The 57,671-nt window shown below is 39.8% G+C and carries 53 protein-coding genes and 1 tRNA gene (1 of these 54 running past the window's edge); 15 read left to right on the top strand and 39 right to left on the bottom strand.

Translation table 11 applies throughout. The annotated features are described in order from the left end of the window. The 4 genes in view from IV80_RS07150 to cas5c are tightly spaced (at most 23 nt apart) and all read right to left on the bottom strand, a layout consistent with a single transcriptional unit that may run on beyond the window. Positions 1 to 742, bottom strand: partial view of a CRISPR-associated helicase/endonuclease Cas3 gene (locus tag IV80_RS07150; RefSeq protein WP_057751545.1) — the 5' end (the start) only. 1,733 nt of this gene lie to the left of the window's left edge; the window shows 742 of its 2,475 coding nt (coding positions 1–742); it begins with the start codon at positions 740 to 742; its stop codon lies beyond the left edge, outside the window. Between the two features lie 23 nt (positions 743 to 765). Next, entirely contained in the window at positions 766 to 1,668 is a 903-nt protein-coding gene (cas7c, locus tag IV80_RS07145) for a type I-C CRISPR-associated protein Cas7/Csd2 (protein WP_057751542.1), read from the bottom strand. Positions 1,669 to 1,670: 2 nt separating this feature from the next. Beyond that, on the bottom strand, positions 1,671 to 3,548 hold the full coding sequence (gene cas8c, locus IV80_RS07140; protein WP_057751540.1) for a type I-C CRISPR-associated protein Cas8c/Csd1: 1,878 nt from the start codon (positions 3,546 to 3,548) through the stop codon (positions 1,671 to 1,673). Next, complete coding sequence (gene cas5c, locus IV80_RS07135; protein ID WP_057751538.1) at positions 3,545 to 4,276, bottom strand: type I-C CRISPR-associated protein Cas5c; 732 nt, start codon at positions 4,274 to 4,276, stop codon at positions 3,545 to 3,547. Before cas5c ends, cas8c begins: the two co-directional genes overlap by 4 nt. 370 nt (positions 4,277 to 4,646) lie before the next feature. Between cas5c and IV80_RS10120 the strand changes: the two genes are divergently transcribed. Together IV80_RS10120 and IV80_RS07130 are read left to right on the top strand one after the other, a co-directional pair. Continuing rightward, positions 4,647 to 4,808, top strand: coding sequence for a hypothetical protein (locus IV80_RS10120; protein ID WP_157048833.1), 162 nt, complete (start codon positions 4,647 to 4,649; stop codon positions 4,806 to 4,808). A gap of 63 nt (positions 4,809 to 4,871) precedes the next feature. Next, entirely contained in the window at positions 4,872 to 5,333 is a 462-nt protein-coding gene (locus tag IV80_RS07130) for a GNAT family N-acetyltransferase (RefSeq protein WP_057751536.1), read from the top strand. A 402-nt stretch (positions 5,334 to 5,735) separates the two neighbouring features. Here the strand turns inward: IV80_RS07130 and rbsK are convergent, their stop codons facing one another. The 3 genes from rbsK to IV80_RS07115 form a co-directional block, all read right to left on the bottom strand. Then, entirely contained in the window at positions 5,736 to 6,656 is a 921-nt protein-coding gene (rbsK, locus tag IV80_RS07125; RefSeq protein ID WP_057751534.1) for a ribokinase, read from the bottom strand. A gap of 97 nt (positions 6,657 to 6,753) precedes the next feature. Next, the gene (locus tag IV80_RS07120) at positions 6,754 to 7,125 is read right to left on the bottom strand and encodes a nuclear transport factor 2 family protein (protein WP_057751531.1); all 372 of its coding nucleotides are present in this window, start codon (positions 7,123 to 7,125) and stop codon (positions 6,754 to 6,756) included. A gap of 23 nt (positions 7,126 to 7,148) precedes the next feature. Then, on the bottom strand, positions 7,149 to 8,522 hold the full coding sequence (locus IV80_RS07115) for an NAD-dependent succinate-semialdehyde dehydrogenase (protein WP_057751530.1): 1,374 nt from the start codon (positions 8,520 to 8,522) through the stop codon (positions 7,149 to 7,151). 199 nt (positions 8,523 to 8,721) lie between these two features. Here IV80_RS07115 and IV80_RS07110 point away from each other — a divergent pair, with 199 nt between their 5' ends. The 3 genes from IV80_RS07110 to IV80_RS07100 all read left to right on the top strand — a co-directional run bounded on the left by IV80_RS07110 (position 8,722) and on the right by IV80_RS07100 (position 13,147). Next, complete coding sequence (locus IV80_RS07110) at positions 8,722 to 9,525, top strand: Cof-type HAD-IIB family hydrolase (protein WP_057751527.1); 804 nt, start codon at positions 8,722 to 8,724, stop codon at positions 9,523 to 9,525. A 722-nt stretch (positions 9,526 to 10,247) separates the two neighbouring features. Continuing rightward, positions 10,248 to 11,612 (top strand): PTS cellobiose transporter subunit IIC, encoded by a 1,365-nt coding sequence (gene celB / locus IV80_RS07105; RefSeq protein WP_057751526.1) that lies wholly within the window; start codon positions 10,248 to 10,250, stop codon positions 11,610 to 11,612. A gap of 128 nt (positions 11,613 to 11,740) precedes the next feature. Beyond that, positions 11,741 to 13,147 (top strand): C69 family dipeptidase, encoded by a 1,407-nt coding sequence (locus IV80_RS07100; protein WP_057751524.1) that lies wholly within the window; start codon positions 11,741 to 11,743, stop codon positions 13,145 to 13,147. A 374-nt stretch (positions 13,148 to 13,521) separates the two neighbouring features. Here the strand turns inward: IV80_RS07100 and IV80_RS07095 are convergent, their stop codons facing one another. The 5 genes from IV80_RS07095 to IV80_RS07075 form a co-directional block, all read right to left on the bottom strand. Further along, entirely contained in the window at positions 13,522 to 13,986 is a 465-nt protein-coding gene (locus tag IV80_RS07095; RefSeq protein ID WP_057751522.1) for a universal stress protein, read from the bottom strand. A gap of 220 nt (positions 13,987 to 14,206) precedes the next feature. Continuing rightward, on the bottom strand, positions 14,207 to 15,628 hold the full coding sequence (gene lacG, locus IV80_RS07090; protein WP_057751520.1) for a 6-phospho-beta-galactosidase: 1,422 nt from the start codon (positions 15,626 to 15,628) through the stop codon (positions 14,207 to 14,209). Between the two features lie 17 nt (positions 15,629 to 15,645). Next, the gene (locus IV80_RS07085) at positions 15,646 to 15,999 is read right to left on the bottom strand and encodes a PTS lactose/cellobiose transporter subunit IIA (protein ID WP_057751517.1); all 354 of its coding nucleotides are present in this window, start codon (positions 15,997 to 15,999) and stop codon (positions 15,646 to 15,648) included. Between the two features lie 31 nt (positions 16,000 to 16,030). Next, on the bottom strand, positions 16,031 to 16,891 hold the full coding sequence (locus IV80_RS07080) for a PRD domain-containing protein (protein ID WP_057751515.1): 861 nt from the start codon (positions 16,889 to 16,891) through the stop codon (positions 16,031 to 16,033). A gap of 29 nt (positions 16,892 to 16,920) precedes the next feature. Continuing rightward, positions 16,921 to 18,663, bottom strand: coding sequence for a PTS lactose transporter subunit IIBC (locus IV80_RS07075; RefSeq protein WP_057751513.1), 1,743 nt, complete (start codon positions 18,661 to 18,663; stop codon positions 16,921 to 16,923). 299 nt (positions 18,664 to 18,962) lie between these two features. Here IV80_RS07075 and IV80_RS07070 point away from each other — a divergent pair, with 299 nt between their 5' ends. Together IV80_RS07070 and IV80_RS07065 are read left to right on the top strand one after the other, a co-directional pair. Next, entirely contained in the window at positions 18,963 to 19,157 is a 195-nt protein-coding gene (locus IV80_RS07070) for a helix-turn-helix transcriptional regulator (RefSeq protein ID WP_057751511.1), read from the top strand. A gap of 2 nt (positions 19,158 to 19,159) precedes the next feature. After that, a complete protein-coding gene (locus IV80_RS07065) occupies positions 19,160 to 19,636 on the top strand; it encodes a DUF6773 family protein (protein WP_057751509.1) in 477 nt (158 codons plus the stop codon). Between the two features lie 406 nt (positions 19,637 to 20,042). Here the strand turns inward: IV80_RS07065 and lacG (IV80_RS07060) are convergent, their stop codons facing one another. The 5 genes from lacG (IV80_RS07060) to IV80_RS07040 form a co-directional block, all read right to left on the bottom strand. After that, complete coding sequence (lacG, locus tag IV80_RS07060; protein WP_057751508.1) at positions 20,043 to 21,458, bottom strand: 6-phospho-beta-galactosidase; 1,416 nt, start codon at positions 21,456 to 21,458, stop codon at positions 20,043 to 20,045. A gap of 13 nt (positions 21,459 to 21,471) precedes the next feature. Then, on the bottom strand, positions 21,472 to 23,223 hold the full coding sequence (locus IV80_RS07055; RefSeq protein ID WP_057751506.1) for a PTS lactose transporter subunit IIBC: 1,752 nt from the start codon (positions 23,221 to 23,223) through the stop codon (positions 21,472 to 21,474). A 24-nt stretch (positions 23,224 to 23,247) separates the two neighbouring features. Next, positions 23,248 to 23,598, bottom strand: coding sequence for a PTS lactose/cellobiose transporter subunit IIA (locus IV80_RS07050; RefSeq protein WP_057751503.1), 351 nt, complete (start codon positions 23,596 to 23,598; stop codon positions 23,248 to 23,250). Beyond that, positions 23,588 to 24,472 (bottom strand): PRD domain-containing protein, encoded by an 885-nt coding sequence (locus IV80_RS07045; protein WP_057751641.1) that lies wholly within the window; start codon positions 24,470 to 24,472, stop codon positions 23,588 to 23,590. Before IV80_RS07045 ends, IV80_RS07050 begins: the two co-directional genes overlap by 11 nt. Positions 24,473 to 25,030: 558 nt before the next feature. Next, positions 25,031 to 25,543, bottom strand: coding sequence for a TetR/AcrR family transcriptional regulator (locus tag IV80_RS07040; protein ID WP_057751500.1), 513 nt, complete (start codon positions 25,541 to 25,543; stop codon positions 25,031 to 25,033). Between the two features lie 139 nt (positions 25,544 to 25,682). Between IV80_RS07040 and trhA the strand changes: the two genes are divergently transcribed. From trhA to IV80_RS07025, 3 genes are all read left to right on the top strand, one after another. Then, on the top strand, positions 25,683 to 26,345 hold the full coding sequence (trhA, locus tag IV80_RS07035) for a PAQR family membrane homeostasis protein TrhA (RefSeq protein ID WP_057751498.1): 663 nt from the start codon (positions 25,683 to 25,685) through the stop codon (positions 26,343 to 26,345). A 27-nt stretch (positions 26,346 to 26,372) separates the two neighbouring features. Beyond that, positions 26,373 to 26,627, top strand: coding sequence for a hypothetical protein (locus IV80_RS07030; protein ID WP_057751497.1), 255 nt, complete (start codon positions 26,373 to 26,375; stop codon positions 26,625 to 26,627). 78 nt (positions 26,628 to 26,705) lie between these two features. Further along, positions 26,706 to 26,918, top strand: a complete 213-nt coding sequence (locus IV80_RS07025; protein WP_057751495.1) for a hypothetical protein — start codon at positions 26,706 to 26,708, stop codon at positions 26,916 to 26,918. A gap of 119 nt (positions 26,919 to 27,037) precedes the next feature. On the opposite strand, the gene ispE is transcribed toward IV80_RS07025, so the two are convergent. Both ispE and IV80_RS07015 read right to left on the bottom strand, forming a co-directional pair. Then, the gene (gene ispE / locus IV80_RS07020) at positions 27,038 to 27,892 is read right to left on the bottom strand and encodes a 4-(cytidine 5'-diphospho)-2-C-methyl-D-erythritol kinase (protein ID WP_057751493.1); all 855 of its coding nucleotides are present in this window, start codon (positions 27,890 to 27,892) and stop codon (positions 27,038 to 27,040) included. Between the two features lie 203 nt (positions 27,893 to 28,095). After that, positions 28,096 to 28,329: a Veg family protein gene (locus IV80_RS07015; RefSeq protein WP_057751491.1), complete on the bottom strand. Its 234-nt coding sequence runs from the start codon at positions 28,327 to 28,329 to the stop codon at positions 28,096 to 28,098. A 198-nt stretch (positions 28,330 to 28,527) separates the two neighbouring features. On the opposite strand from IV80_RS07015, the gene IV80_RS07010 reads away from it, so the two are divergent. Together IV80_RS07010 and IV80_RS07005 are read left to right on the top strand one after the other, a co-directional pair. After that, positions 28,528 to 29,148: a sugar O-acetyltransferase gene (locus IV80_RS07010; protein ID WP_057751489.1), complete on the top strand. Its 621-nt coding sequence runs from the start codon at positions 28,528 to 28,530 to the stop codon at positions 29,146 to 29,148. A 43-nt stretch (positions 29,149 to 29,191) separates the two neighbouring features. After that, positions 29,192 to 30,004 carry a Cof-type HAD-IIB family hydrolase gene (locus IV80_RS07005; protein ID WP_057751486.1) on the top strand — a complete coding sequence of 271 codons (813 nt, stop codon included), beginning with the start codon at positions 29,192 to 29,194 and terminating at the stop codon, positions 30,002 to 30,004. A 61-nt stretch (positions 30,005 to 30,065) separates the two neighbouring features. Here IV80_RS07005 and rsmA read toward each other — a convergent pair whose 3' ends face one another. The 7 genes from rsmA to IV80_RS06970 form a co-directional block, all read right to left on the bottom strand. Continuing rightward, positions 30,066 to 30,944, bottom strand: coding sequence for a 16S rRNA (adenine(1518)-N(6)/adenine(1519)-N(6))-dimethyltransferase RsmA (gene rsmA / locus IV80_RS07000; RefSeq protein ID WP_057751484.1), 879 nt, complete (start codon positions 30,942 to 30,944; stop codon positions 30,066 to 30,068). Between the two features lie 9 nt (positions 30,945 to 30,953). Beyond that, the gene (gene rnmV / locus IV80_RS06995) at positions 30,954 to 31,505 is read right to left on the bottom strand and encodes a ribonuclease M5 (protein ID WP_057751482.1); all 552 of its coding nucleotides are present in this window, start codon (positions 31,503 to 31,505) and stop codon (positions 30,954 to 30,956) included. After that, positions 31,492 to 32,277, bottom strand: a complete 786-nt coding sequence (locus IV80_RS06990; protein ID WP_057751480.1) for a TatD family hydrolase — start codon at positions 32,275 to 32,277, stop codon at positions 31,492 to 31,494. The genes rnmV and IV80_RS06990 overlap by 14 nt, the downstream gene beginning before the upstream one ends. 83 nt (positions 32,278 to 32,360) lie before the next feature. Further along, complete coding sequence (metG, locus tag IV80_RS06985) at positions 32,361 to 34,391, bottom strand: methionine--tRNA ligase (protein WP_057751478.1); 2,031 nt, start codon at positions 34,389 to 34,391, stop codon at positions 32,361 to 32,363. A 149-nt stretch (positions 34,392 to 34,540) separates the two neighbouring features. Continuing rightward, complete coding sequence (locus tag IV80_RS06980) at positions 34,541 to 35,389, bottom strand: DUF72 domain-containing protein (RefSeq protein ID WP_057751476.1); 849 nt, start codon at positions 35,387 to 35,389, stop codon at positions 34,541 to 34,543. Positions 35,390 to 36,008: 619 nt separating this feature from the next. Further along, positions 36,009 to 36,974, bottom strand: a complete 966-nt coding sequence (locus IV80_RS06975) for an AEC family transporter (RefSeq protein WP_057751474.1) — start codon at positions 36,972 to 36,974, stop codon at positions 36,009 to 36,011. Positions 36,975 to 37,007: 33 nt separating this feature from the next. Next, positions 37,008 to 38,651, bottom strand: coding sequence for a malolactic enzyme (locus tag IV80_RS06970; RefSeq protein ID WP_083490553.1), 1,644 nt, complete (start codon positions 38,649 to 38,651; stop codon positions 37,008 to 37,010). A 225-nt stretch (positions 38,652 to 38,876) separates the two neighbouring features. Between IV80_RS06970 and IV80_RS06965 the strand changes: the two genes are divergently transcribed. Both IV80_RS06965 and IV80_RS06960 read left to right on the top strand, forming a co-directional pair. Then, positions 38,877 to 39,065, top strand: coding sequence for a PspC domain-containing protein (locus tag IV80_RS06965; protein ID WP_057751470.1), 189 nt, complete (start codon positions 38,877 to 38,879; stop codon positions 39,063 to 39,065). A 199-nt stretch (positions 39,066 to 39,264) separates the two neighbouring features. Next, positions 39,265 to 40,140, top strand: a complete 876-nt coding sequence (locus IV80_RS06960) for a LysR family transcriptional regulator (protein WP_057751467.1) — start codon at positions 39,265 to 39,267, stop codon at positions 40,138 to 40,140. 48 nt (positions 40,141 to 40,188) lie between these two features. Here IV80_RS06960 and IV80_RS06955 read toward each other — a convergent pair whose 3' ends face one another. The 5 genes from IV80_RS06955 to trpS all read right to left on the bottom strand — a co-directional run bounded on the left by IV80_RS06955 (position 40,189) and on the right by trpS (position 45,092). Beyond that, positions 40,189 to 40,512, bottom strand: a complete 324-nt coding sequence (locus IV80_RS06955; protein WP_057751465.1) for a hypothetical protein — start codon at positions 40,510 to 40,512, stop codon at positions 40,189 to 40,191. 100 nt (positions 40,513 to 40,612) lie between these two features. Further along, complete coding sequence (locus IV80_RS06950; protein ID WP_057751463.1) at positions 40,613 to 41,569, bottom strand: hypothetical protein; 957 nt, start codon at positions 41,567 to 41,569, stop codon at positions 40,613 to 40,615. Beyond that, complete coding sequence (locus IV80_RS06945) at positions 41,569 to 42,825, bottom strand: hydroxymethylglutaryl-CoA reductase, degradative (protein WP_057751461.1); 1,257 nt, start codon at positions 42,823 to 42,825, stop codon at positions 41,569 to 41,571. The genes IV80_RS06950 and IV80_RS06945 overlap by 1 nt, the downstream gene beginning before the upstream one ends. 79 nt (positions 42,826 to 42,904) lie before the next feature. Next, positions 42,905 to 43,828 carry a Ppx/GppA family phosphatase gene (locus tag IV80_RS06940; RefSeq protein WP_057751458.1) on the bottom strand — a complete coding sequence of 308 codons (924 nt, stop codon included), beginning with the start codon at positions 43,826 to 43,828 and terminating at the stop codon, positions 42,905 to 42,907. A gap of 244 nt (positions 43,829 to 44,072) precedes the next feature. Then, positions 44,073 to 45,092 carry a tryptophan--tRNA ligase gene (gene trpS, locus IV80_RS06935; protein ID WP_057751456.1) on the bottom strand — a complete coding sequence of 340 codons (1,020 nt, stop codon included), beginning with the start codon at positions 45,090 to 45,092 and terminating at the stop codon, positions 44,073 to 44,075. A gap of 520 nt (positions 45,093 to 45,612) precedes the next feature. Between trpS and helD the strand changes: the two genes are divergently transcribed. Further along, positions 45,613 to 47,919: an RNA polymerase recycling motor HelD gene (gene helD, locus IV80_RS06930; RefSeq protein WP_057751454.1), complete on the top strand. Its 2,307-nt coding sequence runs from the start codon at positions 45,613 to 45,615 to the stop codon at positions 47,917 to 47,919. A 67-nt stretch (positions 47,920 to 47,986) separates the two neighbouring features. Here helD and IV80_RS06925 read toward each other — a convergent pair whose 3' ends face one another. The 8 genes from IV80_RS06925 to IV80_RS06890 all read right to left on the bottom strand — a co-directional run bounded on the left by IV80_RS06925 (position 47,987) and on the right by IV80_RS06890 (position 57,484). Continuing rightward, positions 47,987 to 49,297 (bottom strand): KxYKxGKxW signal peptide domain-containing protein, encoded by a 1,311-nt coding sequence (locus IV80_RS06925; RefSeq protein ID WP_057751452.1) that lies wholly within the window; start codon positions 49,295 to 49,297, stop codon positions 47,987 to 47,989. A 111-nt stretch (positions 49,298 to 49,408) separates the two neighbouring features. After that, positions 49,409 to 50,566 (bottom strand): cation:proton antiporter, encoded by a 1,158-nt coding sequence (locus IV80_RS06920; RefSeq protein ID WP_057751450.1) that lies wholly within the window; start codon positions 50,564 to 50,566, stop codon positions 49,409 to 49,411. A gap of 17 nt (positions 50,567 to 50,583) precedes the next feature. Beyond that, a complete protein-coding gene (locus IV80_RS06915; RefSeq protein WP_057751447.1) occupies positions 50,584 to 51,915 on the bottom strand; it encodes a dihydrolipoyl dehydrogenase family protein in 1,332 nt (443 codons plus the stop codon). A 36-nt stretch (positions 51,916 to 51,951) separates the two neighbouring features. Next, positions 51,952 to 52,923, bottom strand: coding sequence for an ABC transporter ATP-binding protein (locus tag IV80_RS06910; RefSeq protein WP_083490552.1), 972 nt, complete (start codon positions 52,921 to 52,923; stop codon positions 51,952 to 51,954). Further along, positions 52,920 to 54,449 carry an ABC transporter permease/substrate-binding protein gene (locus IV80_RS06905; RefSeq protein ID WP_057751445.1) on the bottom strand — a complete coding sequence of 510 codons (1,530 nt, stop codon included), beginning with the start codon at positions 54,447 to 54,449 and terminating at the stop codon, positions 52,920 to 52,922. The genes IV80_RS06910 and IV80_RS06905 overlap by 4 nt, the downstream gene beginning before the upstream one ends. Before the next feature lie 159 nt (positions 54,450 to 54,608). Next, a complete protein-coding gene (codA, locus tag IV80_RS06900; RefSeq protein ID WP_057751443.1) occupies positions 54,609 to 55,844 on the bottom strand; it encodes a cytosine deaminase in 1,236 nt (411 codons plus the stop codon). Continuing rightward, positions 55,844 to 57,211: a cytosine permease gene (locus IV80_RS06895; RefSeq protein WP_057751441.1), complete on the bottom strand. Its 1,368-nt coding sequence runs from the start codon at positions 57,209 to 57,211 to the stop codon at positions 55,844 to 55,846. The genes codA and IV80_RS06895 overlap by 1 nt, the downstream gene beginning before the upstream one ends. A gap of 199 nt (positions 57,212 to 57,410) precedes the next feature. Beyond that, positions 57,411 to 57,484, bottom strand: a tRNA-Thr gene (locus IV80_RS06890). Between the last annotated feature and the right edge of the window lie 187 nt (positions 57,485 to 57,671).

Here is a 57,671-nt window from a genome sequence, read left to right as displayed (position 1 = left end):
TTTGAACTGCTTGTTCATTCACATCAAAGTATCGACTAAGAATATCACGTTGATTATTTTTATATCCAAATTTGGTATGCCCTTCAAAATTTGCTGTATCAGTATGATCGGCGTCAATTAGCACACTCAACACATATCTTAAATAAAAGTTTTGACCATCTACAAATGCCTGCACCCCTATTTTTTTTACTTCAGATAGTGCTTTTGAGTAGTAATTTGAGAACTCTTTTTTCTCAAATTCGGTAAAATAGTTAGCCTTCACTTGTTGATACTGTTCCAGATAGCTGGCATCATACCCATGAATGCCTTTGACTTGCTTATTTAAACGTTGGGTAAAAGGTACATTCAAACTTACCGGATCAATAAAATCAAGAGCACCTTTAGCATTATGATGAGCCATAATGACGTTTCCTAATAATTCTTCTAGTAGCGTCTTGAAGCCATCTTTTTCAGGACTAAATTCTCCGCTAAAATCATGCTGACCACCACGAGCAAAATCGTACAAGAGAATGGCCCCCGCTGTGGCATGGTCGACTGATCCTCGTTTTCCATTCGGGTCACGAATATATTTTTGAAATTTTTGACTATATTTACCCGCATCGTGAAGCCAGCCAGCTAAACCACAAACATATTGAAGATCAAGCTTACTTCCCCATTGTTCACATAGAGTGCGCACATTCAATAAATGGTCTTTCAACGACTGTACACGTTCATCATCTTCACTAATATGTGCAATATACATTTTGCCAGCTCCCATTAAAATGTTTAATAACCAGCAATAACATCCTTATGAATTCCTGTCATGTCTGTAGGTTCATTAACGGTTATCTTGATTTCATTAAAACTTTGTGCTTTTTCTGGAACCTCAACTGTTGTCAAATCATGTAAAATGTAAGGTGCAACTTTCCCCAACTTAGAATCATGTTCCCACCAAACTAGTTTCAAGACTGCCATAGAACCTTCTGGACGTGCTGCAGAACTATCATTAACAAATAGTGTTTTCAAGGCTTCCTTCAGATCTGCTGCATCATCTTCTGTAAAGCCAGTCTTTTCTGCCTGTTCAACATTAATGCTGCCATTGAATTTATACGCCGCAAATGGTACGGAAGCCTTAGTTCCCATCGTGTCGCTAGCTTTTCCTTCACTTCCAGGCTCAAGATTGATAGATTTTGTAATCTGTTCTTCTTTGATATTAATTGGATTCACACTGTAGGCAGATTGAATAGAAACCGGTCCACGAATACCAATCGATACGCCATCTAGACCATCTTTCAATTTTTTACTTGCACTAAATGGCATTACCTGCCCAAAAGCACGTACATCTAACCAACTTGCACAAGAAGCAGTATAAAAAGCATCGCGCCAATGACTCTTATCATCTTTTTGTAAAGCAATGGCATCTCTAACCGCCTCGCTCTGCTTTACACGATCCCGAATGTTCATCACACCATCTTTGACTCTTTCTTCCATTAACACTAAAACCGGTTTATGCATGTCTTGCCAACGATTACGAATTTTGCGCTTAATTGCAACATCCGTAATTTCTCCAAAACCATCTGCATTCACTCGTGGGCGATTACCATCCAGTGGATCGCCGTTAGGATTAGCATTTTTAACACCAATAACAACTGAAAAATCGATTTTATGTTGCAAAATATTTGAACTCATTTTTATGCCTCCGCTTGTTGACTTGTCTTTTTATCTTGTTTTTTATGATTATAAACATATTGTGATGCAAAACCAGTTAGATATTGCGGTTTTAGGGGCTCATCTGTCATCCCGTGATCTTCTAACAAATCTAAAATATCAGTAAGCTGATTTAAATAGTAATGTTGACTTCCAGCACTCAGCGATCCCAGGTAAGACTGCACAATACTCTCATTAATTCTTTTCCAAGTTGTTGCTGGCTGATTAGCAAAGTTAGTCATAAAACGTAAAGCAGTCGTTAATCGTGAGCTTACATTAGGATTGGCGGATTGCCGTTGATACAACACACGCTCTTCCATATCATTTGCAAGTGCTAGTAAACGACCAAATAAGTATGATCGATCATGATTTTCTAAATTCAAAGCCATATTCTTTTTTCCTCCTTTTTGATTGTAATTAAATGCCGCAGTAAAATTATATAAATCGTTATACCATTGATGTAAGGCATCATATCCTTGTGGCTTAGTTAGTCGGTGCTGTATTGCCGTCAACAAATCGTCAGATATTGATTGACCAGTTGTGATGGCAATTATCATTTTCCCTAATGCATGTTTTTTTAAAGTTTCATAACGTTGGCCGCCTCGACCTACCTTATAAGCACTGCTGATAAGCTGATTAATAGTTGGCGTATGAATATGTTGTCCATGGGTGTCGTTGATAGTCACGCCACAATTTTTAGCCCAATTTTCGATGTTTTCTTTAAATGCTTTAGTATCCATGAAATTATAGTATACAGTTGCCATTCTTCCAGTAGTTGCAGCATCAAGAAAAATTATATGAACTAATTTTCCATACTCAATATCCGAAGTGAGCCCCAATAATCGCGAATTATAGGCATATGCTATTTGTTGCCCAGTATCTCCCTGATCGTCACTCTGTGAAAGTAATTGAAGCTTTTGAGCCTGCCAATCTGGTATACCGTTAGTGAGAGATTTGGCGGCCTGAGCAACAGAGTCATTACCGTCACCATCACTCCAAAATAGATACACACGGCTATCACTCTTTAAAGCTTGCCTTTGGATTAACCATTTTAGTGCATGGGTCATTTTTTGAGATTCTAAATAACCAATACTATAAAAGTCATCTCCTAAAAACATGCCCCGATAGGTGAAGTTGCTAGAATCATTAGCAGAAATTAATTTAGCGCCACTTGTAACCGGATTAATATTTTTTTCAATCAATTTGGTCGTTGGAACTAATTTACCGGTTAAGTAATCAACATTTAGAGGAGTTTTTTCTTTTAACAATTGGCTATAAAAATCAGTCCACGATTTATACATTCCTGTATCTCGCCAAATTGATTCTGGATTGTCATCATATACGTCAAAACGCACATAAGCATCCTTGTCCTTGCTGGACAGCTGGCCAGAATCTAAAGTAACGACTCCAGCCGAAACAAGATCCTTTATCAAAGCGTTCTTTTCTTGATACTTTTCAAGTGCTTTTAATCGTACGTTTGAAAACTTTGATTGCACCCACTGTTCAAAAATATTTTGATAGGCCTCATGATAGGCCTTTGCCTTTTTGTCATTGGTTGCATATTCAGAATAATCGCCGGCAACATATTTAATTTTATCTTGAAGCGGGTGTGCTGCTATATTGCTTGCCCGATTAGCGGAGTGAATTGTTGCTGGAATTACCGTCGTTTCACCCGGCTTGTCTAATCGTCTTGCAGTATAAAACTGCCCATCTTTATTCACAGTAACCTCGATTTGAACTCTCACGGAAATATGTGAAGCTGGCAATAGCGTATAATCATTCTTAAATTGATCTTGTTCAAATTTGCCAATCATGTCTTGATTGGCATCATAAACTTTAACTAAGTCCTGGAACACGGTCATTTATCATCACCTCTAATCATTTGTTGATAAAGGTCATCTACCGATTCAAATAATTTTTGATTGTGACCACCAACATCTTTAATTTTTCGTATTGGTTGGACAATTTTACATTCTTCTGGTCTCTTGAAATGCACAACACCATTTTTCATTATCGGTGCATCCATTCGCACAGAAAGCATTGAATTACCGGTATCAGAGGGATAGTTATAACCATGAAACATTAATCCAAAATATTGAGACGTCACATTGTCATAATACCCATCACCAGAACCAAAAGCTTGTGGCTTTACGTATCCTTGGCACTCACGCGTGCCAAGAAACAGATCTCTACGGCCTCCAGCCTTCAATGCTCGTTTAAAAATTGCAGTGTGCTTCTTCATATTTCGGTCAGCAGCTAAGTCTTCTCTTTGCAGATTCCATTCAATATGGCATCTCACTTGATATCTGACATTCGATAGATATGTGTAAAATGCTAACGTATTATGATTTAACGCGAGTCTTTTATCTAGTGGTCGCATCGATTTCGACTCAACTTTAATAGGATTTATAACACGCAAATCATCAATAATATACCTAAAAGTTGGTTTCCAGTATATACTTTCAGAGGTCCCGATCAAAGACTGATATGTTGGGATCGGAAAAGACATTTTTTCAGACCCACGGCTAAGCGGTTCCGTGTATAAAGCATTCTTCCCCCACATTTCATATTCCAAAAAGTTATCCGGCATGTTTTTTCCTCCATTTCGTTATAGAATTAGTGTAAAAGTATGATAGCGCTTTCCTGTTACACTATATCTCGTATTATACACCATCGTTTTTAAAAATCAATCGTTTGCAAAAGATAATTACTATGAACGATGAAAAAAATCGTCAAAAAAGTAATCCCCAGAACGGGGGACTACTTCAAATTTAGCTACACTAGTAGCCATTAACATCTATAAAAATAATGACGATTTTTCAATTCGCATAGACTCACTATGATGTTTTTATCATAGCACATCATCGTCAGTTTTATCTATCTGCTCTATACCATTGCGTTAGTTCAATAAACATGGTTGAATATAAAATAGCATACAATACTTTTTAAGGAAGCCACTCATGTCAAATAAATTTTATCAACGGTTGCTTGCCATTGCCGTTCTCATTCTTGTGATTGGCATTATAAAGCCATTCCCACTCACACTAATTAATACACTCTGCCTAATTTTAGGTGCCGTGCTAATTGGTCTGACCCTAATTATTGGCAAAAATAGAAGTTAAAAATCACCTAATAAAGTTACCCATTTTAGTGTATGATGGAGCTGTAAGAAAGGAAGTGTCTCCATGACCAAAATTGTGAACATGACGGCTTCTCAAGCCAATACCTATCTTGATTGGAAATATACCGAGCCCTATACTTTTTACAATTTTCCATCCTCAATTAATCGTTCAGACCTGTTAAATGAAATTTTTAACGGGACCAGCGATTACTTTTCGGTACTAGACGAAAATGACAAGCTTTTTGGAATTTACGAATACCAATTTCACAATGGTGTCATGGAGATCGGTTTAGGCATACGACCGGAAGACACCGGAAAAGGTTATGGTGTCCCCTTTGTCAAACAGTGCCTTGCTTTTGGTCAGCAACATTATCACTATTTCAGCAAAGTCACGCTTGAGGTCGCCAGCTTTAATCATCGCGCCATTCAGCTATACACAAAATTAGGTTTTAAAAAAACAAGTGAACGTGATGCCCAGCCCTTTGGCATCCCTGTGACATTTATTAGCATGACTTATACGCCCTAACAAAAAGACCGGGAGAAACTCCCAGCCTTTTCCTGTCTTTAAAGTTTAATAGTCCAAAATTGAATAGTCGAAATTGAAAAAAGCTAACTTTTCCGCTTAGCTACGAAAACCAAACGATTCAAAGAATGACTCATTCGGTTGCCTAGGTTGCCATAGCAACTTATTACTTTAACGCTTTTAATCGTCTGAACGACGGCGTATGCTCGCAGTCAGAGCACCTTTTTCCACTCCCCTTATGAGTTAGTCTTTGGCTAACCAACGCAAAGAGAGAATCAAACCAATCCACACAAACAATTCTAGCCAACTAAACTGCTTTTTTGTGAGTGCCACTTTGAAATGTTTACACTTTTTTAACTTCATTGATTCCTTTCTATAACGGCATTTAAGCTCGTCTAAATACCCTTATCTAGCGTCATTTACTTCTTCTAACTTCGGAATTGAATCCATTGCGCCTTCTTTTTGTACCGTCAACGATGACGCTAAGTTCGCAAAAGCAATCGTTTCTTCAATATTACTTAAATCTGGAACCACCTTAGCTGCAATCGCACCGATAAATGTGTCTCCAGCAGCTGTCGTGTCTACCGGCTCCACCTTATGTGCTGGCACCAAATTGGACTTACCTTTCACATCATAAAAGACTCCGCGAGATCCCAAAGTAATTACCACGTTTTTAATACCCATTTCGTGAAATTTTTTTGCTGCCTTCTGACAATCTTCAGCCGTTTCCACTTTCAAACCAGTCAAGGTTGCTGCCTCAGTTTCGTTAGGTGTAATCACATCCGTCAACCGAATCAATTCTGCAGGTAATTCAGGCAACGCAGGAGCCGGATTCAAAATGGTCAATGCATCAGCCTGTTTGGCCAGTCGAAAAGCTTCTACAACAGTTTCCAAGTTAGTTTCCAATTGTGCAATCGTAATTTGAGACTGCTGAATACTAACTTTATCGGCTTTCACCGCGTCTACCGAACCTAATTTGTTGGCACCGCCTTCCACCATAATGGTATTGTGCCCATCTGGTTCCAGCATAATAAACGCTTGCCCAGTATTGGCATTTTGCAAAACTCGAATGGCGCTTGTGTCAATACCTTCATTTTGGCATTTAAGCCGCAGCACCGCACCAGCATCATCCTGTCCAACGGAACCAATGAAATGGACATTAGCACCCAGACGTTGGGCCGCTACCGCTTGATTGGCTCCTTTGCCACCAGCTGCGTGGCTACTAGGTTTTAATAAACTTAAGGTTTCTCCTTGTAAGGGAATATGTGCTACTGGGATATGAACATCCATATTCAAGCTACCAACGACCGTTACATTATTTGCCATGGTTTCGCCTCTTATTATCTTTCTACGATATTTAGTCAGTTTTCTTTCCTTCTAAGTGTATACAGACAGTACGGACCCTGTCAACAAAGTTCTTCCTTTAGACCTCTTTGTACGGCCGTGAATGACTCGCTTTGGATTGATATTCACTCACCTGACAAATCTGATTATCCGCATTAAACGTCATGATAGAAACCCCATCAAACGAATAGGTAGTGGCTTCACGAGCTTTGAAAAACCACGTTACCACCGTTTGATTGTCGACGCTCAGTATATCTCCAATGCGCCACTCCAAAACCGTTTGTTCTGCTGATTTATGCTGAATCCAGGCCAACATTTCGGTAATTCCTACATATTGCGGGCCATAACATTCTGTATAAATGATCTCAGGCGCAAACAATGTGGGTATTTTAGAGAAATCCTTTGTGAGCCACATCTTAAAATACGCACGAATAATGTTTTCTTTTGTCACTGTTCTGCATCTCACTTCATTAATTAATTGGTCTCTGCTGTGTAAATTAAATGTTCATTGACAAATGCCAACATTCCTAACTTACTTAGTTCACGTCCATAGCCAGAATTTTTAATCCCCCCAAAAGGCAATTCTGGTAAACTGGTCCATTCATGATTAATAAATGTCATTCCAGCTTTAATCTGTCGGGCTACTTTTTGTGCATGGTGAGGGTCTCCGGACATTACCACGCTACCCAACCCATATTGAGAATGATTAGCCAATTCAATGGCTTCTTCTTCCGAATGCACCCGATAGATTTGCGCAACTGGTCCAAACAACTCTTGATCAAACACAGGATTTTCTGGTGTCACATTCGTCAAAATGGTTGGCATAAAGAATTGTCCTGGTAAGTCAACTGGCTGATTTCCATAAGCCACAGTTGCCCCCGACGCGACGGCTTCATCAACTTGTTTTTGTAGTTTTTCTTTAGCTTTTTTTGAAGATAGTGGTGCCAAAGTCGTCTCTGCCTGCATCGGATCGCCCATTTTGACTGCTTCAAACGCGCTGATCATCTGTTCTAAAAACTCATCGTAAAGCGTATCCGGAACAATGAACCGTTTTGAAGCTGTACAGGCCTGCCCAGAATTAGATAATCGCGCGCCTGGTGCCACTTGGTACAATAATTCTTTATCCACATCATCTAACACAATAAAAGCATCGTTACCGCCCAATTCTAAGGTCGATTTTTTTAAATGTGCGCCAGCCACTTTAGCTACTTCTTTCCCACCTCGGTCAGATCCAGTCAGTGCCACGGCCGTCACCCTGGAGTCAGCAATTATCTCCGCGATTTGATCATAATCCAAGAAAAGGTTCAATAAACTGCCCTCCGGAGCACCTGCATCTTCAAATATTTGGGCAATTTTTCGAGCCGATCCCGGCACAATCGAAGCGTGTTTTAAAATAACAGGATTACCCACCATAAAGTTAGGCGCAAAAATTCGCATCACCTGATATAGGGGGTAATTCCAAGGCTCACAGGCCATGATAGGACCCAAAGGCTGTTTTAACACTATGGCTTCAGCATCAGTAGTTTCAAGCTTGGTAGGCTGCAAAAATTTTTCGGCGTGATCTGCAAAGTAATCGGCAATGTTTGCACAAAGCATCACTTCTTCTTCAGACTCACCAATCAATTTTCCCATTTCGCGGGTCATGATTTCGGCCATAGCCATTTTTTGACTTCGTAACTGATTCGCAATTTTGTGCAGCATTTGGCTTCTTTGCGTTAAATCATCGTCTTCCCAACGGCGCGCCAAATCGCTTGCCTGCTGTAGTGCGGCTTCAATTTCTTTAGGAGTTGCATTTTCGTATTCATTGAACATTTCGTTATTATAAGGATTAACTGATTTGTAGGCCATATTAATCTCCTCACTTTTGGTTGAGTTGTCAGCGTTTACAACCTTTATTATAACGAGCCTCAAATTCAGAATGCGAACCATTTGCCTATTTGCGTGAGATTCTTAAAAAAAGTCATTCTATAGAATAACTTTCATGCTACACTAAAATTATGAAAGCGCCACCTATTTTATTGAATATGGTCAGAAATGAGGTTTCATCATGATACAACACATTTTTCTAGATATGGACAACACTCTGCTGAGTCCGGATGGCTCTATTAGTCCTAAAAATATTAACGTGATTCGCAACAGTCCCATTCCGGTTTCACTAGTCTCTGCACGTGCCCCTTTTGAAATGGCCTTTGCCATCCACGATCTTCAGCTGCACACCACGCAAGTAGCTTTTAATGGTGGCTTAATTTTCAAGCCAACTGAAAAAAATAATCAACGTCTCTACACCAAGGCCATCGAGCCCCAAATCGTCAAAAAAATCATGACCATTGTGTCACAGAAATTTGCGCAGGCTTCCTTGAACTGGTACTCAGAACTGGCCTGGTACACGAATAAAAACTGTCCAGAAACAGACTTCGAAACATCTATCACCCACGAAAAACCAGTTATTCGTCCTCTGCCTGAGCACTTAACAGATGCCGTTTATAAATTTATGTTGATCAGTTTTAATCCAGCCCTGTTTCAACAACTTGAAACCTACCTCAAACAACTTAGCTTGCCTGACGTGAACGTGATGACATCAGGAGATGCTTACATCGAAATCACAGATATTCACGCCACCAAGGCGAATGCCATCAGTCATATTCAGACCGTTGAACATTTAAAAACGGATCAGCTTGCTGCTTTTGGCGACGGTGAAAATGACATTCCAATGTTTCAAAAAGTTGGTTTACCAATCGCCGTCGCGAATGCCAGCCAAAAGGTCAAAAACTACGCCAAATTCATTTCCACTAGCAATCGCCAAGATGGTGTGGCTAATGGTATTTTGCAACATATTGCTTCTGAAGTTTAAGAATCTTCTCTTAATTTACCTACATTTTAAAAAAAGCACTTATGAAAGTCCATTTGAACTTCTATAAGTGCTTTTTAAGTTTCTGACTATTTTATCCGAGTAACTGACGTCCTTATTTTTAAATACTAGTCCTAAATCAGAATCAAGCCACAATGTAAAACAGACGGTACAGAAAAAATTCTTTTCACATTAAATGATTTTAAAACCACAAGATTATTTCGACAAAAAAGATCTAGACCAATTAAAGCAATATAAATTTTTACACTTAAAGGAAAAATTTGTCCCCCTTTGCTTGAAAAGCAATTTTATTCAATTTCAAGTCGAAATCGCATTACAACGGCATTTTGTCGTTCCTATATCAAACAATTTTGAAAGCGCATACAGAAAACGCTTGCAAAAAAAGTGACAAGTGTCTTATACTAACCAATATAGTAATCAACTAAAATATTAAGGAGATGATGCAAATGAAAACTTGAATTAAACATTTTTATTTAGTAACTGAGAAACTACATAAGTCATCCTGACCATGTAAACCTAAGCAAAGTTTACTTCACTTTCAAGGTTGTTTTTGTGTCATGCTCTTATTTTTTATTTTTAAATCGATTGTCAGGAATGTGGGGCTCGGTTACCAACATGGTATTTTTCGTCATAAAACTATTACAGAAAAAGCGTCACAATGATTTATTACACGCTTTTTCGGACTCTAATTGGAGGTTAAAAATATGGCAGATCAATCTATGACTTTTAAAGATAAGTTTAGCAACGCTGTTGGAAGATTTTCTGGTTCTCGTTTTGTTCGTGCAATCATGGCCGCTGGTTACAGTGTAATCACCTTCTCTATTGTGGGAGCTATGTTTCTAATTTTAACTGTTCTACCACAGGCCTTTCCTATTCCTGGGTTTGCCGCTTGGTACGCAGACACAATTGGACGTTTCACTAATTTATTCCAAGTTATTTATAACTCTACAATGGGTATTTTAGCCCTCGTTTTCTCAGGAACATTCACTTATACTTACACAAAAATATACCGTGATGAGGAAAAACTCAATCTTGATCCTCTAAATGGGTTGATGCTTTTCTTAATGTCTATGTTCATCACGGTACCTCAATTGGTTTGGAAAAATGGCAGTGTCCAATTTGTCCAATCATTAGATAAAGCTAACATTATCGGAGGTGGCTATGCCGTTTCTACAGGTGGAGTTACACGAATTGCTGCTGTCGGAATTTTTACTGGCTTAGTTGTGGGGTGGATAACGGTTCAAATCTACCGCTTCACCATTAAACATAACTGGCAAATTAAAATGCCTGATTCTGTACCAGCAGGGGTTTCTAATTCTTTCAGTGCCTTAATACCAGGTTTTTGTATTGCTGTTGTCGTAGGTGGCATTAACTTAATTTTGGTTTTATTTGGAACTGATATTTTTAAAGTACTCTATATTCCATTTTCATTTATCAGTAGCATTGCTGATACTTGGTGGGGATTCTTGGTCATTATCTTTTTGATTCACCTGCTCTGGTGGTTCGGAATTCATGGTGCTACCATTATGAGTTCTTTCTATACACCAATTGTTTTGGCTAATATGGCCGCTAATGTTCATGGCGCTAATCACTTTTTTGCCGGCGATCCCATGAATGCCTTCGTTATCATTGGTGGTTCTGGTGCCACTTTAGGTATGGCGATTTGGCTAAGTTTTAGAGCTAAATCAGCGCAGCTTAGCAGTATTGGTAAGGTTGAATTGGTCCCAGCTATTTTTAACATTAACGAACCAATTTTATTTGGACTTCCAATTGTCTACAACGTCCAGTTAGCAGTGCCATTTATCTGTGCACCGTTAGTATCCGGAATCGTTGGCTATTTCACAGTCACTTCTGGAATCGTCAAGAAAATTATTGTTCAACAACCTTGGCCAACCCCAGTAGGCTTGAGTGGTTTCTTAGCCACTGCCAGTTGGCAAGGCGCCGTTTTATCAATCTTCTGCGCCTTCGTTGCCTTTCTTGTTTGGTACCCATTCATTCGTCATTATGACCGTACCTTACTTAAGAAAGAGCAAGCCGTTGAGGCTGCAGAAGCTGCTGACAATAACTAAAACTGTTCACACCATTTACCAAAAAACAAAGGGCTGGGAAAAATTTCCAGCCCTTTTTTATTGTCATTCGCAATTTTGACACAAGTATCTTACAATTAAACTAAATAGATAAGTGAGATGATATTTTAATGACAAAACGTATTAAAGGCTCTTGTACGACTATTCTAGTCGGTAAAAAAGCTTCCATTGATGGTTCCACCATGATTGCTCGTAACGAAGACGGGGCTGGCCCACTTAACCCACAAAAATTTGTGGTCGTAAAGCCTGAAGATCAACCAAGACACTATCAAGCAGTCTTGAGTCCCGTTAAAATTGAACTTCCTGATAATCCTTTGCGCTACACTTCAACACCTGATGCTACCGATGATCACGGCATCTGGGCAGGCGCTGGAATCAACAGTGAGAACGTTGCAATGACTGCAACGGAAACCATCACGTCTAATTCTCGAATTTTAGGTGTAGACCCGTTAGTTGAAAACGGTATTGGCGAAGAAGATATTACCACCATCACACTACCGTATATCCACTCTGCTCGTGAAGGTGTTCAACGTTTGGGGGCACTCTTGGAAAAATATGGTACGTATGAAATGAACGCCATGGCCTTTTCCGATCAGGATGAGGTTTGGTACTTTGAATCCATTGGTGGACATCACTGGGCTGCAATTCGAATTCCAGATGATGCTTACGTGATCGCACCTAATCGTTTCAATATTGATCAATACGATTTTGATTCGGAAGACACACTGTTTGCAAGTGATTTACCTGAATTAATTGAAAAGAATCATTTGAATCCAGATCGGGATCAAGTAAACTTACGTCACATTTTTGGCAGTGCCACAATCAAAGACACCCGTTATAACAATCCACGAGCTTGGTATGGTCAAAAATACTTTAATCCTGAATTTAAGACAACACCAATTGATCAAGACTTACCTTTCATTTGTCGAACAAACAAAAAGATCAGCATTGAAGATATGAAGTTTGTTTTAAGCTCACATTATCAAAACACACCTTATGATCCTTATGGAACCGGTACTGAGGCCGAAAAGAAACAATTCCGTCCAATTGGTATTAACCGTAATCAAGAATTACACATCTTACAAATTCGTTCCGATGTTCCAGCGGAAATTGCGGGCATTCATTGGCTGGCATTTGGTCCAAATACATTTAATGCCGTTGTACCATTTTATGCGAATGTCACGCACACCCCAGCCGCCTACCAAAAAACTACTGGAGAATGCGATCCAACAACTATGTACTGGCTCACAAACGTCTTAGCGTTAATGGGCGATCATGACTTTGGATTATATGAAGATCAAGAAAATCTCTTTGAAAAAAACACAGTTGCTGCTTGCCGAAACTTGCAAAGCCAAGCTGATAAAACTTATCTACAGCAAAATGATGTGCAACTTTACCTAGAAACAATTAATGACCAAATGGCGGCAGTGGCTATGAAAAATGCCAACAAACTACTTGGACAAATGTTAGCTTTGGGTGAACCACGCATGAAATTACAATTTACATTAAACGATTAAACTTACAAATCTTAGAGACTGGGAAAAACTACCAGTCTCTTCCTGTTTTTGAACTTTAATAGTCAAAATCAGAAAAAAGGTAATTTTTTCGCTTAGCTAAAAACTGTAACGTTTTAACGGGCAAATCATTCAATTTCCTTTTTTAATGACTAGCACCCATATTTCGTTAAAGCTTAAATAAGCAATAACTTCCTATAATAAAATCCCCCTAAGATTGTTTTTCCAACCTTAGGGGGATTTTTAGCTTTTCAAACTGAGTGATACTTATTTAACCATCGCTTGGATCTCGGTAATCACAGCCAATAAGGCATCTTTTTGTTGCCGTTTCCAATGAACGTCGAAAACCGTTGTGTACTTTTTCTTGAACACACAAATCACTGTAATTTATTTGACAAATCAGTCCGCACTAAGAGCACATCGCATTTGGCCATTCGAACCACATAGTCCGCTACCGAGCCAATCATCGTTCGCTGAAGCGCACTCATACCAGTGGCCCCCATCATAATTAAGTCATCGTTAAAGCTTTCAGGAGCCATCTTGGCGATAATTTTAGCAGCGTTACCGGATTCTACAGAAATCGAAACATCGTCAAATTGATATTTTTCGTGAATCCGCTCTTTAAGCATTTCAACGTATTCTTTAGTTCTTTTATACGTGATATCCAAATAGTCTGTGTTGGATCCCATGTGCCCATAAACATCTAAGAAACGGCTTGTTTGAATGATAGAAATAATATCTAAATGTGCCGAGTTACGTTTGGCGGTAAAAACGGCCTTTGTAACGGCTAGTTCAGCATTTTTTGAGCCATCCACCGGAACCAGAATTCTATTATATTGCATTGGGTCTACCTCTTACTTCTGTCTTTTAACTTGATTATAGTCAATATTTAGCTGTAGCGCTACCATTTACAAAAAATTAGCTCAGATTAAATCAAATCGGCTTTATTTGTGCCGTTCCAAGGAATTTTAGCCCATCTCTTAATGAACATCAAAAAATTCCAGTGTCCCTTTACAAGAATGTGAAGGAAAACACCGGAATCTTTAAAATAATTAGACAAGTTTAATCTGGCATCGTGTCAGCTAATTCTTTAAACCACTGTGCGCTCTTTTTAATCTCACGAGCTTGCGTATCAAAGTTTACGTAAAACAGCCCATAACGCTTGTTATAACCATTGGCCCACGAGAACTGATCTTGCAAGGACCACACGAAGTACCCTTGAACATCAACGCCTTCATTGCGTGCTTTAAGGAGTGCTTCAATATGTTGATCAATAAAATCAATTCGCGGTTCATCATCAATCACTTTGCCTACCCCGGCATAGTTGTCTTTATAGCCAAGCCCGTTTTCGGTAATATAGATTGTTTTACAATTTTCATAGGTTTCACTAACCCGCTTGAGCATATCATACAGACCCTTAGGATAAATATTCCAATCCCAATCAGTTGTAGGAATTTCTGGATTCTTAACGTGTTGTCCAACACCTTTAAACTTAAATGAACTGGTCCCCTTTTCACCTGTGCCATTAAACGTGTTGGTACTCTCGCCATGATAAGCCGCCACAAATGAAGGTTGGTAATAATTCATACCAAAATAATCATTTCGGGTAGACGCTTTTTTCAAAATGGCCATATCTCCAGGTGCGATGTTAAGATGCGCATCATTAGCCTTTAGAACCTCATTGACTAATTTCATCGTTTCCGGTTCATATTCGCCTTTAAAAGTGCCATCCAGTAAAAAGGTGTTCATAAAGGCATCCTCACATTCCGCCGCATGCGCATTTTCTGGCGTGTTGGGATACGGGTATACAGGTTGCAGGACGTGAATCAAGCCGATTCTGCCTTCATAACCTTTATCTTTAAACAAATTGACAACTCGTGCATGTGCCACTAGTTCATTATGCTCTGCTTGAATCGCACTGGTAACGTCGAAATGATGACTAGGTGGGAAATTCCCTTGAACATACTGTGAAAAAGCCAGCGAAATGAGTTCATTAATGGTAAACCAGTTTTTCACTTCCGTAAATTCTTGAAAACAGAAGTCCGCATAAGTCACAAAGTAATCGATCGTTTTTCGATTTAGCCAATCGCCATCGTCAAATAGAGTTTTGGGTGAATCAAAATGATGTAACGATACATATGGTGTGATGCCATTATCAAGACAGCATTTAAACAGTCGATGATAATATGCCACTCCTGACTTATTGGGCTCGCCATACCCCTCAGGAAAAATTCGTGTCCAAGAAATCGATAACCGAATGGCATTCAGGCCATACAATTTGGCCAATTCAATGTCTTCTGGATAAAGGTGGTAAAAATCACTGGCGGGATCGGGCGAGAAACGACCTTGGGCTTTTAAATAGTCATCCCACATTGTTTTACCTTTTCCATCCACCTGAGTCGCGCCTTCAACCTGATAAGCAGCCGTTGCCCCACCCCAAACAAAGTCTTTTGGTAAAGATTTAACCCGTTTTAATAATGTCATATTGCTAGTTTCCTCCGTTATTTTGGTGAATCAATGCCTAATTGACTTTCAATTTTGTGAATACGTTCATACTCATCAATGAAAAAGGTCACTTCATCTTTGAGCATCATGGTGGTCATCAACGTGTCTTGCCCATGTACCATGATAAAGGTCACGTCCATGTCACTACCACCGGCTTCTTTGCTCAATAACTTTGTTTGTTCATTATGAGCATCTACAATGGACTCGTTTGCTTCTTTCACTAAAGCTCTGGCGTGATCAAAATTGCCTTTGCGTGCTTCTTGTAAGGCCTCAATAAGGTCTGTTTTCGCATCTCCTGCGTATGCAACGATAGAAAAACCTGTCATTGAAATTTCTTCTTTAGTAGCCATAAATGAATCCTCCACTCTTAAAAATTAATTGTCATGCATTTGTATTTTCATTTTCCTGAATCAACCGCTGAATATGAATGATAAAGTAAACCCTTTCATTTTCATTTAAACTGATTCTTAAGCTTGATTCAAGTTGATCACAGATTTTCCCGGAAATTTCATATGACTTTGGATAAAGCCGCCGAAAATCTTGTTCAATATTTCGATTTAAAGTATGATCATCCAACGATTTTGTTTGTACCCGCTCTACCAAATACTGCAGATGAATCATCAATCTGTCAAAATAATTCTGATTCGTCAAATTACGCTTGATATCATATGCTTCAAACACTTGTTTTACAATGCGGTTCACACTACTACTGAGATTATCTGTTGGGACTTGTTCTGGATCAACCCCTTTTGCATTAATAAAATGCAGCGCAATATTTTTAATCTCTGCATCTGGAAAGTGTACGTTGAGATTTTGATTGATCATACGTAAAACAGCTTTACCAATCGCATACTCAGTGGGGTAGCGTTCATGAATATCAGGCACCATACTAGGTTGATACTTACCATTCATCAAATGCTTGTACATCTGAAAAATATGATCCGTTAACGTGACGTAAATATAGTTCAAAACCGAATAATGATAGGTGTGCTTAGCCATATCAATGGCCTTAAAAGCTGTGACAACAATATCAATAGGCACATCTTTGAGTAATGTGGCAAAATGTTTCTTGATACGGTCATCTTCTAAATACAAAATGTTATTCGCGCTTGTGGCTGAAATGGTATCCCCGGGACGTTTACGAAAGCCAATCCCTTTACCAGAAATAATGGCTTGTTTCTTTTCACCGATCTCAACTAAAACACTATTGTTATTGTATACAGAACGAATAACCAGTCGCATTTTCCCACCTCCTGTTAAAAAGTTTTTATTTATTTCGTAAAATCAGTCCCCTGTAAATTTTCGATAATAAAGTTCATAGCTTTTTCAGGGTCCCGGGTTAACGCAATATACTGTTGACCTTTTGTAGCCACTAGCTTAATGCCTAATCGATCCGTGTCACTCTTCAAATCATCGTAATAAGTGCGTACTTGGGGCGCTAAAACGACCATATCGTAGTTTGGCAAAATATCGTGATGTGATCCGTATGCGCCAGCACTAGCCACAATTGGTTCATCGTATTGTTTGGCAGCCTTAGTAAGTGCGTTGGCTAATTGTTCACTAGTCCCACCACCCGCACATAAGACAAGCACTTTAACTTCACGTGCTAGTCTTTTCGTGGTTGATTCAGTTACATTTGTATCAACAGCTGGTTTTGATTCAGTAGCAACAGGTGCTTCAGTAGTGTCAGCAACGGCAACTGTTTCAACTGCAGGTTGTACTTTAGCAGCATCCTGAGCATCCACTTCGGCTTCTTTAGCTACTAATGTTGCGTCAAAGGCCCGACAGAATGGCAAGTAAATTAAAGTATCAAGGACTAATAAAATAACCATTAAAAGTAGTGAGATTGGCTGGAAGTTTGTATCCATAAAGGCCCCAATCGGTCCTGGTAAGGCCCATGAAAGAATATACATAAACCCGTTCATATGAAGTAAGTCAATAAACAACTTACCAATAAGTACGTTAACCATTGGTGTTAACACAAATGGAATAAAGAAATAAGGATTTAAAATAATGGGTGCTCCGAAAAGCAGTGGTTCATTAACGGCAAACATAACTGGAATGACAGATGCTTTCCCAATTGCCTTTAATTGTTTAGAACGCATTAGGAAAATAAATATGATTGGTACAACAAATGTTGCCCCAGTACCACCCAATTCACCAACGAAGTTTAAAAAGTTTTCAGTTAAAGCATGAACTGGAAAATGACCGCCTTTAAATAGGGCTAAATTAGCTGTTGTATTTCCGTATAAAGCCGCTTCAAATGCAGGCTTAACAACGGATGGTCCGTGAATTCCTAAGAACCAGAACATTGGAATCAGAAATTCAATGAGGGCTAAACCGGCATAACTATCAGCACCCTTGAAAAGTGGCTGAATTAAAGTGGCAATCAATGCTGAAAATGGCACATGTAAAGAGGCACGGACAATCACATCAATAACTGCACACCCCAAAACGGCAAACGCGAAAGGAAAAATATCACGGAAGTTTTGTGAAATAGTTCCTGGTACCTCTTTGGGCATCTTAATAGTAATGTCGCGTTGCACACAGAAACGATAGACATTTACCGTTAAAAATGCGGAAACAAAAGCAGAAAGAATACCTTCTGTTCCGAAGTAGGTTCCAAGATAAGCCCCACTCTTCGTTGTTCCGATCGCTAGTAACATGAACCCGCACATAGAAGCCATCATGGTTGAAGTGGCATTAATAAATTTGCCACCTTTCATCTTATGGTTCATTGAACCGGTCAAAGCTTTGGCGGTAGTACCAGAAACATAAAAACCTACAAAGCCCATGGTGTAGTTGTAAATTTTGTTGAACCAATTAATTAGGTCAACTGGTACCTTCAACCCAATCAAAGTTGGAATGTTTGCTAAAAGGATGAAGACACTTGAAAATAAAATGATTGGCATGGCGGCTAAGAAACCGTCTTTGATCGCCATCAAGTAAATATTTTTTGAAATTTTTTCAAAAAAGCCTTGATGCTTTTCAAGCCTACTGATGATAAAATTCATAATATAACTTCCTTCCTATATGTAAATAAATGATTGCTTAAAACGAGACAAAAGAAAAACCACGAATTAACGATATAGAATAATCCTTATCGTTAATTCGTGGTTACGCCTAATTAAATAGTTACGATCCACTTTTGATATCTGTTTTCCTTTTAGCAAGTTCATATTAGCATAATTAAATCGTTTTGTAAACGCTTTATTTGAATTCGAGATTTCACTTTTTAACTTGCATTTTAAACGAATGCAATATATAATTTGCATTGTGTAATACATAAATTGCAACACAAGGATGACTAAATTTGAAAAACACTAAAATGAAAGCCGCTCGGGTTCAAAAAGGACTCAACCAAATCAAGCTGGCCTCAAAGGTTGGCGTCACGCGCCAAACAATTGGCTTGATTGAATCAGGAGAATACAACCCAACTTTAAAATTGTGTATCGCCATTTGCAAAGCTTTAGACAAAACATTAAACGATTTATTCTGGGAGGATTAATCATGAAAAAACACACAGTTATCGATGAAAGAATTCTGACACAACAACGCAAAATTAATAGTGAGGCCTTAGTTGTTTTGATGACTTTGCTTGGCGTAGCTGTTTTGATTCAATCTGCACTACTCAACAGACCTTTTCATGAATACTGGATTGAATTGGCCACATTTCTGATTACGAGCACCTATCTGATCGTACGCTATTTAATCGTTGGTCTAAATATCTCAACTAACGGTCAACATATGCCTTTACTAGTCAGTACTGTAGTGGCTTTAATTGTGACTATCCTCAATGGATTCACAAATTATACGCGCTATAACAATTTTTATCTTAAGGATGGGCTTGGCATTTTTGTGGCTGTATTAGCTATTACCTTTCTCAGCGCATTCCTATTAACCTATGTGGTTGCCACAATTGTTAACCAATTAAATCAGCATCGCCAAGCAGCAATCAATAAAAAAATGGACGAAATCGAAAAGTGACATTTAAGGCTCCTGATTAACTCTATTTCTTAAAACGCACTCAAAAAAGCGGTTGGAATTTAATTTCCAGCCGCTTTTTATCATTTTTGTCTCAAAACCATTTTAAGCTTTAATCCAATTCTGTCCAACCTGTGGTTTTTCAATCGAGTAGGCTAATGAATGCAATCCAATTTTTGCCATCACTTCATCCAATCCCTTTTCAAAGTCAGCATCCTTAAATACGTCCCGATGTACCAAGTATCATTGTTAACAGGAGCTCTCAAATTTTCTTGAGCTTCAACAGTATACTTTGCATAATAAGCATGTGCATCGTCATGGCTCTTAAAAGTAACGGCCCATGTGGTTGGAATATATTCAAAAATCGTCTAAATCACATAAATTGACTCCGAGTTAGATCCCTGACAGCCTACGAATGCATCGTGTCAGCTAATTCCTTAAACCATTCAGCACTCTTTTTAATATAACGTTTTTGAGTATCAAAATCGACATAGAATAGTCCATAACGCTTGTTATAGCCGTTGGCCCACGAGAACTGGTCTTGAAGTGACCAAACAAAGTAGCCCTGCACGTTAACACCCTCACTACGCGCTTTTAGTAGGGCCGCCACATGCTGATCAATGTAATCAATCCTTGGTTCGTCATCGATCACCTGATCTTCAGAAACGAAATTGTCTTTGTACCCTAACCCATTCTCTGTGATGTAGATTGTCTTAGAATTAGGATACTCTTTTGATACTCGTTTCAAAATGTCATACAAACCTTCAGGATAAATGTTCCAATCCCAATCTGTGGTTGGCACACCCGGCTTTTGCACAATTTGGCCAACACCATGAAAACTAAATGATGATGAACCTTTATCACCGGTGCCATTAAATTTATTGCCACTTGGGCCATCATAAGCTTGAATGAATTGGGACTGATAATAATTCAAGCCAAAGAAATCATTTTGTGTGGAAGCTTCTTTCAAAATCGCCATATCGCCATCTTGAATCTCTAATTTAGCCCCGTTTTTCTCCAAAATTTCGTTGATTAACGCCATGGTTTCATCCGAGTATTCACCCAAGAATGTCCCATCTAACAAGAACCGATTAATAAAGGCGTCATACAGGGCTGCCGCGTGTTTATTCTCAGGTGTCTCTGTGATAGGGTAAATGGGTTGTAACACATGAATTAAGCCAATTCGGCCATCAAGATGCAAGGATTTATACAAATTTACCACACGTGCGTGGGCCAATAACTCATTATGTTGGGCTTGAATCGCACTTGTCACGTCAAAGTGATGATTAGGTGGAAAATTCCCCGCGATATATTGGGATAAAGAAAGTGAAATTAATTCGTTAATCGTAAACCAATTTTTAACTTCTGTGAATTCTTTAAAACAAAATTCGGCATATTTTACAAAATAATCAATATTTTGACGATTTAACCAATCCCCTTGGTCAAATAACGTCTTCGGTGAATCAAAGTGATGTAAGGAAACATATGGGGTCACGCCTTGGTCAAGACATGCCTTAAAAAGTTCGTGATAGTACTTCACACCTGCTTGATTGGGTTCGCCATAACCGTTTGGAAAAATTCGCGTCCAAGCAATCGATACTCGAATGGCGTTTAATCCATACTGATGTGCCAATTTCACATCTTCCGGATAGCAGTGATAAAAATCACTAGCAGGATCTGGCGAGAAACGACCTTGGGCTTTTAAATAATCATCCCACATGGTTTTTCCCTTACCACCAACTTTTGTGGCTCCTTCAACTTGATAAGCGGCAGTTGCGCCACCCCAAACAAAATCTTTAGGTAATGATTTTACACGATTTAACATAGTAACCTCCTAATTAAGCAGTTGGCGTTGGCGTCGGTGTATGCGTTTCTTGATTGTCTTCAGGTTCACCTTTCAACTTTCCAACGATAAATTGCAAAGCTTTATCTGCGTGTCTGGTGAGATCAATGTACTGTTTACCAGTGGTTGTGATCATCTTAACGTTTGCTTTATCTGTTTCTAACTTCAGTGAATCTCGCATCGCATCCATTTGAGGGGCGAGAACAACAACATCCATGTCAGGTAATAAGTCTCCGTGAGCCCCATATGCAGCTGCGGCAGCTTCGACCGGCAAATCTTTTTCTTTAGCCATCTTATTTAGCGCATTGGCTAAAATACCACTAGTACCACCACCGGCACAGATAACCATAATGTTCAAATTCTTTTTATCTTTTGTCATACTTACTGGGATTTCACCACTGTCAACTTCAACAGGAGCATTCGCAACCTCTGGAGAAATACCCTTAGCCGCATTTTCAGCCTCAGCAGCTGCTTCTTCAGAAACCTTCTGTGCATCATAAGCTTTGAAGAATGGGTAGTAGCAAACCACATCCATCGCCAAAATAGCGACAATGAGAATTAAAGCTTGAATTGAGAATCCAACTCCCATAAACAATCCGATTGGCCCTGGTGTTGTCCATGGTAAGTTATAAATAAAACCATTCATCCCAAAGAAATCAACGAAAATCTTGAATAACCAAACATTGAAAATTGGTGTCAAGATAAACGGTAAGAAGAACACTGGATTCAAAATTAAAGGTGCTCCAAATAAAATAGGTTCATTAACACCGAATGACACTGGAATTGCTGAAGCCCGACCAACTGCCTTCAATTCCTTTGATTTTGCGAACAACGCAAACATATACGTAATTACTAAAGTAGCTCCTGTACCACCAATAGTTGCGACAAAGTATTGTGTGCCTTGCGCTAAAATGTTAGTTGCGTGACCACCAGCTTCAAAAACCTTCAAGTTAGCTTCAACATTGGTTAAATAAATCGCCGTCACAGCAGGTTCCACAATGGAAGGTCCTTGAATACCGATAAACCAGAAGAAGGCCATCGCCCCATAAACAATTGCTAATCCAAAGTATCCATCAGCAGCAGTAAATAATGGCGAAAGCACTTGAATGATCCAAGCTGCCAAGTTTGCATTTGTTAACGCTCTGAAGACCATATCAAAGATCCAGAAGAAGAAACTGGCAAATGCAAATGGAATAATGTTGGTAAACGCTGATGAAATATTTTGTGGGACTGCATCAGGTAATTTAATAGTAATGTGATTCTTAAAACAGAAATAATAAATGTTAGGTACAATAAAGGCCACTAAGAACGCACAAATTAATCCTTTGGTTCCCATAAATGAGGTGTTAAAGAATAAAGTGCTTGCCTTATTGGTAAATGGGTCAACGGCTACTAACAAGAAACTAATCTGCGCGCCAAACATCACAGCAGCTTCTGGAATCTGATCAATTTTTGGTAGTCGTACGTTCAAGTTACGTGTTAATGCTCGAGCCACATTGGCAGCCGCCATTAAGGACAAAACACCCATTGAATAGTTATAAAATCTATTCAAATTGTCGCTAACCGCGGTTGGCCAGTAAAATCCCCAAATATTAGGGACGTTGGCCACAAGAATAAAGATACTTGAGAAAATAATGATTGGCATCAAAGAAATAAAGCCATCACGAACCGCCTGAAGATAGATATTAGCAGACAGTTTTCGGAAAAATGGTTGTGCTTTCTCAATTTGTTTCACAATCCAATTCATGAGAGAACCCTCCTATTTATAGTTTCAATTTTTTTCAATTCCTAATTTTTTTTCAATCTTGTCCAAGCGTTCATACTCATCAATAAAGTACTGAACTTCGTCTTTTAGCATCATAGTCGTCATCAAGGTGTCTTGACCATGCACCATAATAAACGTGACATCCATATCATCGCCACCCGCTTCTTTACTAAGCAGCTTAGTTTGTTCATTATGTGCATCATTGATTGATTGCGTAGATTCCTCTACCAAGCTCCTTGCCTTGGTGAAATTACCATCGCGTGCTTCGTCAAGTGCCTTCATTAAGGCAGTCTTTGCATCTCCGGCATACGCGACAATTGCAAAACCTACCATAGATACTTCTTCTCTACTTGCCATTTTTTTTACCTCCATTAACATTCTTATTTTGCGGTTGCTCATTAATCAGCCGCTGAATATGAATAATAAAATATAATTTCTCGTTATCACCAAGAGTTGCGGATAGTTGTTTTTGTAGATTGTTATAAATCTCTTTTGCAATTCTTGCGGAACTTGGATAAGATTTTTCCAGACTATTTTCTAAGGATTCTGTAAACGCAGACCCATGATTTTCAGATTGATTCAAGCGATCAACCAAATACTGAAGATGGACCATTAACCGATCATAATAATTACCGTTTTCTTTGGTCCTTAAAATATGATTTTGACTCAAAACAGCTTGGACAATATTATTCACGGTAGTGGTTAGTGAGTCATCAAGCTTATCGGCTCCTGGTGTGCCTTGAGCATTGATAAAATGTAACGCAATACTTTTGACCTCACTTTTCGGTAACTGAATATGTAAGTTATTGGAAATGATGTCGACTGCTCGTTTTCCAATTGCGTATTCAGTTGGATATTCCGTATGCATGTCTGGAACTAAGCTTTCATGAAAACTATTGGTTTGCATACGCTTATACACCCCATAGATATGGTCGCTCAATGTAATATACACATAGTCCAAAACTGAAAAACCAAATTCTTTTTGTGCGACATCCACAATTTCGTAGGTCGTAGTCACAACATCAATGGGAATATCCTTTAGCAGAAAATATAAGTTTTCTTTAGAGCCTGCAGTCTCCAAATAAAATATTTTTTCCACTTTGTTCACATCAACTTGTTGGCCCTTCTCTTTTTGGAAGACGATGCCTTTTCCCTTTACTATTGCTAGTCGGTTGTCATTCAATTTGATCAAGGCCACGTTGTTATTAAAAATCTGAACGATGGTCAACATTTTCATCATATCCTCTTTTTTTGAAAAAAAATGACCACAAGCAATGAGTTGCATTGCTTGTGGTCACGCCTAATCGAATTAGTAACGATCCACAAAAACTTTATCCATAAATAATTGTAGACCAATTTAGTAAAAATGTAAACGCTTTATTTATTTTTCTTTCATTTTTGCTTTTGCATCATTCACCATAACGGCTGATCTGACGTTAATTTCAACTCTTCCACTGTCGCAAAAATTTGCGTGCGATCATCTAGTTAAGCCACCCGCTACATTTGACACTAGCCACTTTAATAACTAACTCTTTTCATGAAGAAAGGGCTTTTTTTGTACCTGTCTTTGCATTATTTCCGCCAGTTCTTCAAATCCTAAACGTTCGGGTGCTTGCAGTGCCATAGCAACAACCAAAAACAATACTGCTTTTCATCTTTTCTCCCGAATCTCGGCTATTAAAGTTCAGGGATAGAAAAAGACTAGGAATTTTTCCTAGTCTCCGATCAACGATACGCAGTATGTGCCTGACGGTCTTTGCCATCTAATTTTCAAAGTATTCCTAAAAACTTATTTCAAAAATTTACGTGCGATCATTACCATTTCGGCATTGGATTCAATCATATCATCCTTATCCCACTCCACAATCATGGTAGTGAGACCGCCTGCAACAAACGCAATCCACATTTTGGATGCCCGATCACGAACTTTAAGCACGTCCTTGTCGATCAGGTCGGTAATATAAAACTGTAACTTATCCAATATGATTCCCACTAAGTCGGCTTTAATCAAAATATGAACCGTGATGCGATGCCGACGAATTACCGTAAAAAAGGCATCCAAAAAAGCCGTCATATCGTGATTGTTCATAACTTGTAAGTAACTAAAAAATTCTTGGAACACGACATCAAATTGGTATTCTAAAATTTGTTGTTTGGATTTAAAACTTCGATAATACGACATCCGTGACACTGATGCTTGTTTACAAATATCGCTAACTGTCACTTCATCAACTGAGTGGGTCTTCATTAATTCAAATAAGGCCAGCACTATCTTTTGTTTCGTGTTAGAACGCTTTGCCATGATTTCCCTCTTCACTTTTCTCTTTCTAATATCATACCATTTTCTTTACCAAAATCGTAATTCATCGATTTTTATGTTATCTAGTTTCAATAACTAGATGATTAGTATATAATGTCTAGTTGAAACGGAGGAACACAATATGAAACCATCAACTCAACTTCAAAAGCTGCGTTCTTTACATCATTCTCAACTTCTTAATGAAATTTGGAGTGCCATCACGCATGGCCTAGGCTTCTTTCTAAGTATTGCTGGAACTGTTTTATTGATTATCAAGGCTGTAAGGCTTGGACAACCACTCGATTTAGTGGCTTACACTATTTATAGCATCAGTTTACTTGTCTTATTCTTCTCCTCGACCATGTTTCATAGTTTATATTTCACAAAAGCTAGTCACGTCTTCCAGATCTTGGACCATGACAGCATTAATTTATTAATTGCAGGAACTTATACGCCCTATTGTTTATTGGCAATTCGGGGGCCGCTTGGCATTGGGCTTTGTATCGTGATTTGGTTGTTAGCAATTGGCGGAATTATTTTTCAGTTTTTTGCAGTAGGTAAATTTAAAAAAGTCGAGACATTAATTTATGTCTTGATGGGTTGGCTTTGCTTAGTGGGTGCCAAACCCTTGTACGAAACTTTAGGCCTAGTTGGCATTAGCTTATTAGCCGCTGGGGGCATTGCCTTTTCACTGGGTGGTGTGATTTATAACATTCCTCATGTTAAGTATGTGCATGTTTGGTGGCATGTGCTTGTCTTAGTGGGCGCCGCATTAATGTATTTTTCCATTTTGTTGTATATTTAAAGTAACCCAACTGAATGGAGGCGGCTTATGAAACGTCCGAATAATCAATTTTTATTGTTTCAGTATCTTCTCGGATACGTAGTTATGGCGTACTTCCTTTATAAATATGGATTTCCGATTTCTTTAATCTTCATCGTCATCGTTGTCAGTTTGAGTCTCGCAGGCGGTTCTATGTACTTATCGCACCATTTTTCTTGGACCAATCTTGGTTTGATGTTGCTCGTCATTCTACTCGGGTCGATCCTACTTTTTCTCATTTTTCATCGTTTCTATTTAAATTAAGCTTCTCCATCTTGTAAACGCTTTATTTTGATGCTAAACTGTGACCGATATTAGAAATTACGAAATCAGGCGAGCGTGATGAATCCGAATCTCTTAATTCACATAATTGGTGTTGTTGCGATTTTGGCCGGTATCTTACAATTATTTGTTTTCCATCACCAGTGGCAAAAACTAAAGGTTACAATGAACGAACACACAACTGGCTGGATGCCGCTTTCGCTTTGGACTAGCGTGTGGTTCGGGATTGTGTTTATTGTAGTGGGCATTGGGTTTTTATTTTTTGGAGTGTAACCGTCTCCTAGTGAATCATGACTATTCAATTTCTAGGGGTTATGTAGTTGTATAAATTAAACGCCACGAATAATTACAAATTAGTTAATAAAAAAGGTCGCCACAATTGGCGACTTTTTTTAATTTAACGGTCTCACCAGATAAACCTCGTGACAAAACCCCTTCAGACTATTCACTAAATGCTGTGCACGACTTTCTTTGTGACAAATGCCAAAAACAGTCGGCCCTGTGCCACTCATTTGCGCAGCATCTGCGCCATACCGTAGCATTCGTTCCTTTAATTGCAAAATTTGAGGGTGCATCTGCCCTGTTAAGGGTTCTAAAACATTACCAACATTTTCACAAATAGCTGTAAAATCATTTTTTTGAATCGCCGTAAGCATGCCATCAATTTCCAAATGATGCAACTGTTGGTGATCGATCTGACGCAATATTTTGGGCGTTGACACGCTTAATTTGGGCTTGGCAATCACAAAATACATCGCCGGCAATTGGCGCAACAGCCTAATTTTTTCGCCTTTTCCATAAACATACGCCGTTTGACTATAGACGCAATAAGGCACATCTGAGTCAATGCGTAGACCCAACTCAGCTAACGTTACTTGGGGAATCTGTAAATTCCACAAATTATTTAACCCTCGTAGAACTGCAGCGGCATCGGAAGACCCACCGCCCATACCAGCGGCGACCGGAATATTTTTCTGAATCCGAATTTTGGCACCCGCTTGGACGTGAAATTCCTGCTGTAATAATTTAGCAGCCTGATAGGCTAAATTGCGACTGTCATTAGGCAAAAAGCCTGTGTCAGTATGCACACTAATTGCCCGTTTTCCAGGCCGTGTTTCGATTTTGACATAGTCCGCAAGATCTACCGATGTCATCACCATATTCCACTCTTGAAGGCCATCTGCGTGATTATAGGGTGTATCTAAGAACAAGTTCAGTTTGGCTGGGGCCTTTTCTGTTGTCTCCATGCAATCACCTAGTTTGCTAATCCAGTATTTTATCACAATTATACTTAAAAACGTACCAAAGTACCAGTGCTGCACGCTAGGTTACTAACAGTATCCTGTTTACAGTAAGAAAATTTTTTTAAACCATGTCATATGCTCTTGTCAAATCACGATAAATGCTTAAATTTAGGCAAAATAAAAAGACCTTAACGGCCCAGTTATTTTTATTCAAATGCGATTTCGATGTTCTTGGTTAGAATATCGGTATAACTATACGATACCCGCTCAAATGAGTTCTCATCCTGATCTAGATCAACGACGAAAACTGCTGGATACGTCTTATGGAGAATTCCATGGCGTTTCGTAATTTTCTTACGACCAGCTTGGGCAACCACCATCATTTCTTCTCCAACCTTGTTGTCTAGCTTTGACTTAATTGTGGCTAGTGTGTTTGGCATTGGCTTCACCTTCCCATGTGAAACATTGTATCATAGTTTCACAAAAAACGCAAATTATACCACAACACCCAATGTACCGCAAGTTTCAATTTATAAATCTAACAATCTTTACATTTAGGAACCGTTTTCACTTTTTTGAGTTTTTCTGCAACAAAAAATGCTATGATATTTCTTATAAGACAGAAACGGAGGATTTTCATGCAAACTGATCGTGAATTAATGAATGCGGGGCAACTTTATAACTCAAATGACTCAGAATTAATTGCTCTGCGAAGAGCCGCTAAACAAAAGATTTATCAATACAACCAAACCCACCCTGAGCAACAAGATGTCCGACAACATTTACTTGATGAACTTCTTGATTGTCCTAGTGCCGACCCCTTTATTGAGGTCCCCACACGCATGGATTATGGATATAACGTTCATATTGGAAAAAGATTTTATGCCAATTACGACAGTATTTTTTTGGATATTGCTCCCATTGTGATTGGCAATAACGTCATGTTAGGGCCTCGTGTTTCTTTATACACGGCTGGCCATCCCATCGTGCCGGATATCCGTAATCAAGATTTAGAATATGGTCATCCAATTACAATTGGTAATGACGTGTGGATTGGGGGTAATGCTGTCATTTGTCCAGGTGTCACCATCGGCAACAATGTCGTTATCGGAGCTGGCACCATCGTTACCAAAGATATTCCAGACAACTCTGTGGCGGTTGGTAATCCAGGACATGTCATTCGTCAAATAACCGCTGCTGATCAGGCTTTTTGGGAAAATGAAAAAAGCCAATACTTAAAACGACGTGGCATAAACTAATTTCATCTCACAGCACGCAAACCAAACAAAAGGAGTCCGACAAATGGCAATCAAATTAATTGCACTAGATATCGATGATACTTTGTTAAACTCTAAAGGCGAAATTTTGCCAAGTACCATCACAGCGGTTCAAAAAGCCGTGACACAAGGCCTGAAAGTTGTTTTATGTACCGGACGTCCTCTTGCTGGGGCAGCCCCTTTTCTCCAGCAATTAGGGCTCACAAATGATGATCAGTATGTGATCACTTATAATGGTGCTGTTATTGAGTCCGTCACGGGTAAAATTATCGCTAAACACCTTGTTGATAATAGCTATTATCGGCGCTTAACAGCTTTTGGTCAAAGACACCACATTCCATTTAATGTTTTAGATGAAAATAGTACTATTTATACTGCAGATCGTGATGTGAACGCCATTACGGTCGTTCAAGCTTGGGAAAACAAGGCTGGTATCTTAATCCGCACACCCGATGAATTGCCACCTAATTTTCAAATCACTAAGGGGCTTTTTGTCGGTGAAGAAAAAATGTTGGATGCGGTAGAACCCCTTGTCACCAAAACTTTTGAAAACGATCTTTATGTGGTACGTGCCGCCCGTAATTTTCTAGAGTTAATGAATCCAGTAGTTAGTAAAGGCAATGCCTTGCATGATCTTAGTGCTGCCCTTCACTTTGACACCAGCGAAGTGATGGCTGTGGGTGATGAAGGAAACGATATTGCCATGTTTGAAGCTGCCGGGACTGCCGTTGCCATGGGAAACGGGACTGAATTGGCCAAAGCACACGCCAACTTTGTTACTGGCACCAACGATGAAGACGGCTTAGCAGATGCCATCACTAAATTTGCTTTGAAATAAGAATTTAAAAAGGAATCCATCAAAAATGGCGCTAATAAAAGTCATTTTTGAGGATTCCTTTTTAGTTTTCTTGTAAAGCATTGGTTAATCTAATAAAATCCACCACCGTTAACCGTTCCGGACGAATACCCGGCTTGATTGCCAAGCTTTCTAACACTTGAGTCAGATGGGCCTTAATTTCGGGTGTTTTCCCATAAATACCTAGCAAATTATTCCATAGCGTCTTACGTCGATGGGCAAAACAACCCCGCACTGTTTTGAAAAAAGCATCCTTATCATTGGGCTGTACCGGCCACGGTTCCCTTTGCGTGAGCTTAACAATTGCCGAATCCACATTGGGTTGTGGTGTAAAGGCCGTTCTTGGCACCTCAAATTCAACGTGAACGTTCATGTCCAACTGAATCGCCACACTTAAAGAACCATACTCCTTATCACCAGGTTGCGCATTCAAGCGGTCTGCCACTTCTTTTTGCATCATCACTACAATCTGATCCAGTTGCAAAGTACTTTGCAGCAAGCCTTTCAAAATGGGTGTTGTGATGTAGTAAGGTAAGTTTGCCACCACTTTAAGGGTGTGTTTACCATCCAAATTTTCAGCAACCACCTTGGGTAAATCTACCTGCAAAATGTCGGCATTAACAACCGTGATGTTATCATATGGATCTAAAGTTTCGTCTAGGACATCAAGTAAATTTTCGTCAATTTCAAACGCCAAAACGTGATGTGCATGCCGTGCAAGTTGCTCAGTTAAAGCACCTATTCCAGGACCAACTTCAATTACATCATCAGCTTCAGTAATGTCAGCTGCACTCACAATATTCTTCAAAATTTGCGGTTGCGTTAAAAAATTTTGGCCAAGACTCTTTTTAGCATTTAAATGATAGCGTTCTAGAATACCACGGGTACGAATTGGATCGGCAATATCTATTTCTTGGGTCATTTATTCTCCTTATTTCTCATCCAGTTTTGTGACTGCAGCGTTAAAAGCTTCTCGACTTACCTGAAATAATTGCAGGCGTTTAACAAGCTGCTTTCCATTCACATAACCAATATTCAAGAGTTCACATAACTCCATGCGTCGCTGTTTAGCGTGTGCGCCTGAAATCAAGTCTGCATCCAACAAATCTGCACGCGTAATCTGAATTGGGGCATCACTAGCCTCTGTGTAGACCTTGCTTAATGCTTCACGGATTGCTTCTGGGGTCGCATGTTCGACACCTAAGCTCCCCTTTTTGCTGGGCACAGCATCGCGACGTGCCAGAAACGCATGCTTCACGTCAGGCACCTCAGCCGAAATGGTTTTACGAATTTTTTCACCTGAAAAATCAGGATCTGTGAAGACGATTACGCCACGCTCAGCCTGTAGACGCCGAATCTGATCAATCGTTTCTTCGGAAATCGCTGAACCTCGCGTCTCTAATGTATCTGCTGCGACAGCTTTTTTTATGCGCACCGTATCATCTTTTCCTTCAACTACTATTACTTCTTTAATTTTTTTCATCATCAGTTATCCTATAAAATTTTTTGGCATTTTCATATGTGGCTTTGGCCGTCACGTCCGGATCTTCATCACGCAAACGAGCCAGTGCCTCAACCACGTATAACGTATAGGCTGGTTCATTTTGCTTGCCTCTAAAAGGAATCGGTGCCAAGTACGGCGCATCGGTTTCGGCCATGATGCGGTCCGCGGGAGTTGCTTGCACTGATCGATGCACATCATGTGCGGAATTAAAGCTCGCCACACCACTGTACGAGATGTGCATCCCTAGTGACAAGAATTTATCAAGCCATTCTGGTCCGCCATTAAAACTATGCATGACGCCGCCAAATGTGTCCACATGCGCATTTTTTAAAATTGCATATGTATCTTCAAAAGCATCACGATTGTGAATAGCAACCGGGATCTTCAACTCACTGGCAAGTTCCAACTGTGATTCAAAAACACGTCGTTGCACTTTTCGTGGTGATTTTGTTTCATAATAATCCAGCCCAATTTCACCCAACGCCACCACTTTGGAATCTTGCAATTGGGCACGCAAGGTTTCAGCCTGCGTTTCGTGAAAATATTTTGAGTCCTCTGGATGCCAACCCACAACCGCGTAGATATTTGGGTATGTGTGCGCCAGCTTAATTGCAGAGGCATTAAATTCGGCATTAGATCCGACCATCGCCATTTTTTTCACACCCAATTTATGAGCATGGTCAATATAGGCCTGCTCATGGTCTTGAAAAGCCGGATCATTCAAATGAGTATGCGAATCAAATAATTGCATGTTAACCTCCAACTACCAAAAACCAATCCAAGACAGATAAACGGGTTTACTTTGTCTCAGATTGGTTCTTCATAAATTCCTATTTATTCGACACCTGAACCATTCACCAGGTTGTTAGGCACTTCAACCACTTGAATCTGGCCGTCATGCTCAGCTGATAATAGCATACCCTGACTAATTTCACCACGCATTTTACGCGGCTTCAAGTTAGCGACAATTAAAACCTTCTTGCCAACTAGCACACTTGGGTCAGGATAGTATGCGGCAATTCCCGAAAGAATTTGGCGATCACCTTTATCGCCTGCATCTAATTTGAATTTCAATAATTTATCCGCACCCTCAACATGATCAACCGATTTAATTTCAGCCACTTTAATTTCCACTTTATCAAAAGCTTCAATTCGAATTGGCTTCTTAGTTAAATTCAATTCAGTTTCATCAGTCGTTTGTGCAGCCTTTTTGGCAGCTTCCATTGCAGCGCGGCCCTTTTTCTTGTCCGTCTTGGTCATTTGCGCCTTAATAAAAGCAACTTCGTCTTTAGCATCCAAACGAGGAAAAATTGGTGTGCCCTTTGCGACTACCTTTGTATCCGCAGGAATGGTACCAAAATGTAAGTCCGCCAAATCCACTGTCTGAGCTTTTAAACCCAACTGATTCAGGATTTTGGTTGGTGCTTGCGTCAAGATCGGTTGCAATAAATGAGCCAAAATTCGTAAGCTCTCTGCCAAGTGATTCATCACACTTGCCAACTCAGCTTGAGCATCAGCATCGTCTCGTTTAGCTAAGACCCATGGCTCCGTTTCATCGATATATTTATTCGAGCGACTGACCAGCTTCCAAATCTCAGAAAGTGCATCAGAAAAATGGAGGTCATTCATTAACTGGCGATAATTCGTAATAACAGAGTGAGCCGTAGTTTCCAAATCTTGATCAAATTGGGTAACGCCAGCCTTGAAAGTTGGAATTGTACCACCTTCATACTTATTGATCATGGCAACTGTCCGGTTTAATAAGTTACCTAAATCATTAGCCAGATCATAATTAATTTTGTCGATAAAGTCTTCTGGTGTGAAAACTCCGTCATTTCCATAAGGCATTGCTTTTAGCAAATAGTAACGTAACGCATCTAATCCATAGCGTTCCACTAATGTTTCTGGGTAAATAACGTTTCCTTTCGACTTGGACATTTTACCGTCTTTCATCAATAGCCAACCATGACCCACCACGTGCTTAGGTAGCGGCAAGCCAAGGGCATGCAACATAATTGGCCAATAAATCGTATGAAAACGCACAATTTCTTTACCGACCATTTGAACATTAGCTGGCCAATACTTTTCAAAGTTACTTGGATCATCTGAACCATACCCTAGAGCCGTAATATAGTTTGAAAGAGCATCAATCCAGACATAAACAACGTGCTTAGGATTGTCCTTCACTTTAACACCCCAATTAAAGGTTGTCCGTGAAACGGCTAAATCTTCCAAACCAGGTTTGATGAAATTATTGATCATTTCGTTCATTCGTGTTGCTGGCTGAATAAAATCAGGATGATCTTTGTAATACTGAAGCAACCAATCTGCATATTTGCTCATTTTAAAGAAATAAGACTCTTCTTTAACTTTCTGAACTTCATGACCAGATGGCGCTTTGCCACCGATCACTTTTCCATTTTCATCTCGATAAACTTCGGCTAATTGCGTTTCAGTGAAATACTCCTCATCAGAAACGGAATACCAACCTTCGTATTCACCTAAATAAATATCGCCGTTGTCTTCCAATTTTTGGAAAATTTCTTGAACGGCTTTTTCATGATAATCATCAGTTGTTCGAATAAACTTTGTGTTCGAAATATCTAGTAATTTCCACAACTTTTTGATACCCTCTGCCATCTCGTCCACATAAGCTTTAGGTGTGGTGTTCAGAGCTTCAGCTTTTTGTTCAATTTTTAGGCCGTGTTCATCAGTCCCGGTCAAAAAGAAGACATCTTTGCCTTCCAAACGCTGGAAACGTGCCTCGGCGTCACATGCAATTGTCGTGTAGGAGTTACCAATATGTAACTTACCCGACGGATAATAAATTGGTGTTGTTATATAATAAGTGGGTTTATCTGCCATTGAAAATTTCCTTTCCAATTCCATTAATTTTTAATTTGATATAAATTCTTAATTAGGAGATGTTTTAACTTTAAGTATATCACAATGAAACGCTACGCAAAGCCTGTTTCATCCGTTTAATGTCTAGTCGATAAAATTTATTTTTAGCCCTAAAATAATCCTAATTGGAGCGGTCCAAGTCCTTCAAAATTAATGCCTAAGATTTCCTTCAATCTTAACGCATTCCCAGCGGCATCTTTTCCACTGTTATTATTAAAGATGATGCAAACCTCTTCCACTTGCGATTCTAATTTTCGAACAAGCTTGGCAAAATCTTGTAATTCAGCCTCAGAATATTTGTACAACGTTCGCGTGCTACGCCAGTTCGGTCCTTGCTCTGCCCAGCCCTTTGCATTTTGCCCATGTAAACGTAACATCGCTAAATTTTGGTTAGTGACGGTATCCACCAGTGGGACGCCATTAGAAACGGCACTGGGTTCGTCAACTGAAACATGGGTCATGCCCAGTTTTTTTAGAAATAACATGGTTTCGTCACGCACCGCTGGATCGTACCAACTTGCGTTGCGAAATTCAACAGCAATGGGTAAATCCCCCATTAAAACACGCACGTCACGTAAATAACGAATATTAGCTGTTTCACAATTAAAATACGGCGGAAATTGAAACAAGATGGTTTTTAACTGATCTTGCTTCACAAGTGGACGAACCATTTTCTTAAAATCGGTAAACACCAGACGATGTTCATCTGACAAGTAATCATCCACGCTTGCCCCATCGTGTAGCGTCATTAGCTGATTTGCTTTAAGAATAAACTGGAATTTTTCTGGCACTGACTTCTGCCAATTTTCCACAGTTGAAATTCGGGGTACGCCATAAAAGGAAGTATCCACTTCAACCACAGGAAAATGACCGGCATATTCGGTAAGCGTTACTTTTCGATTTTCATGATTGATGAGGGCCGGATGATCTGTCCAGGTCGTTAATCCAATAGTAATCAATTCTTTTTGCTCCAATTATCAATATTTAAGCCTAGTCTATCACAGTTCTTTTATGTAAAAAATAGTTTACCACGACACATTGCCTCGTGATAAACTATTTTGCTGTTTTAGTACCTATTTGCGAGCCTAACGTGCAAACTTAGCAATGCCATTCACTACTAAGTTTTTTCTTAAGTTTAACTTTATTGCCGAAACGTGCAAAAAAAGGCAGCCTTCTCCGTCTAGCTACGGCACTTCAACGATTCCAAAAGTGAATCATTGAAGCCCCTGCACTTTCACTGCCTTATTGCCGAAACGTGTTAAAAGGAGCAGCTTCCTCCGCGTGCCAGTTCTTGCGGTCTGGGTTGTGGCCACAAGAATGGACAACGTATGGAACATCTATGATTATTAACGATCTTTGCTAATAATCTTCCCTAAATGTGGAATAGTAGCTACGAAAAAGGAACGATTCCTAAACCGAATCATTCCCTTTCCTGTGCACTTCACTGCTTTATTTCCGAAACGTGCAAAAAAAGGCAACCTTCTCCGTCTAGCTACGGCACTTCAACGATTCCAAAAGCGAATCATTGAAGCCCCTATGCTATACTCGAAGGCTATTCGCCTTTTTTTACACTCTAATTTATACAAACTGAATCAAACTCATCACAATCGGTACCACCACAATAAAGAGGATCGTACTTGTCGTCACCAAGTTTGTTGCATACTCGACATCACCATGCGACTCGTTCGCCAAAATTGGCATTACCGCCAACCCCGGTGCCGCCGCCTGCACAATCAACGTCTGCATCTCCATCGTTGGAATCCCATGACCCAAACTTGCTCCCCACATGATCAACATCGTAATCACAATTGGAGACAACACAAATCGGCCAATCAATGCAAAGATTGTATCTCTATCAAACTTAATACTCTTCAATCCGGCATCCGCCAACACAATCCCAATATAAATCAAGGACAACGGCGTTACCAAATTCCCGACGTACGACAAGGTATTATTAGCCCATTCTGGAACCGGCAAACTCAACACTAACCAAACCAATGCCACTAAGAAACCTAACAACGGCGGTGGCAAAAGCTTCTTCCAGTTAAAGTTACCAGAACCCTTTTCGCCCTTTTTCTTCGTAGGATCATCATTTGAAATCAAAAATACACCAAATGCCCAAGTCGAAACAGTATTCGTCACATAATAAACCAAGAAGTATGGTAAGCTCACTGAACCAAACAACGCAATGTTTAACGGTAATCCAATGAAAATTGTGTTCGCATTAACCACCGTATTCATAAAGATTCCTCGACGTCCCGGACGGACACGCAAAACCTTTACAGCTAACCATGCAATAATGTATCCAATAATGACGCCGCCAAACGAATAAATTAAGCCGCTAGAAAGACCAATTAATTTATGCAGTGTCAGATATTTCATAACCGACACAAAGATTGAGGCTGGCAGGGCCACGTTCATAATCAATTTTGAGATGCTACCACTAAAGTTATCGTCAAACCAGCCGATACGACGGAGTAAATAGCCTAACGCCATCATCAGCAAGATGGTAACGATACTTTCAACAGAAGTAATAAAAGCCATGATAAACCTTCTTCCTATTTTAAATCATTTATTTTAGTATTTTGGTTCCCATTTAGTCGCTTTAATTGCTTGATCCACATCAGCAATAGTTTCTTTGTTCAATTTTTGATCCACAGCACTTTGCGCTACCGCCTTAGCCACTGTGTAAGAGAATTGATCTAACTTTGAAACAGGAGGTAAAACAGCTGCTCCTGGTTTGTCGCCATCAACAATGCCGCCCAATGAATGAGCTGCTTTAGAGATCATTTCATCATTTAAGACCTTAGCAGTTGACGCAATCACACCTAAACCTAAGCCAGGATAAACCAAAGCATTGTTGGCCTGACCAATTTGATAACTTACACCATTGTAAGTCACATCTGCGGCAGGAATCCCAGTCGCAACTAAAGCCTTACCATCAGTCCATTTAATCAAATCTTCAGCTTTAGCTTCAGCAAGTTTAGTTGGATTAGATAGTGGGAAGATGATTGGACGCGCTGTATGAGCCGCCATTTCCTTCACAATTGCTTCAGTGAATGTCCCTGGTTGTGTCGATGTTCCCACTAAAATCGTAGGATGAACGGCCTTTACAGCTGCTTCCAAGTTAGTGAGTTCACTTGCATTGGCAAATTCAGAACGTGAACGTGCAAATGGTTTCTGTTCTGGTGTCAAAGTTGGATCATCATCGAATAACAATCCCTGTTTATCAACCAAATAGAAGTGTTTCTTAGCTTCTTCTGCAGACAAACCTTGTTGTAAAAATTCGTCATAGATTCTCTTGGTAATACCCGCACCGGCTGTTCCTGCTCCAAATGACATATAAACTTGATCTGTCATTTTTTCTTTAGAAATATTCAAAGCACCTAAAATACCTGCTAACACAATGATTCCAGTTCCTTGAATATCATCATTAAATGTGGTGATTTGATCTTTGTACTTATTTAAAATGTTTGCTGCATTACTACGGCCGAAATCTTCAAAATGAAGGTATAACTTTGGGAAAAGTGTTTCAGCGGTTTGCACGAACTTATCCACAAAATCGTAGTAACGATCACCGGTCACGCGTTCGTGACGGTTTCCGAGATATAATGGATCCTTTAACAAATCTTGATTATTAGTCCCCACATCAAGCACCACAGGCATCACTTGGCTTGGATCGATGCCAGCTGCAGCGGTATAAACCATTAATTTACCCACAGAAATATCAACACCGTTAGTTCCCCAGTCACCAATACCAAGGATTCCTTCAGCATCTGTAACCACAATCAATCGAATATCGCGACCATCTGCTGCATTCTTTAAAGATGCTTCCATACTATCAGGATCATCAATTGACAAGAAAACGGCGTTCTGTGATTGAATAAACAACTCGCTGTAGTTTTCAATGGTATCTGCAATCGTAGGATCGTAGACGATCGGCATAAATTCAACCACGTGTTGGCTAAACAATTTATAGAATAAAACACGATTTTCGTTAAAGATTTCCATTAAGAAAATTCTTTTTTCTAAATCACTTGTTTTAGTTTGGAATTGTGCATACGTTTGGGTAACTTGTTCGTCTAATGTTTGGACATATGGGGGTAACAAACCCACCAATCCAAGTGATTGACGTTCTTCATCAGTAAATGCTGTGCCTTTATTTAAAAAAGGATTATTTAAAATCTCTACTGGATTCTTTGTCATATTAAAAACCTCCAATTTACTTACTTTTTGTATTTACGAGGGTTAGCTTACATGGTGATGAAAACTATAGTCAAATCTATAAGAAAGTATTAAAATTTTTAATAGGTCTATCCAAAAACGTTGCACTTATAGGGTTTTCGTCACTTGAAATTTTCCAGGTCGTTTGGATAGGATTTAATAGTCCAAAAAGTTATAATAAAAGTAGTGAAAGATATCGTTTTCAAAGGGAGGAAATACACAATGAATAAAAAACTTACAAAATCTTCAGACAAAATGATTTCAGGTGTCGTCGGTGGCTTTGCAGAATATTTGGGCATTGATAAGACTTTGTTACGGGTCATTTATGCGGCAATTTCAATTCCTGGATTTATTCCATGTATTATTTTGTACCTAGTAGCAGCATGGGTGATGCCAGAAAAAAACGAGTAAATGAGCTGTCCAGCTCTTAGTTGTTAAGTAAGCTGAAAGCCATAATCGCAATCCCCGATAGCGTCTTGCTCACGAATCTATCCTATTCATATTGAACAAGTAGCTTGTGTCGCCGAGACAATTGAGACGTCATCCCCAACTTTCCTAGGCGCACAGGCTAACTTACATAAGAATTTCACTCAATAACTCGAGGTATTTTATGAACATTAAAGATTTTGAATATTTTCAAGCGATGATTCAAGAACATAACTTTTCTCGAGTCGCAGCAAAGTTTAACGTCAGTCAACCCACAATTAGTACGGCAATCAAACGACTAGAAGAGGAATTCCAAGCACAACTCTTTATTCGTGATGCCAGTCAACATAAACTCACCACAACCTTGAGCGGACAACAGCTTGCAGAGCATACTTCAATTATTTTAGATCAGGTCCACATTGCCGAAAATGAAATTCAAAATATCAATACCGGAAAAGTTGTTTTAGGTTTGCCACCAGTTATTAGTCAGTCTTACTTTCCTAAAATTGCGGCTGAACTAGCTAAACAGAAATTGTTACGCCAGATTATTCCCGTTGAACATGGATCCGCCGAATTATTAAAATTGTTACTTAACGGATCGCTGGATATGGCGCTTGTTGGCTCCATACAGCCTTTTGACTCTGCGCAGTTATTCAGTCAGACATTCGCGCAAACTAAGTTTAACATCATCGTCAGCAAAGACAATTCACTTGCTCAAAAGAAGAAAATTTGGTTTCGTGAACTTAAAGATCAAAATTTCATTACTTTTGATAGTAGTTTTGTGCACGCGGAGGCACTAAAACAACTAAGTCACGCCAATCACTTTCGCCCTCAAATCATTTATAAAAGTGATGATCCACAAGTCATTCAAGGCATGATCGCTGAAAATATTGGGATTAGTTTTCTTGCAGAATCAGCGGTTACCAACGCTGATGTGGTGCCCCTAGAACTTTTAGATGACCCCCAACCTAATTTTTACATGAGTGTGGCTTACCGAACGAATCATATCCTGTCACCAATTCAACATAAAGTCCTTAATATTTGTCTGGCAATAGATTAAAAAAACGCCACGTTTCTTGCACAAACATGCAAGCAAACGTGGCGTTTTTTAATATCTCTCAAATTGTCTAATGACTAAGATTTCATCTTCTGAGAGCTGACCACCCAGATGACCAATTAAAGTTCGCCCAATTTTGCGGTAATTTTTACGAATTTGGGTAAAACACAAATCAATAATCGCAATTAAAAAAGTGACGATCATTGCACTATCTTGCGTTAATGGCGTCCCAAACAAATTGACCATGTCACCACTAAGAACTGTCCTTAAAAAGGCGTAGACCATGATCAAATCAAGCCCTAATTGCAGGCGTAGCAAGCCCCGCATTCGATTTTTTAATTTAACAAGTTGCTGAAAAGCATCTTGACGTGTCATCGCTCAAATCTCCTTCATTCTCAAATCTGCGCTTATCCGCCTATGACGTTATCTTTATTTTATGCCAGATATAAGATAAGGTAAACTGATTGAACTGCAATTACCGAATGGTATAAGTTAGATGGAATTTTTCAAAAAATTCTGCTACAGACATATCATACAGTTGTTTAAAGAAAACCTCACTTTGGCTTTTAGGCGGGGCAGGCAAAACAAACGCATTTTGTCGATCCGTCATGCCTAATCCAATATAAGCACGTTTTTGAGTTGCTTGTTCCTGTAGCTCTGAATGAGAAATTTGAAAAAGCTGGCGCACTTCTAGACGTAGCTGACGTCTGCTCAACACACTATCAACCGTCACAAATTCACTACTGCCCACGACTGGTAAATGCCATTTTTCTAGCTGTTGATCAAAGGCCGCGTACAATTTAACCAGCGTTCTTCGTAAGGTGAATGGTGAATCTACCGGTTTTTGCATCAAAATTTGATAAATATTTTTTGCGCCTTCAAGTGCCATTGGATAATCATGTTCAAACTGAGAGGCCACCTGTTCAAATTGATCACCATAAAAGACGAGTGCATCCAAAATGGTCATTAACCGTAAGTGCATCATCCCATCAACCTTACCCTCTTCTTCAGGCTTAATTGTGTGAACAACCCCTTTAAGGTATGCGTCACGAACCGCTTCGGTCAACAAGTGATGCGCTTCTTGCCAACGATAAATCTGTAAATGAGTAGCCGTATCGTATAAAGTTGTTGTAATAATCATAAGTTGTTCATCAAAATCCTGATGTCCACTCGTTAAATTAAAGTGGATAGCAGGATATTTTTTGAGATCCATAAGGGCATGCAGTAATTCATGCGACACCGTATAATCAGGAGCGGTGATATCCCGAATATGGAGTACAAGTTGCTGGTCCTGTCGTGTCTGGTAAGACTGATCATAGCGCACAAAACCACTCTTTTGGTCACCATAGTCCAGAACGATTTTTTCATTAGTCGCTTCCTTTACCTGTGCCAATAATTTTTGAACTTCTTCACTTAACTGTATTTCGCTCATTAATTTCTCCTTGTTCGTATACGCTTCAAAATCCGTATCGCAGTTTGTTCGTCCATTTGAGGCGCCATTTCTAATTCTTTTTGGGCACTTTCTAACTCTGCTTGTGTCGCGCCAACCCCTAGCAGTAGCGATTTGGCTTGTAAATGCATATGTCCACGCTGAATGCCTTCCGTTACTAGGGCTTTTAGTGCCGCCAAATTTTGAGCTAATCCCACGCTCACAATTGCTTCTTCCAACTGCGCGGCCGATCCCACCTGCAATAATTTATGGTTTAGTTGGGCCTGCGAATTAATTTTAATGGAGCCACCCACGAATCCTACTGGTAATGGCAACGTTAAAGATCCCACAAGATCATTTTCTTGAATTTTCCACTGGCTTAACCCACGATATTGTCCGTCTTTCACGGCATAAGCATGCGCCGCGCTCTCAATGCTCCGCCAGTCATTACCGGATGCCAACACAACAGCATCTACCCCATTCATAATTCCTTTATTATGGGTAGCTGCTCGATAAGGGTCAACTTGTGCGGCTTGACTAGCAAGCACAATTTGTTGGGCTACCTGTTTACCGTCTAAAGTTCGGCTTGTCAACCGTTCAAAGGGAATTCGGCAAGTAGCCGTTGCCACACATTCATCTGCTAAATTACTTAAAATCGCCATCAAACTTGATTGACCAAGTTCAATGTGAAGATAATTGGCCACCGCTTCAAGCATGGTATTAATCATATTAGCGCCCATCGCTTCTTTTGTATCAATGTATACATCTAGAGAAACGAACTGATTATCCAATTGACGAACACGAATTTTTTTGGCTCCACCACCCCGCTTTACAATCGAAGGATGCGCCTCATTTGCCACTCTTAAAATTTGGGCTTCATTTTGAGTTAATTGCGCGCTTAGTTTAGAAGAATTGCTCACATTGGCCAATAACACTTGCCCCATCATTAAACGGGGCGTTGTCTGTACCAAAATTCCCTTGCCCATATGCATCATTTTGGCGCCATTACTGGCAGCCGCAATCACAGAAGGTTCCTCAGTCACCATCGGCATGATTTTTTCCTGTCCATTAATTAAAAAGTTAACGGCAATGCCTTCTGGAACAGAATAGTCCATTAAGTAGTTCTCAATAATGGCATCACCTTGCTGAGAACGCTGGTTGGCAATCAGTGTCAGTTCATCCGAAGTTAAATTTAATTGTGTGCTTAAAAGGCTCAGTCGTGTACTGTAATCCTTTTTATAAAACTGTTTTAAATTCATTTTAGTGAACTCCTAAAACCAAAAAAGCTGGTAAAACTCATTTTATAAATGTGCTTAGCCAAGCTTTTGTCTCATATTCTTATTCATGACGCTGGACATATTCTGAAATAATGCCTTCCCGTACACCACTTTCAGAAAAGATAACCCGGTCCGCATCCAACATTTGCAATAACATAACCAGCGGTAAAATCCCACCAATGATAATGTCAGCCCGTTGTGACTCCAACCCCGGCATTTTTTTTCGGTTGACTAAATTACGGGAGAGTAATGCCCGAAATGTTTTATTTACAACTTCTGTCTTTAAACGGTAGCCGTGAATATTATCCACACGCAATAAGCCTTGATGCTGTCGATTCATTCGTGCTAAGGAGCGGTTAGCACCACCAAGCAAAATGATCGGCAACTGTACCGCATCCATGATCCACCAAATATCACGGAACTGCTTGTTGACAAAGTTCTGGGCGGCGAATAAGCGATCCGCGCGCACCACATTGTTAAGATGGAAACGTTCTGATAAACTCACAGCCCCAAATGGCACACTAATCAAATTACGAGGTTTACCATTTTGCACGTGAATCAGTTCACAGCTTGCACCACCTGTATCTAGAATCAAACAGTCCTTAATTTCTAACGAGTTCATGACACCTAAATAATCATAATAAGCTTCATCATTGCCAGACAACACATCCAGTTGAATTCCAACTTCTTGCTGGACGCGATCTAAAAATTCCGCTTGATTTCTCGCTACTCGAACTGCGGCAGTAGTAATTCCTCGGATAGTCCGATTAGGATACGTATCATAAATGTGCTTAAATCGTTTTAAAGCAGCAATGGTTCGTTCCATCGCAATTGGTTGTAAAATGTGATTACTACCCATACCTTCAGAAATACGTGAATCTTCTTTAATTCGCCGCACTTCTCGAAAGCTACCGTCATCATGAATTTCATTGATGGCCATTCGCACTGAATTGGACCCCAAATCCACAATTACCAAGTTCTCCATTTCACACACCTCAATTCATACCGTTAATTTATTGTTTACATTTTACCATGTTTTCACACAAAAATGCGATATCTTGAAATTAGGACACGTCTCATAATTGCCGAAACGAACCTCTTTAACTGATGTTACATGTGGACCACTCCGCAAGTCAGAAATTAGCATATCAGCACGATTTCTGTGGGATTGCGATCCCGCTTTCCTCATCATTCTTATATGCTAATTTCTACCCGACTTGCTTTGTTCACTAGTTGAAGTAATTAATTCCCATTGCATCCCTGACTTCTTTTAACGTCTGGTTTGCCACCTCATTCGCCTTTTCGCTGCCTGCCTTCAAAATGTCATAAACGCCCGGTATATCCTGCGCATACTGCTCTCTTCTTTCTCGAATCGGCTTCAAAATTTCCTGCAAAACTTCATTTAAATAACGTTTTATTTTTACATCACCTAACCCGCCTGCTTGATACTGTGCCTTCAAGTCAGCAACCTTTGCCTTATCCTCGTCGAAGATATCCAAATAAGTAAATACGGTGTTGCCTTCCACGTGACCGGGATCTGACACCTTAATATGTTGCGGATCCGTGTACATTGACATAACTTTTTTTTGAATGGTATCTGCATCATCTGCCAAATAAATGGCATTATTTAAAGATTTACTCATCTTTGCATTCCCATCCAATCCAGGAATTCTTCCCAATCCCTTAGGTGGAAAATAGCCTTCTGGTTCAACCAAGATTTGCTTACCATAGACATTATTGAATGTTCGCACAATTTCACGAGTTTGTTCCAACATTGGCTCTTGGTCATCGCCAACAGGTACCGTATCTGCTTTAAATGCTGTAATATCAGCTGCTTGACTAACCGGATAAATAAAGAATCCAGCCGGAACACTTTCGCCAAACTTCTTTTGTTTAATTTCAGTTTTGACCGTGGGATTTCTCTCCAATCGAGAAACCGTTACTAAATTTAAATAAGTCTCCGTCAGTTCACTTAACGCCGGGATCTGTGACTGAACTAAAATGGTTGATTTTTTAGGATCGATCCCCACCGCTAAATAATCTAAAGCAACTTGAGTTAAACTATTTCTAATTTTTTCTGGATCTCGCGCATTATCTGTAAGTGCCTGCATATCAGCAATCATAATGTAACTATCATAATCACCCGTATTTTGAAGCGCCACCCGATTTCTTAAGGATCCTACATAATGCCCGATATGCAGCTTTCCAGTTGGGCGATCACCTGTTAAAATTACATGTTTTTTTGTCATTATAAAAACTCCTCGTCTTTTTATTTTTCGGTGTAAATAAAAAATCCTATCACTAGAAAAAAACTAGTCATAGGACGATTTCACCGTGGTGCCACCTAAATTGCAGAAGTATTCTGCCACTCATTGCAGTTATCGGTGCCCCGTTTGACGTTCTCCAAAACCCACTTCGTTTTTCTGGAATTTTTCAGCACACATTCCTCTCTGTTAGTGAAAAACTACTTCATTTCTTCATTGAACTTAACACCATCATTGTACCTGTCTTTATAGATACAAGCAAGATAATCCTTTTCCCAAAATCGTTATTTTCATGCCAGTCTTGCTACCAAAAATTTTCTATTTTCTACTAGGCTTTAGGACAGCTTTGCAAGTTAGCGATTAGTGTGCAAGCACAATCGCTGCAAGATTGTGCTCTCGCGCCAATTCCTACCGACTTGCTTCGTTCACTTTCCTTGACTTTCCCCCTCAAACAACCTAGAATATCATCACACTAAAAATGCTTTTACACTAAGGAGTCATTCTATTGAGCACCCTTGATTCAAATGAATTTAAGCGCGAGCAAGCCCGCGTCGACCATGTCATTTCTAAAATTGAAACCCAAACCGAACATACTAAAAATCTTTATAACCAGGCTCACTCGGAAACACGCTCCGTTGAAAGTAACTATTCTCAAAACGCTAAAATTAACACCTTTGAAGCCGACGACCGCATCGAAACCAATGCCGAAGTGCAACAGCAAAAGGGCCTTGTTGCCCGCGCTGTTGAAAACGAAACGATCCTTAAACGTCAAGTTGCCACCTACAAACGGCTCCAAGCATCTCCTTACTTCGGGCGTATTGACATCAAAGATCCAGGCGAAACTCAAGCCGAACCTCTCTACATTGGCACAGCTTCTTTTGCCGACGAGAACGAAAACTTTCTCATTTATGATTGGCGTGCACCGATTTCCAGTATTTACTATAACGGTACCCTTGGTAAAGTGACTTATCAAACACCTGTCGGCGATATGGACACCGAATTAGTCAAAAAGCGCCAATTCTCTATTCAATCTGGTAAAATCACCAACATGTTTGATACTAATGAAACTGTGGGAGACGAAATCTTGCAGGAAGTTCTCGGCCAACAAAATGATACGTACATGGCTAATATCGTTGCCACCATCCAAAAAGAACAAAACGACATTATTCGCGACACCACCAGTGATCTTCTGGTTGTTCAAGGTGTTGCGGGTAGTGGCAAAACTTCTGCCATCTTGCAACGAATTGCATTTTTGTTATACCACAGCCGAAAATCCCTTAATGCGGATGAAATCGTCTTATTTTCTCCTAATCGGCTCTACAGTCGTTATATTTCAGACGTACTTCCAAGTTTAGGAGAGCGCAATATGCGTCAGATCACGTTGGCTGATTTTCTCTCCCAACGTTTTCAGGGATTAAATGTCCAATCCATTTTTGATCGCTACGAACAAGAATCTCTAAGTTCTCCCGTTCAACAGGCTTTAAGCCAATTACTCGAAAGTCCCACATTCATGACTGCTGTTTCGGATTATGCTCAGAAATTAACGCCTCAAGAAATTCAATTTACCGACATATTGTTTAAAGAAAAGCCATTTTTTAAAGCAGCTGAAATTCGTAAAATTTATGCAGATTTACCGAACTCGCTTTCGCTTGCGGATCGCTTTTTAAAAACGAAAAATACTTTAATTAAAAGACTGAAGCGTAGAATTGATCAAGAAGCTGATGCCGACTGGGTTCACGAAACCATTGATCATCTCAACAATGAAGCTTATAACGATTTAATTGGTAAAAAAAGGCTTCGCGCTTTTGAAAGTTATGATGATGAAATTCATTATTTGGGAAGAAAAATCGCGGCAAAACATTTTCGTATCGTTTATGATGCCCTATACAATAACTATTTTATTGATATTTACAATCAGTACGCAGATTTTCTTCGTCAAGTTTCCCTACCCGACGGCTTAACCAATACTGACTGGGAAAACTTTCAATCTACCTTTCAAAAGGGAATTGAATATCATAAATTACATCTTTTGAACGCGGCGCCTTTACTTTTCTTACGTGATTTGCTGACTGGCGAAGGACGTAATCGGCAAATTCAATACATTTTTATTGATGAAATGCAGGACTATTCTTTAGCTCAAATGATTTACTTTAAGCACGCCTTTCCCAATGCCAAGTTCACGCTTTTAGGTGATAGTGAACAAGCCCTTTTTAAAGACGTTGAAGCACCCCAGAGTTTATTAAACCATCTGAAAGCTGCGTTTAACGTCAAAAGAGCTAACCTTATTACCTTAAATCGTAGTTATAGGTCAACTTACCCAATCACAAATTTTGCCAAAAAATTACTTCCTGATGGTGATCAAATTCAAGCCTTTAATCGGGAAGGTGACTTACCAACTGTCATCGTGCGTGACACACGACAAACAGGACTAGAAACACTAGTATCACTTTGTCACAAAGAATTACAAACTTATGGTACCGTGGCAATTTTAACAAGAAATATGAAAGAAAGTCGCCAAATATACGAAGCGATTCATCGATCAACCCACGCAAATTTATTATCTGATGCCGATCTAGCATTGCCCAAGGGTGTTTTGATTATGCCCGTATATTTAGCAAAGGGATTAGAATTTGATTCCGTCATCGCTTATGATATTTCCGCAACAAATTATCCGGACCAGCGCTCAACCGGTATCCTATACACAATGGCATCCCGAGCCATGCATCAATTGACCTTGTTAAGCATTGGTGCCGCCTCGCCTCTTGTCAGTTCTGTTTTAGCCGATCAAGAACATCTTGTACAAATTGAATAATCAAAAAAAGATAAGTCCCTTACTTGCAAAACAAGTGAGAAACTTATCTTTTTATAATCACATTAATTTAACGACGTTTTTGACTTCCGTGCATCACATAGGTGCTTCCCTCTAAACTACTTTGGGCACCTGACGCAAAATCTGACGTTTGTACGGTCATTTCGGAAGATGAATTGTCATCACGATCACTATTTCCTGATGCTTTTTCTGTTGTCTGGGTAGCTTCACTCTGTGCATTACTGATAGCACGTGAAGTTTTCTGGAATTGAGTTACCGGAACGGCTGCCTGTTGATAAGCATCATTTAAGTCGCCCGCTTCCACCTTAGTTGCCGCTTTAGTGCCAACAAACTTACTTAAATTAGTTAAGTACGGTGAGCGATCCACACGCTGATGAGTGGTTGTCGTCTGCTGTAACGCTTGAGTTGCTTCATGAACGACTTTTGAAATCGAAGCAGTCACGACTGCAGCCTCAGCAACCTTAGAAATCTTAGTTGTCGTTGCTGTGGTGGTGACAGGTGCTGAGCTTGTCACCTTGGCTTCAGTTTTAGCCTCATGACTTACTGAAGAAGCCGAACTTGCGGCACTGGTTGCTTCACTTGAAACCTTCGCAATCGAAGAAATTGCTTCACTGCTTGTTGAGCTAGCTTTTGAAACAGAGCTGGCTTCACTGCTTGTTTGGTCGGTTTTGATATCTGCTGAGGAGCCGGAATTTGCAGTATCTGCTGCAGAAGAAGCCACACTACCCACTTCAGAACCATTAGATGCTACTGCACTACTTGCCACACTGCTCAATGCCGTTGCATTAGAGAAACTACTACTTGTAGCTGTAGAACTTGTCTTAGCTGCGGAACTAAGATTTGTACTTAAACTTGGCGTCCAAGTGTTCACCTCGGAACTCGGTGTTGCTTGCGCAACTGATGCATAGTAAACAGCTGAAGAGTACACGGCTGAACTCGCTGCAGAAGAACGCTTCTGACTGCTTGAACTTGCTACAGAAGAACGCTTCTGACTGCTTGAACTTGCTACAGAACTAACTGCAACACTGCTTGAACTGGAACTTACTGCCGAAGAAGTTGCTGATGACGCACTCGAACTAGTACTACTATATGAGCTAGCACTGCTTTGCGCATTAGAACCATTACTAGTGGCATATGAACTTGAGTAGGCGTAACTGCTTGACTTCGTCTGAACATTACCAGTTTGTGCCGTATTTGTTGTATCCGCCGAGACAGGTGTGACTTCATTAAACGCCACAGCTGCATTCACGCTTACCAGAACAAGCCCTGCGAACAGCCAACTTTTATGAACTTTATACATTTTAAAATGGCCTTGATGACTTTGAGAATCATCGAATGTATTTTTATTCCGACTCTGCATATATCATAACCTCCAAACTTCCTATTTTTAAGAAACTCTTAAGATAATTATACGACATTTTTTTTAGTTTGAACACATAAAAACGCAAATTTCATCATATTTATACCGCTTTCAAGCTTTCTGTAAATTTCGCTGTTTTGTAATGGCATGTTTCAAAATAAATGGCGCAATAATAGTGACTACAATGATCACCAAAATCACATCTGAGTAATGAGTGGCATCCATTAAATGCGCTGTAAACCCAATCTGTGCCGTGATCAACGCCATTTCTCCACGGGAAACCATCCCCGCTCCAATGACATAATTACTCGCTAAGTCAAATCCTGATAATTTAGCACCTAATCCACAGCCAACCAATTTCGTTCCCACACCAAGAATGGTCATAAGTATGACAAAGCCTAGTGACTGCCATAAATGTGCGAAACTCATGTTTAGACCTACACTTACGAAAAACATCGGAATAAAGATAGCATATCCAATGGGTTCCACACTCGCACTAATTTCTTTGTGTGCAGGTGTTAACGCCACAGAAAGGCCGGCAAAAAAAGCGCCCACTGCACCACTCAAACCAACTAATTCCGCCAACCAAGCCATTGCTAAACAAATAATTATAGACATAATCGTGCGACTAGCGGTCATAAACAAATGGTCGGCCGTGCGCATAAGATACGGCGCAATCCACTTGAACAATAAGTAGACACCAATAAAATACAATACTTGTTTTAAGATAACGAAAAACAAACTTTGATTGCCACTTGTATCACCCATCATACTGACCATGATGCTTAATAGAATAACGCCAATAATATCGTCAGCCACTGCTGCCCCAAGAATAGTGGCTCCCTCTTTTGAATCCAGAGCATGAAACTCTTTTAAAACTTCTACCGAAATGCTGACTGAGGTGGCAGAAAAAATGACGCCCAATAAAAAACACTCCAGGCGGCTAAAATGAAACAACAACCCGGAAAATCCCATCAAAACTAGGGGGAAGATAACACCTATAATTGCAACGATTAATGCGGGGCGTAAATATTTCTTAAGTAACTGAATGTTACTTTCTAACCCGGCAATAAACATTAAAATAATAACGCCTAAGTCAGAAAAAACCTGAATCAAGCTGTTTAGCTGAATCCAATCTAAAATAGCCGGACCCACAACGACCCCGACTAAAAGCTGTCCAATCACTCCTGGGACACCCATTCGTTGACAGTAATGACCAACAAATAATGTTAAAAATAATACTAAACAAAGCGTCCCAATAAATTCCATACAACTGCCTCCAATAATTACATAAAATAGGTTAAATCGCTGGCAGCCGTTGGATAGGCAAAAATAGTTTCTTTTAAGCTTTCAGGAGTTAACTGACGATTAATCGCCATGGCAAAATAATTGATTAAATCATCTGCTTCGCTACTCATTAAGCTCGCTCCAACCACTGCACCGGTTTTCTTAGATGTTATTACTGTAGCATGTGCCAGTGGTTCGTTCAAGCGACGATACGTAAACCAGCCAGTGATATCCATATCAGAAACTTTATAAATAGACGTTTGTTTTTGGGCTTCATCCGCGTTCACGCCAACCATTGCCAAGCGAGGATCACCATAGATCACCGTTGGAATTGCAGGATACCGGATCGACTTGTCGTGACCTCCAAATAATTCAGCCAAATAATGGGCTTCAAAACCAGAAACGGGCGTTAATTTAGGCTGTGTCTTGTCCACCACATCCCCCAATGCATAAATATTTTCTGCTGTGGTTCGCAAGTGATCGTCAACTTCAATGCCTTTTTTAGAATACTTCACACCAGCTTTTTCCAAAGCTAACGTATCATCATTTGGGATCCGACCAGCCGTGCAAAAAACTTGATCTGTTTGCAAACTAAAGCCTTGCGCGCTAATCAATTCATAACCGGTCTCATTTTTTTCGATGCGACTAATATCAACACCAAAATGGAATTGAACACCAACTTCTTTGAGTTGATGAACTAAGCGCTGCACATCGGCTTGCGGAAAAGCTTTTAAAGGTCGATCATTATGGTGCACAATATGTACTTGAGCACCGGCCGCACTTGCTATAGCTGCAAATTCAAAGGCAATGTAGCCACCCCCCACAAACGTGACGGTTTTAGGCATTTGCGTCATTTGTAAGAAATCCGTACTTGTCTTAAAATGATGCTTACCATCAACTTCCAACAAACCCGGGCGCGCCCCAGTGGCAATTACAAATTTATCTGCCGTGACTTTTTGGTCATTTGCAAAAATGGTGTGCTTATCCACAAACTTCACTGAGCCATCAATTACTGTAATTCCAGCATTTTTTAAACCAGTTTTTGTTCCTTCTGAAACCGGATCAGTAAAGGTCTTTTCAAATTTAATGAGCGCTGGCCAATCAATTTCTGGTGCTTTTTTCAATCCATTACCTTCCAGATATTGGGAATGACGCCGTGCATCAACTGCAGCTAAAAGAACTTTTTTCGGATCACATCCCCGATTAGGACAAGTTCCGCCCCATAAGTTTTCTTCAACAACTGCTACCTTTAAATCCTGGGCTTTCAACGCATAAGCTAGGGCACCGCCACCCGGCCCAGCACCTAAAATTACAACATCAAATTTATTCATAAGAATGCCTCCATTATTTAAGTAACTCACTTAATTTTAACGCTTAACTTCACTAAGGTACCGCATAACTGCTTGTCGATTCAAATAGCCGACCAATTGCGTATCATGCTTAACTCCAATTTGTGTATTTTTACTCAGAGCTTGGAACGCATCGTCTAAGGTTGCCGTATCCGTCAAAATTGTGGCTTCATCAGTTGGCGATTTTGCTTTTGTCACATATCCCGTACGCACCAACTTGGCCAATTGCGTATCAAAAATGTTTTTAGCAACCGTTCCCGCAAAAAAGTTTTCTACAAATTCATTTACAGGATGTTGGGCAATATTATCGGGCGTATCCACCTGCAACAGCTGTCCATGGCTCATAACACCGATCCGGTCTCCTAATTTGAGGGCTTCATCCATGTCATGAGTCACAAATACAATCGTATTATGCATGCGCTGATGAAGGTCTAAAACTAAGTCTTGTAATTGTGTGCGTACAATTGGATCCAGGGCACTGAACGGTTCGTCAAACAAAACAATTGGCGGTTTGGCGGCCAATGCCCGGACAATTCCGATTCGCTGTTGTTCCCCACCAGACAACTCATCTGGCATTCGATTGCGATACTCATCAGGATTCAAGCCAACTTGTGCTAATAAATTATCAGTAATTTCGGCGATCTGTTTTTTCGGCATTTTCTTCATATCCGGAATCACACTAATATTCTGGGCAACTGTCATTGTGGGAAACAAGGCAATTTGTTGCAGCACATAGCCAATGTCTAAACGTAAACTACGCTTATCAAACTCTTTTAATTTTTTGCCATTAAATAAAATATCACCATCTGTTTGGGTAATCAATTGGTTAATCATCTTTAAAGTCGTCGTCTTACCACTACCAGATGTTCCCACTAATACAAACAATTCCCCTGGTTGAATAGCTAGATTCAAGTCGTGAATTGCTAAATTTTCGCCAAATTCTTTGCGCACATCCTTAAATTCAATAATAGGTTGGTTTTTATTCATCATTTGGCATCCCTCAACAATCCATGAGAAATCAAATATTTTTTCGCAACTTTAGCTGCGGATTCTTTTTTGACATTAACCTCATAATTCATTTTTTGCATGTCTTCATCCGAAATTTTTCCTGCTAATTTGTTTAGTGCCTGGACCAGTTTGGGATGGCTTGCTGCCAATTTTTCAGACATAATAGGCGCCCCTTGATATGGTGGAAATACATGCTTCGTATCCTTTAGCATAACTAAATTTAATTGTTTCAGCTGGCTATCTGTGGAATAAGCATCCCCCACATTAATGTTCCCTCGGTTCAGTGCTTCATAACGTAGGCTGGCCTGCATGGAACGGGCATTAATATTAAGCCCATACTTTTTATTGATTCCTTTAAGTCCATCGGTTCGATTGATAAACTCTAGTGTCATACCGGCCTTAATTTGATTTTCAATTGCTGCCAAATCACCAATTGTTTTCAAGTCATACTTTTTAGCAAATGATTTTTTCACCACAATCGCAAACGTATTTTGATAAGCCATCGGTTTTAAGTAGGCCATATTAAATTGATTTTTGAGGGCGTCACGCGCCTTTACGTAGGTTTTATGGGCACTTAAGTTCGTTGTCTGACCTGATTTTTTAACCAAGCTTTCCAAAACGGTACCGGAAAATTCCGGATAAATATCAATGCTTTTGCTCTTCAAGGCGTTAAAAAGAAAACTAGTTGTCCCAAAGTTGGGTTTCAAGGTCACGGTGACACTTTTATCCTGATCTTCAATCAAATCCTTATACATATGGATCAGAATATCTGGCTCTGATCCCAATTTACCAGCAATTACGATGTTTTCTTTGGGCTGTGAAACTGCTTGATACGTACTAGCTCCAGCAAATCCCACAATAATTACACCCACAGTAGCAATGACAGTGCGTAAACGTGCCGTTTGTAAAAATTTGATCAAGGCACTTAAAATAATGGCCAAAAGCGCAGAGGTGATTGCACCAATCAGAATTAGCGACGTATCATTTTGATCAATTCCCAGCAAAATAAAGTTTCCGAGTCCCCCGGCACCAATCAGCGCTGCTAAAGTTGCCGTTCCGATAATTAGGACCAGCGCCGTGCGAATGCCAGAAATAATGACCGGCAATGCAATTGGAATTTCGACTTTAAATAACTTTCGCAACCGCGACATCCCAAATGCATCGGCAGCTTCCTCTAAGGACGGATCAATTTCATCAATTCCGACATATGTATTTTGAAAAATTGGCAATAGCGCATAAATGACCAACGCGATAATTGCAGGGACACTACCAATTCCAACTAACGGGATCAAAAGTCCAAGCAACGCCAGTGAAGGGATTGTTTGTAAAACACTGGTTATTTGTAATAAAAACTCCGCAATATTTTTGTGATGTGTTGCCCAAATGGCTAACGGGATGGCAATCACAATTGCGATCAAAAGCGCCGTTAACGAAATCTGCAAATGTTCCCACAGCGCTTTTAACAGTTCTACTCTTTGATCTAAAAAGGTATTCCATAAAATCGTCATAATACCCTCCAAATAATTTTATGCTTCCATTCTCTCACAGAATTTCAAAATAACCATACGATATACTCAAGTTTACAGAGAACAAAAAAATAAAGTCCGCACCATAACGCTTCAAATATTTTTTGAGGTTACCGTTTGGACTTTATTTTGTGGTCTTTTTTAGAAAGTTAGTTTGACTTGCTTAGGCTGAGTCTGAACCAAGATTTTGCCGTTACGCACTGAATACAATACTTCGGATCGTTCATTTAACGCATTGTAAAAATTATTCTGATTTAAAATAATAAAGTTGGCGGGCTTTCCCACTTGAATACCATAATGATCCGTAATGTGAAGTGTTTTGGCCGCATTGTTAGTCACAAAATTATACGAATCTTGAATGTTTTGATACCCCATCAATTGCGCCACATGAATTCCCATATGTACCGGATCCATCATGTTTCCATTTCCCATCGGATACCACGGATCTTTCACATCATCTTCTCCAAATGACACGTTAATTCCCGCCTCGGTAAGTTCTTTAATACGGGTAATCCCACGCCGTTTAGGGTACGTATCAAACCGTCCACCCAAGTGAATGTTAACCAGTGGATTGGCAACCATATTAATTTTTGCCAGCTTTAGTAGTCGAAACAATTTATAACAGTAGGCATCGTTGTAGGACCCCATTGCTGTTGTGTGACTCGCTGTGACCCGATCAGCCAATCCCGTTTCGTACGCAAGTGTTGCCAAAACTTCCAAATTTCGCGAGTTAGGATCGTCAATTTCATCACAATGGACATCAATTAAACGATCATATTTTTGCGCCAACTCCGCGATATACTTCAAGGAAGTGACACCGTAATCTCGATTAAATTCATAATGTGGAATACCCCCAACCACATCGGCACCCTCTTTTACAGCGGTTTCTAGCAATGCTTTTCCTTTGGGATAGGACAAGACACCTTCTTGCGGAAATGCAACCAACTGAATTTCCACAACATCCTTCATTTCTTCTTTAACTTCCAATAATGCCTGCAAGGCCGTCATTTTAGGGTCTGTTGTGTCAACGTGGCTTCTAATAAACTGAATACCATTTGCCACCTGTTGGCGAATTGTGGCTTTGGCACGCGTTTTGACATCCAAGTGAGTCAGTGTTTTTTTACGCTCTGACCAAATACGAATCCCATCAAATAAGGTGCCACTTTGATTCCATTCGGGATCGCCAGCCGTTAAAGTGGCATCCAGGTGTACATGTGAATCCACAAACGGTGGTAAAAGTAACTTTCCGTTTGCTTCGATTATTTGTTCGTTTTGTCGAACCGGTAAGTTTTGCCCAATTTCAACGAATTTTCCCTTTTCAATACGTAAATCCTGTTTTGATTCCTTATTTTCAATGTAAACATCTTTAACTAACATTAGTTTTCCTCCTTGTTCAAAGTGACACGTATCACAACATAATACACAATTCCTACCAGAATCATGTCAATAAACGTAGCTCCCGTATACGCCTCAATCCAAGAAACTTGACGTAGTAACAGGTAAGCGATGACTCCAGCAAGCCATAGTCCAAACGCCAGCCAATGCACGCCCCCTCGATACCAATAGCGTCCGTTTCGTTTTGAAAGTGACGCAATGTGGTATTCCTGCTTATGGATTAAATAGAAGTCGACACACATAATGCTAATGATCGGTCCTAAAACCATTCCGACATAATCTAAAAACGCAGTAAAGGCATCCAAGAAGCTTCCGATAAATAATGGAATAAAGGTGACAATAGTGGCTAAAATGGTCACAATCCAAAGTGACTTTTTTAAGCTGATTCTGGGAAACATATTATTTACAGCGGAACCGGCCGCCTGTAAATTTACAGCATTAGCCGTCATACTAGTTAACACAATCACAATCATGGCAATCATACCTAGTCCTAAGCGATTGGCAATTGTGCTTGGGTCGGAATTGTTGGCATCATATATTCCGGAAGTGATGGCAATACTTATTGTGGCTACCAATCCAATGAACGCAAACCAAAACACCCCAATATCAGCGCCGATAAATGGTGCTGTAATGGCCACATGTTTTTTGTTCGTAAATCGTGTAAAGTCCGCCCCTGCCGTTACCCAGGCTAAATTAAAAGCTGCTAACGTATCAATTGCAGCGCCAAAAGGCATTTTCTGATGAGTGGGCACTTGCCAGTGGCCGATCTGTGAAAAAGAAACATCACGAAAAACAACGATCGATTCCCATAAAACGAAGATAATCACCAAAATGATTCCTATTCGTTCAATAATTTGAATCGACCGTTGTCCGGCAGAAATACTTATTAAGTGTAAAACGCTCATGATGACAATGCCCAAAATCAAACCTTTATTGCCACCAGCTTGCCCATAAATTGGCCAGCCAATCAACGAATGTAAAATATAAGACATTGAGGTGGCAGCGATAAATGTGTTAACTGCTGTCCAACCTACAAATTGAGTTAAGTTCACTAATGAGGGAACAATGCTGCCCCGAATGCCAAATGAAGCCCTAGAAATGGCCATCGTTGTCGCACCTGTTTTGTAACCCATGTAACCAATCAGAGATAAAAATATGTATGAAATACTTGATGCCACAATTAGTGCTCGAATACCACCCCAGAATCCGCATGCGGCAATAATTCCACCGACAAACCAAGTTCCATTATTAGCATTTGCACCCACCCAAGTAGCAAACATGTCCCAATAAGACATGTGACGGTGCGGTGTTGGCACAATATCAACTGCGTATCGATCTTTGGTTTCCATTAATCATTTCCTCCTTAGAATTTTTACACATTTTTATTGATTATACACTTCTCATAGAAAAAATCGAGAACTTTTTCAACATCACCATCAATCTAAGAAAGAATAGGTGACCTGTATTTAACATTAAACCGGATAAATTATAGGATAAAAAAGGAAATCATCAGTTATGACCACTAATGATTTCCTTCAAATTTGATTAAGCCACTTATCGGATTCGGACCGATGACCTCTTCCTTACCATGGAAGTGCTCTACCTAGCTGAGCTAAAGCGGCATAAAATTACCTGACCCAGTATACCATATCTTTTTACAACGCAGCAACGACGTGCGTATGCCTTGTTAAACACTTTAACTGATAAGTATTTATGTTCATCAATTGATAAATTGGGACAAAAAAAGAGCTCCCAATAAAGGAAGCTCTTTTTAAATTGCATGGCAACGTCCTACCCTCGCAGGGAGCG

The sequence above is a fragment of the Pediococcus cellicola genome, assembly GCF_001438655.1.
In the GTDB taxonomy this organism is placed as follows: Bacteria; Bacillota; Bacilli; order Lactobacillales; family Lactobacillaceae; genus Pediococcus; species Pediococcus cellicola.
The sequence above is the reverse complement of the archived record's forward strand: the minus strand, read 5'-3'. Positions and strand labels throughout refer to the sequence as shown.

Bases quoted from the DNA above. Each gene is read 5' to 3' on its own strand.
- cas7c (WP_057751542.1), bottom strand. From the start codon at position 1,668: ATGAGTTCAAATATTTTGCAACATAAAATCGATTTTTCAGTTGTTATT.
- cas8c (WP_057751540.1), bottom strand. From the start codon at position 3,548: ATGACCGTGTTCCAGGACTTAGTTAAAGTTTATGATGCCAATCAAGAC.
- cas5c (WP_057751538.1), bottom strand. From the start codon at position 4,276: ATGCCGGATAACTTTTTGGAATATGAAATGTGGGGGAAGAATGCTTTA.
- IV80_RS10120 (WP_157048833.1), top strand. From the start codon at position 4,647: ATGTCAAATAAATTTTATCAACGGTTGCTTGCCATTGCCGTTCTCATT.
- IV80_RS07130 (WP_057751536.1), top strand. From the start codon at position 4,872: ATGACCAAAATTGTGAACATGACGGCTTCTCAAGCCAATACCTATCTT.
- rbsK (WP_057751534.1), bottom strand. From the start codon at position 6,656: ATGGCAAATAATGTAACGGTCGTTGGTAGCTTGAATATGGATGTTCAT.
- IV80_RS07115 (WP_057751530.1), bottom strand. From the start codon at position 8,522: ATGGCCTACAAATCAGTTAATCCTTATAATAACGAAATGTTCAATGAA.
- IV80_RS07110 (WP_057751527.1), top strand. From the start codon at position 8,722: ATGATACAACACATTTTTCTAGATATGGACAACACTCTGCTGAGTCCG.
- celB (WP_057751526.1), top strand. From the start codon at position 10,248: ATGGCAGATCAATCTATGACTTTTAAAGATAAGTTTAGCAACGCTGTT.
- IV80_RS07100 (WP_057751524.1), top strand. From the start codon at position 11,741: ATGACAAAACGTATTAAAGGCTCTTGTACGACTATTCTAGTCGGTAAA.
- IV80_RS07095 (WP_057751522.1), bottom strand. From the start codon at position 13,986: ATGCAATATAATAGAATTCTGGTTCCGGTGGATGGCTCAAAAAATGCT.
- lacG (WP_057751520.1), bottom strand. From the start codon at position 15,628: ATGACATTATTAAAACGGGTTAAATCTTTACCAAAAGACTTTGTTTGG.
- IV80_RS07085 (WP_057751517.1), bottom strand. From the start codon at position 15,999: ATGGCTACTAAAGAAGAAATTTCAATGACAGGTTTTTCTATCGTTGCA.
- IV80_RS07080 (WP_057751515.1), bottom strand. From the start codon at position 16,891: ATGCGACTGGTTATTCGTTCTGTATACAATAACAATAGTGTTTTAGTT.
- IV80_RS07075 (WP_057751513.1), bottom strand. From the start codon at position 18,663: ATGAATTTTATCATCAGTAGGCTTGAAAAGCATCAAGGCTTTTTTGAA.
- IV80_RS07065 (WP_057751509.1), top strand. From the start codon at position 19,160: ATGAAAAAACACACAGTTATCGATGAAAGAATTCTGACACAACAACGC.
- lacG (WP_057751508.1), bottom strand. From the start codon at position 21,458: ATGTTAAATCGTGTAAAATCATTACCTAAAGATTTTGTTTGGGGTGGC.
- IV80_RS07055 (WP_057751506.1), bottom strand. From the start codon at position 23,223: ATGAATTGGATTGTGAAACAAATTGAGAAAGCACAACCATTTTTCCGA.
- IV80_RS07050 (WP_057751503.1), bottom strand. From the start codon at position 23,598: ATGGCAAGTAGAGAAGAAGTATCTATGGTAGGTTTTGCAATTGTCGCG.
- IV80_RS07045 (WP_057751641.1), bottom strand. From the start codon at position 24,472: ATGTTGACCATCGTTCAGATTTTTAATAACAACGTGGCCTTGATCAAA.
- IV80_RS07040 (WP_057751500.1), bottom strand. From the start codon at position 25,543: ATGGCAAAGCGTTCTAACACGAAACAAAAGATAGTGCTGGCCTTATTT.
- trhA (WP_057751498.1), top strand. From the start codon at position 25,683: ATGAAACCATCAACTCAACTTCAAAAGCTGCGTTCTTTACATCATTCT.
- IV80_RS07030 (WP_057751497.1), top strand. From the start codon at position 26,373: ATGAAACGTCCGAATAATCAATTTTTATTGTTTCAGTATCTTCTCGGA.
- IV80_RS07025 (WP_057751495.1), top strand. From the start codon at position 26,706: ATGAATCCGAATCTCTTAATTCACATAATTGGTGTTGTTGCGATTTTG.
- ispE (WP_057751493.1), bottom strand. From the start codon at position 27,892: ATGGAGACAACAGAAAAGGCCCCAGCCAAACTGAACTTGTTCTTAGAT.
- IV80_RS07015 (WP_057751491.1), bottom strand. From the start codon at position 28,329: ATGCCAAACACACTAGCCACAATTAAGTCAAAGCTAGACAACAAGGTT.
- IV80_RS07010 (WP_057751489.1), top strand. From the start codon at position 28,528: ATGCAAACTGATCGTGAATTAATGAATGCGGGGCAACTTTATAACTCA.
- IV80_RS07005 (WP_057751486.1), top strand. From the start codon at position 29,192: ATGGCAATCAAATTAATTGCACTAGATATCGATGATACTTTGTTAAAC.
- rsmA (WP_057751484.1), bottom strand. From the start codon at position 30,944: ATGACCCAAGAAATAGATATTGCCGATCCAATTCGTACCCGTGGTATT.
- rnmV (WP_057751482.1), bottom strand. From the start codon at position 31,505: ATGAAAAAAATTAAAGAAGTAATAGTAGTTGAAGGAAAAGATGATACG.
- IV80_RS06990 (WP_057751480.1), bottom strand. From the start codon at position 32,277: ATGCAATTATTTGATTCGCATACTCATTTGAATGATCCGGCTTTTCAA.
- metG (WP_057751478.1), bottom strand. From the start codon at position 34,391: ATGGCAGATAAACCCACTTATTATATAACAACACCAATTTATTATCCG.
- IV80_RS06975 (WP_057751474.1), bottom strand. From the start codon at position 36,974: ATGGCTTTTATTACTTCTGTTGAAAGTATCGTTACCATCTTGCTGATG.
- IV80_RS06965 (WP_057751470.1), top strand. From the start codon at position 38,877: ATGAATAAAAAACTTACAAAATCTTCAGACAAAATGATTTCAGGTGTC.
- IV80_RS06960 (WP_057751467.1), top strand. From the start codon at position 39,265: ATGAACATTAAAGATTTTGAATATTTTCAAGCGATGATTCAAGAACAT.
- IV80_RS06955 (WP_057751465.1), bottom strand. From the start codon at position 40,512: ATGACACGTCAAGATGCTTTTCAGCAACTTGTTAAATTAAAAAATCGA.
- IV80_RS06950 (WP_057751463.1), bottom strand. From the start codon at position 41,569: ATGAGCGAAATACAGTTAAGTGAAGAAGTTCAAAAATTATTGGCACAG.
- IV80_RS06945 (WP_057751461.1), bottom strand. From the start codon at position 42,825: ATGAATTTAAAACAGTTTTATAAAAAGGATTACAGTACACGACTGAGC.
- IV80_RS06940 (WP_057751458.1), bottom strand. From the start codon at position 43,828: ATGGAGAACTTGGTAATTGTGGATTTGGGGTCCAATTCAGTGCGAATG.
- trpS (WP_057751456.1), bottom strand. From the start codon at position 45,092: ATGACAAAAAAACATGTAATTTTAACAGGTGATCGCCCAACTGGAAAG.
- IV80_RS06925 (WP_057751452.1), bottom strand. From the start codon at position 49,297: ATGCAGAGTCGGAATAAAAATACATTCGATGATTCTCAAAGTCATCAA.
- IV80_RS06920 (WP_057751450.1), bottom strand. From the start codon at position 50,566: ATGGAATTTATTGGGACGCTTTGTTTAGTATTATTTTTAACATTATTT.
- IV80_RS06915 (WP_057751447.1), bottom strand. From the start codon at position 51,915: ATGAATAAATTTGATGTTGTAATTTTAGGTGCTGGGCCGGGTGGCGGT.
- IV80_RS06910 (WP_083490552.1), bottom strand. From the start codon at position 52,923: ATGATGAATAAAAACCAACCTATTATTGAATTTAAGGATGTGCGCAAA.
- IV80_RS06905 (WP_057751445.1), bottom strand. From the start codon at position 54,449: ATGACGATTTTATGGAATACCTTTTTAGATCAAAGAGTAGAACTGTTA.
- codA (WP_057751443.1), bottom strand. From the start codon at position 55,844: ATGTTAGTTAAAGATGTTTACATTGAAAATAAGGAATCAAAACAGGAT.
- IV80_RS06895 (WP_057751441.1), bottom strand. From the start codon at position 57,211: ATGGAAACCAAAGATCGATACGCAGTTGATATTGTGCCAACACCGCAC.